We start from the raw sequence: 57,259 nt of genomic DNA on the forward strand, positions 1-57,259 counted from the left end.
GGCAGCGTCAGATGTGTATAAGAGACAGGATCTCGCGGGACCGCCACCGGCGGAAAGGTGTTCGAGCCGGGCGGCGTCGACGCCGTCGCCCCCCGACTCCCAGTGCCCCCGCACCCATTCCGGCTGCGCCGACGGTTGCGTCACCTGATCCGCCGCCCGGTCCCGCGAGATCGGGACCGCCACCGGCGGAAAGGTGTTCGAGCCGGGCGGCGTCGACGCCGTCGCCCGAGGCGATGCTGAGCATCTCGCTGACGGGTGTCATCAACGTAGAGGGCAGTTGTGTCGCTGTGGACACGCGTGGCGAGACCGCCTCGAGGATCGAACTGGCCAGCGCGAACGGTGACTGCGCCGCCGACGTTGCGGCAGTCGGCGGGGCGGTCACGTTGACCGGCGCGCCGTTGACGACCATTTGCGTTGTGGGGCCGAGCAATTGGGCCCGAGTCACCGCAACCGCCGCAGTCGCCTCGGCCAGCCCCTCCGTAGCGAATCCGACCGCTACGCCCTGACCGACCGGCGTCACAAGACCAGGTCCGAGGACCGCGATCTTGCCGATCGTCGCCGCGATGATGCCCTGGACGGCCGCGAGGCCCGCCGCCACGATCCCCGCCGCGGCCTGGATGTCGATCGACATCACCCCGCCCTGTGTCGACAGCGCGGCGCTGTCGGCACTTGCCTGCGCCGTTTTCGTCGTCGCACCCAGCGACGCCTGACCTGCCCACAACGTATCGAGCACACCGAGAGCCTGTGTGGCGGTGGACATCGCGGTATCGAGCACCGTCGACAATCCATCGAAGATCATCGACGGATCGAGCGGCGCGCCGGACAGGTCGCCGGTTCCGAAACCGCCCAGGAGATCGGTGATCGGTTTGAGCAGCATGCCGATGTCGATCGTCGGCAGCGGCGGAAGTCCCGGCATGGGCGGCAACGCCGGGAGCTGAGGAATCGGCGGCAGCCCGAGCCCGGCGAGTACCTCACCAACTGGCCGATCGAGGATCGGTCCGAGTGGCGTGGCGTCGATCATGTCCTGGATCGACATGTCGTTGATGGCAGGAACATCTGGAAGCGATGTATCGATCGCGCCGGGCGGGTGCGGCCCACCCGAGGCGGGTTGCGGCGAGGTCACAGCACCGACCGAATTGCTGCTGCGCCGGCCGCGTCGTTTGCGTCGAATTCAGCGAGTGCGGCTACCGTGCTCGCTGCGGTCGATGCATGGACTGCCGCGAGGCTTCCGACAGCGGCCAGATGGTTGGCCTGGGCGGTGATGAAAGCTGCCAAGAACTCTTGGCCGATGAGTCCGAACACCCCGATCATCGCAGCGGTATTCGCAGCAGCGTTGATCGTGCCCGCCGCGCCAACCGCCGTGCCGATAGCCACGTTGGTTGCCGCAAAGCCTTCCAGCACTTCAGGTGTCACCGTCACGTTGTCCATGTGGTCCCCTCGTTGATGCACGATTGCAGGTTTACAGTTGTCGGAGTCTGGGCGGTCTCGAGGCGTCGGGGATCTGACGGGCACTCGACCCGAAAGGTTCCATCGAATTTGCCGACGTCGCGTCGGTGTCGGTCATCGACTCTCGAGTTGCTCGGTGAAGGCCGCGGTGAACTCTTCGGTGAGCGCCGCACGCGCGGCGAACGCACGTTGAGCGCCGAGAAGCGCTGTAGCGACAATCTGTTCGCCCAGCCGCGTCTCGCCGAGGTCGTTTGCGCCTTCTGCCAGCCACAGACCGGTGAGCGCCCCCTTGCCGTCGACCTCAGCGGTCACCAGCCCGTCTGGCGAACTCTCCCGCACGCTCAATGCGGCCAGCCGATCTCCGAAGTCGGCGAGGTGGCCCAGTTGGGCCCGTGCTCGCGCTTCGAGTTCATCCATTGCACCCGTCATCGCATACCCCTCACACTCGACGCATCCACGACGCCGGAACGTCGTCGCGCTCGTCGTCGAGTTGCTCGGCGTGGGAGAGGTCGTCGGCTGTCGGTAAGCCCATCGCATCGACGACGTCGCGCGAGGCCCCGGCTTCGAGAAGCTCGTCGCGCCAACGGATACCGGCAGCCATCGCCGATTGCCTGCAGAGCCGCAAGATCTCGTCGGCGAGTACGTCGGGTCTCTTCTCGAGTTGCGATCGGTCGATGCGGACACGCGTTGGCAGACCCTGTGGTGTGGTCACCACCGTGATTGCGCCCGATCGTGATCGCGCAGAAGACATTTGGAATGCTGCAGGAACCTTTGCTTGTGGATCGAGGTCGCTCGTCGAACCCGAATCCTTGTTGCGCCCGAAGTCGTTGTGTTTCCCGAAGTCGTTGTGCTGCCCGAAGTCGTTGTGCTGCACTGCCATCTGATCCCGCACTCCCCCTGTGCCTCCGTACGTGACTCAACCGACCGCGCCCCTGACCTCAGTCGTCCGTCGCGTTGTGCGTTGAGATATTGCCACCCCTCGGACCTCCCGGCCATACCCCGACGCGTGCTTGTGGATAAGTCATTCTGTCGGATTTTTACGTTTCAGAACGAACAAACGTGTAAACAACTTCGAGGGGATCGGTTCCGCCACCACGCGGCGCTGGTCAGCGACTCTCCCCAACGGCCTACACCCCGGGCCACGTGCCGCCGAACGTCGACGTCGGAGCCGCTCTCCGAGCGATCGACCGCCGAGCTAGCGACCCTCTGCGCTATCCACTTCAGCGCTATCCACCTCAGCGCTATCCACCTCAGTGCTGTCAACCTCAGCGCGATGCATCGCCGAGTCGCCGACTTGCGCATCGTCACTCTCAGCGCGGCCACCCTGGGGGCTATCGGCCCCTGAGGCACCTACCCTCGAGCTGCCAACGTGCGCGCCGTCGACCTGCGCGCCGTCGGTCGCGGTCGCATCAGCCGCCTTCAGGCGACGCAGTGCGCGCCACCGTCGTGTTCCCTCGATGAGCGTCGGGACCACCACGGTCAGCACCGACGCCACGATGATCAGTTCGAGATGATCACGGATGATCGGGACGGAGCCGAGAAAATAGCCGAGCACGATGATGCCCGCCGCCCAGACGATGCTGCCCAGAACGCTGAAGAACGTGAACACCGAGTGGCGCATCCCGCTGAAGCCCGCGACAACCGGGGTCAACGTGCGCACGATCCCGATGAACCGACCGAAGAACACCGTCAGCGGGCCGAACCTGTCGAAGAAACGGTGCGTCCTCTCGACGTAGGTCGGTCCGATCGTGCGCATCAGACGCCCCTCGAGCACGCCGCGCCCAAGCCGTCGACCGATCAGGAACCCACACTGATCGCCGAGGATCGCAGCCAACGGAACCGCCACGCAGAGCAGCCAGAGCGGGGCGAAGGGTTCCGGCTGAGCAGCGAAGACACCCGCGGTGAAGAGTATCGAGTCGCCGGGGAACACGAAGCCGATGAGCAGGCCGGTTTCGACGAAGATCAGCACGCACAGCCCGACGAGCCCGCCCGTGGTCAGAAACGCGTCGATGTCGAACGGATTCATTGCCCGCAAGCCTATCGACACCTTGACGCCCGCGATGTGGTCGAGCCCACTCGTTTGCGCTCACGTTAACTCGCTGCAACATGGTGGGCAGACAGCGCCTATCGGGTGTTAACTCGAAGAGAAGGCGTTGTGGTCACATGCCGCCAGCCCAAACATCACGCCGTTGTGATCACGCGAGGAGTCAGTCGTGTCAGAAGCCCCGACCCGAGTCGGCGGAATCAAACGTTCCGGCGGCTCATCGTCTGCGAATCTACGCCCCGTCTCTGACACTGAAATGCGCATCGAATACAAGGTCATCCACGGCTACCGGCGGGCTTATCGGATCGCGGGCAGCGGGCCGGCACTTCTCCTCATCCACGGCATCGGCGACAACTCGTCCACCTGGAACGAAGTCATCCCGATGCTCGCCCAGCACTACACGGTCATCGCACCCGACCTGCTGGGACACGGGCGGTCGGACAAGCCGCGCGCCGACTACTCTGTGCCCGCGTTCGCGAATGGGATGCGCGATCTGCTCGTTGTGCTGGGAATCAGCAAGGTCACCGTCGTCGGGCACTCGCTCGGTGGTGGCGTCGCGATGCAGTTCTGCTATCAGTTCCCCCGGTTTGTCGAGCGACTCGTCCTCGTGGCGGCGGGCGGTGTCAGCCGGGAGGTCAACCCCGCTCTCCGGCTGGTGACGTTGCCGCTGGTCAACAGCGCGCTCACAGCATTACGGGTTCCGGGGGTGCTGCCGGCACTCCGATTTGGTGCCAGCGTGATCGCCGCGACGCCGACGCCGCCGGGAATCCCCGACCTCCCGCACGATCTGTCACCGAAGCGCATGCTCAACGACCACGAGGATCTGCTACGCGTCCTCGGCGACCTCGCGGCGCCCACCGCCTCTGCGGCGTTTCTCCGCACCCTGCGGGCAGTGGTCGACTGGCGAGGGCAATCGATCACGATGCTGGACCGATGTTATTTGACCGAGTACCTGCCCGTTTTGATCGTCTGGGGCGACGACGACACCGTCATCCCCTATGAACACGCCCTGCTCGCGCATTCCGCGATCGGCCACAGCGAGATGTCGACGTTCCATGGCTCGGGTCACTTCCCCTTCCACGACGACCCGGAGCGCTTCGTGCAGGTCGTCATGGAGTTCCTCGAACGCAACGAACCCATGGAGTTCGACTCCCAGGTCTGGCGCAGGCTGATGACCGAGGGCCGCAAGAGCGCCGACATCGTCGGCGACGAACAGACCGTCGAGGCAGTGTTCGACGCCATCGACGACGAGCGCAGCGCAACCTGAGGTCGGCCAACCGACCGACATACGCCAAGTCGTTTACACCGCGTAGCGACACCTGTCAGGGGTCCGTGCGAGGATTGGCGCCATGAGTTTTCCCGACAATTCGAACCAGGAGGCCCGCGGCAACGGGCAGCCTTTCGGTTCGTCGCCGTACGGCGCTCCCTCACCGTTCGGCCCCGCCGCCTCCGGCGACCAGTTCCTCCCCCTCCCGTACGAGAACGGAACCCCGGGTTCGCCCCAATACGGTCCCGCCTACGGCGCCCAGGGATACGGCGCCCATGGATATGGAAGTCAGGGATATGGCGCTCAGGGATACGCGGTCCCCGGTTACGGATTTCATGCCGGTTACCCCGGCGCCCCGGACCCGATGGCGCCCTTTGGCCGTGACCCCTACACGGGTGAGCGCCTCTCGAACAGGTCCAAGGTCGCGGCAGGTCTACTTCAACTGTTCTTGGGCAGTTTCGGCGCGGGACGGTTCTACCTCGGATACACCGGGATCGGCGCAGCGCAGCTCGTGCTGACGGTCGTCGGGTGGGTCACGATGTTCATGTTCATCGGCATATTCATTCTGCCCGCGGTCGGGATCTGGGCCTTCGTCGACGCCATCATGATTTTCACCGGCAGTGTCCGCGACTCGAACGGATACAAACTCCAACCTTGATGCCAAGGTGAAGGTGATCAAATAGTGAGGATGGTGACCCAGTGAGCTACCCGGACGCACCTCGACCCGATCTGTCGAAGTCTCGCGGTCAGGAATCGGGCGCCCCTGGATGGAGCGGCGTCGAGATGCCGCCGACACCGGACCCCGGAAACTACGCTGCCCCACCGATACCGCCACCGCCACCGGGCGATCCGATCCTCGTCTCGATCGGCGACATCCACTGCACGCGCAGCGAGGTCATCACGCCTGCGGGCAACGCACCCCTAGCCGGATCGCGGTGGAGCTTCGTCGACATGTCACGCACCACCAATGAGATTCCGCAGTGGGCTCTCATCGTGGCAATCGTGACAGCCGTCTTGTTCTGCGGACTCGGTCTGCTGTTCCTCCTCGTCAAGGAGGAGCGCACCGTCGGGTTCGTGCAGATCACCGTCTCTGCCGGACCGGTGGCCTACACCGCCGCGATCCCGGTCACCTCCCGCGCGGCCGTCGCCGATCTCGGGGCGCGCGTCAACTACGCGCAGACACTGGCATATTCGGCGTAGCGGCACTCAGTAGCGGCACTCGACTGCCGGGGCCGGTCACTCATCGACACACCGCCGCTCCCGCCAACTAGTCGCCGCAACATCCTTGTGCGCCTTCGGTTGTCGTGACCCGCACGTCGCGGGTGATCGCATTGCGCGCCGCCAGCTCGTCGGCTGCCGGGTAGTCGACGCCGACGAGACACAGGCCCCGCGCCTCGGCGACCGGCACCTTCGCGCTGCGTTCACGCTCGCCCAGAAGCGCCCGACACCAGTCGACGTCACGCCGACCATCCCCCACCGACGCCACCGCGCCGACGAGCGAGCGCACCATCGACCAGCAGAACGCATCCGCGCTGACCTCGCCGATCAGCACGCCTTCTGCGTCGCGCGACCAAGAGAACCGTTGTAGATCGCGGATCGTCGTCGCGCCCTCGCGGCGTCGACAGAATGCGGCAAAATCGTTGAGGCCCAACAACACCGACGACGCCGCGTTCATCGCCTCCACGTCGAGCGGCCGTCGCCATGCCGCGGTGGTGCGCGCGAGCACCGGTTCGGCACCGAACACCGCGTCGGAGAGTCGGTACCGGTAGTGACGCCGCAGCGCCGAGAACCGTGCGTCGAAGTGTTCACTGACCGGCGCGGCCTGCTTCACGCGCACATCGTCGGGAAGCATCTTGGCGAGTCGTCCGACGAGGCGCCCGGGGTCGCCGTCGATGGAACGCGTGTCGAGCGCGGACACGGGAATGTCGGCGTGCGCGACCTGCCCGGTGGCGTGGACCCCCGCGTCCGTCCGGCCGGCGACGGTCAGCCGGACCGGTACCCGCAGCACCGTCGACAATGCGGTCTCGACGACCTCACATACCGTTCGCTGGCTGATCTGTCGCGCCCACCCAGCGAAATCGGTTCCGTCGTAACCGATGTCGAAACGCAGACGAACGGACCCGCCACCTGGTGTGGTGGCGGGTCCGTTCATGTCTGGCGTGTTCAGCCGTCCGACCTACTTGTCGTCGGCCTTGTCACCGTCGACGTCGGCGTCAGCAGCTTCGGCCTCCGGTGCGGTGGCAGCCGTCGACTCATCGTCGACAGCCTCGGCCACGGCCTCGGCGTTCTCGACCTGTGCCGGGGTTGCCTCGTCGGCGACGGCCTCGACGACGTTGTCGGCCTCGGCTGCCGGAGCAGCGGCCTTCTCGTCAGCGGCCTTCTTCGACGCAGCAACACGCGTGGCGCGGGTGGCCTCGGTCGACGCGGTGTTCTCGCGCACCAGCTCGATCACAGCCATGGGGGCGTTGTCGCCCTTGCGGTTGATCGTCTTGATGATGCGTGTGTAGCCGCCCGGACGGTCCGCGAAGAACGGGCCGATCTCGGCGAACAGCGTGTGGACGACGTCCTTGTCGCGGATGTCCTTCATGACCTCACGACGGTTGGCCAGCTTGCCGGCCTTGGCGTGGGTGATGATCTTTTCCGCGTACGGGCGCAGGCGCTTGGCCTTTGCTTCGGTGGTGGTGATGCGGCCGTGCTCGAAGAGCGAGGTGGCAAGGTTCGCCAACATCGCCTTCTGGTGGCTGGCCGACCCGCCGAGGCGGGCACCCTTGGTGGGCTTGGGCATTGTCTTCTCCTAGGAGGACCCGGCGATCGCTCGACGAGTCAGGTTTGGCAGTCGCAGCGACTAGAGCTGCTCGGTCTCCGCGAAATCCTCACCGGAGTCAGCGTCGAAAGACGCGTCGTCCGACCACGTTCCGGTTGCCGGGTCGTAACCGGCGACCTGCGACGGATCGAAGCTGGCCGGGCTGTCCTTGAGCGACAGACCCAGGGTGTGCAGCTTGACCTTCACCTCGTCGATCGACTTCTGACCGAAGTTGCGGATGTCGAGCAGATCAGACTCGGTACGCGCAACCAGCTCGCCGACGGTGTGGACACCTTCGCGCTTGAGGCAGTTGTACGAACGGACGGTCAGATCCAGATCCTCGATCGGCAGGCTGAACGACGCGATGTGGTCAGCCTCCGCAGGCGACGGCCCGATCTCGATTCCCTCAGCCTCGACGTTGAGCTCCCGAGCCAGACCGAACAGCTCGACCAGGGTCTTGCCCGCGGACGCCAGGGCGTCACGAGCGCTGATCGAGTTCTTGGTCTCGACGTCGAGCACCAAACGGTCGAAGTCGGTGCGCTGCTCGACGCGGGTGGCCTCCACCTTGTAGGTGACCTTCAGCACCGGCGAGTAGATCGAGTCGACCGGAATACGGCCGATCTCGGCTCCCGACGCCTTGTTCTGCACGGCAGGCACGTAACCACGGCCCCGCTCGACGACGAGCTCGATCTCGAGCTTGCCCTTGTCGTTCAGGGTGGCGATGTGCAGATCCGGGTTGTGCACGGTGACGCCGGCGGGCGGCACGATGTCAGCACCGGTGACGGTGCCCGGACCCTGCTTACGCACATACATGGTGACCGGCTCGTCCTCTTCGGAGCTCACCACGAGGCCCTTGAGGTTCAGGATGATGTCGGTGACATCTTCCTTCACGCCGGGGACGGTGGTGAACTCGTGCAGAACTCCGTCGATGCGGATGCTGGTGATCGCAGCGCCCGGAATCGAGCTGAGCAGGGTACGACGCAGCGAGTTACCGAGGGTGTAGCCGAAGCCCGGCTCGAGCGGTTCGATAACGAACTTCGACCGGTCGTCGGCGATGATCTCCTCGGTGAGGGTTGGTCGCTGTGAGATGAGCATTTCTTGATTTCTCCTTGTGGCCGACCGCTATTTGACGGCCTAGAAGTGGACCGAAACAGCTTGTGCTGCTTGGTTTTACTTGCTGTAGAACTCGACGATGAGCTGCTCGGTGAGCGGAACCTCGATCTGAGCGCGCTCGGGCACGTTGTGCACGAGGATGCGCAGCGTCGAAGGAACCACCTGCAGCCAACCCGGAACCGGACGATCGCCGACGAGCTCCTTGGCGATCTGGAACGGGGTGGTCTGCAGCGACTTCGGACGAACGTCGATGATGTCGTACTGGCTGACGCGGTAGCTGGGGACGTCCACGCGAACACCGTTGACGGTGAAGTGGCCGTGGGTGACCAGCTGACGTGCCTGACGACGGGTACGTGCCAGACCGGCGCGGTACACGACGTTGTCGAGACGGGTCTCCAGGATGCGCAGCAGCTCGTCGCCGGTCTTGCCGTTACGACGGTTGGCTTCCTCGTAGTAGCGACGGAACTGCTTTTCCATCACTCCGTAGGTGAAGCGTGCCTTCTGCTTCTCCTGCAGCTGCTGCAGGTATTCGCTCTCCTTGATCCGCGAGCGGCCGTGCTGGCCGGGCGGGTAGGGGCGACGCTCGAACGCCTGGTCGCCTCCGATGAGGTCGACGCGCAGACGACGGGACTTCTTTGTTGCGGGGCCGGTATAACGAGCCATGTTTTTCTCTTCCTCCCTTTCCCGCTAGACCCGACGCCGCTTGGGCGGACGGCAACCGTTGTGCGGCTGCGGGGTGACATCGGAAATGGTGCCGACTTCGAGGCCGGCTGCCTGCAGCGACCGGATGGCGGTCTCGCGACCCGAACCCGGTCCCTTGACGAACACGTCGACCTTCTTGACGCCGTGCTCCTGGGCCTTGCGCGCAGCGTTCTCGGCCGCGAGCTGAGCCGCGAACGGGGTGCTCTTGCGCGAGCCCTTGAAGCCGACGTGACCCGACGATGCCCAGCTGATGACATTGCCGTTGGGGTCGGTGATCGACACGATGGTGTTGTTGAACGTCGACTTGATGTGTGCGTTGCCGTGCGGGACGTTCTTTTTATCGCGACGGCGTGCGCCCTTCTTGGGGCCTGCGCTACGTGACTTCGGAGGCATTACTTCTTCTTCCCGGCGATGGTCTTCTTCGGGCCCTTACGAGTACGGGCATTGGTCTTGGTGCGCTGTCCACGGACGGGCAGGCCACGACGGTGGCGCAGACCCTGGTAGCAGCCGATCTCGATCTTGCGACGGATATCGGCCTGCACCTCGCGGCGCAGGTCACCCTCGACCTTCACCGAGCCTTCGATGTACTCACGCAGCTTTGTGACGTCTGCGTCGGTGAGGTCCTTGGCGCGCAGGTCGGGGCTCAGCCCGGTGCCCGCAAGGATCTCCTTGGAGGTGGTACGCCCAACTCCGTAGATGTAGGTCAGTGCGATCTCGAGCCGCTTCTCGCGGGGAAGATCGACACCAGCAACACGTGCCATGTGGCGGATTTCCTTTACTTTTCAGAGGTCTTCTCCCGGTCCGTCCCCTACTCTGCGAGGGGCTCCGGCCTCTGCACGAAGCGAGTTGTACTCGCTGCGCGGTGTCTCGCGGTGGTCCGCGTGACACAGTCCGGAGGTAGGCGGTGACGCGTCTGTCGCCGCTGGTGCTGGGAGGGCTTCACAAGTTCTGCTCAGCTCTGGTGTGTGTATTCAGTTGTGTGTTTCACCAAGCGATCTGGTGGGGTGCTCCGCGGTCGTACGACCGTGGACGTGATCAGCCCTGACGCTGCTTGTGGCGCAGGTTCTCGCAGATCACCATGACCCGGCCGTTACGGCGGATCACTTTGCACTTTTCACAGATCGGCTTGACGCTCGGCTGAACCTTCACGTCAATCTCTCCTGTTGTCGCCCGTGGGCACGACCGAATGGCCGCACCACACGAGGGTTGTCCCGGACCGGTCTCGGCCGGGAAGTCTTACTTGTAGCGGTAAACGATGCGCCCGCGACCGAGGTCGTACGGCGAGAGTTCCACGACGACCCGGTCCTCGGGCAGGATGCGGATGTAGTGCTGCCGCATCTTGCCGCTGATGTGGGCGAGAACCTTGTGACCGTTCTCCAGCTCAATGCGAAACATCGCATTGGGCAGGGGTTCGATAACCCGTCCCTCGACCTCGATGGCCCCGTCTTTCTTCGCCATGTCCTCCGCGATCCTCGGCGGTGTCGCGATCCGCTCGCAGGGCAACAAGTGCCCGGACGAACGATTCACCCCACTGCCCGGTTGAATCAGTGTTTATCCGTTAGTGTGTTGACACCCGCTCCGAGAGCGAGAGCCTGGCAGCGATGTCTCCGGCCGCGCTCATCGGGTAGATGGCATGCGCATACCGGCACGACAAGCGCACCGACGTTCAATCGTACGCGAACTGGCCTAACAGTCCAAACCCACGACGACTGCCGCCCAGACGCGACTCCGACAAATCGTCCGCTGGGGTGACCGCGGGATGAATACCGTCCGAAGAGTCCCGGATCGGGCGGCCACAGACCCCATCCGGCATCGGTCGACGATCACTCTGGATTGAGTGGACCTCACAACACTCGCAGTGGTCGGCATCATCGCGCTCGCGGCGCTGTTCGATTTCACGAACGGATTCCACGATTCGGCGAACTCCATCGCCACCGTGGTCGCGACACACGTCCTCAAGCCCAAGGTCGCAGTCGTGTGGGCCGCCGGGTGGAACTTCCTCGCGTTCTTCGTGATCGGAACCGCGGTCGCCGACACCGTCGGAGAGACGGTCAAGTCGCAGTACTACAGCGTTGCCGTCGTGTTCGCCGCCCTGCTCGCCGCCGTCATCTGGAATTTCCTCTCGTGGCACCTCGGGATTCCGACGTCGTCGTCGCACGCACTCATCGGCGGTCTCATCGGCGCCGCTCTGGTCAAGGGCGGCATCGACGCGATCAAGGCGTCGAGCGTCGAGAAGACCGCGGCGTTCATCGTGATCTCGCCACTCGCGGGTCTGTTGCTCGGCGGTGCGCTCATGCTCATCCTGCGCGCAGTCCTTTTCCGCGCACCCGTCCTGCGCACCGAGAAGCTGTTCCGGTGGTTTCAGCTCGCATCGTCGGGAGCCATCTCGCTTGCCCACGGCGGCAACGACGCCCAGAAGACGATGGGCATCGTCGCGGGCCTTCTCGTGTCGACCGGCCACCTCACCCAGACCGGTTCGTCGCTTCCGGTGCCCGACTGGGTGGCGCTGGGCTGCTATCTGTTCATCGCACTCGGAACACTGTCGGGTGGATGGCGCATCGTCCGGACGATGGGCACCGGCATCACCCGACTGCGCCCGGTGAGCGGCTTCTGCGCCGAAACGGGTGCGGCGATCGCACTCTTCGGCTCGACGGCGCTCGGCGCGCCGGTCTCGACAACCCACACGGTCGCAGGCGCGGTCGCGGGAGTCGGCACCACCAACCGCAACAGCACCGTCGACTGGTCGGTGTTCCGCAAGATGGTGGTCGCGTGGGTCGTCACCATGCCTGCCGCGGCAATCGTTGCAGCCGCGGTCTACGGCCTCACCCAACTGCCGAGCCTCGCGGCGTCGACCATCGTCCTCGCGGTACTCATCGCTGGACTGCTCGTGCTGTTGTGGAAATCGCTGCGCGCCGCGCCCACGGCGAGCGACGTCGAAGCAGACCTCGACAAAGAAGCCGAGGAGGAATTCCCGATGCTCGCGGGAGCCGGTTCGATCATTCCGAGCGGCAAGCCACGACGCCCTCACGCCCACACGACGGAATCCGATGGTGACGCCGACGCACCCGGTAAGGACGACGCCAAGGCCGCGAAGGAAGCCGAGCAGCGGAAACAACTCGAGGAGCTGAACAAGGTGACGGCCGACCAGGTCCCCGAATTGTCCTGGTAGTAACGCGATCGGGCAAGGCGACGTGTCACGCTGAGGCATGGGCACCATCGACGACTATCTGGCCGAACTCGACGACGACACCGACCGCACAGTGATCGAGCACATCTACACGATCGCCCGCGAGGTCGTCCCCGACGCCGAGCAGGGCAAGGGCTACGGCATGCCGGCTCTGACCTACCACGGCAAACCATTGCTGTCGGTGATGCGGGCCAAGAAGCACATCGGCATCTATCCGTTCAGCCCGGAAGCGGTCTCGGCAGCGGCTCCGCAACTCGAGGGCTTCGACATGGACAAGGGCACCATACGGTTCCAACCGTCTGATCCCCCGTCCGACGACGCCATCCGCGCCCTCGTCACCGCACGCCGCGATCAGATCGGGTGAGCCGAAGGGACATCCACCACCAGGGGTGCACCACAGATCCGCTCTACACCGCGCGCCAACCTGTCCGAATTTGGCAAGATCTTGTACATGCGTGCATTTCTGCTCCAGTCGGCACTCTCGGGTGTCGCGCTCTGGGTCGCCACTCTGATCGTGCCCGGCCTGAGCTTCCAGTTCCCCGACAACGCGTCGGGCTGGGAAAAATTCGGGATCGTGGTGCTCGTCGCCCTGATCTTCGGTGTGGTGAACGCCTTCATCAAGCCGATTGTGCAGCTCTTCTCGATACCCCTCTACATCCTCACCCTCGGTCTGATCCACATCGTGATCAATGCGTTCATGCTCCAGATCACCTCGTGGATCACGCACAACACAACGCACTGGGGTCTGCAGGTCGACAGCTTCTTCTGGGCAGCGATCCTCGGCGCGCTGGTGATCTCGATCGTCAGCTGGCTGATTTCAATGGTGCTCAAGGAGCCTGTGCGGTAGCTGACCGCGTGCGCCCAGCGTGTCGTCGAGCCTCGCCGGCACCGCGCAGGTGATCGTCTTGGGTACTGCTACGCCGAGATAATCGCGGCCAGTTGTTCGACGGGCGTCTCCGAACCGAGCACCTGAATCGTCACGTGATTGGCGCCCGCAGCAAGGTGCTCGTCGAGTCGAGCCTTCACCTGCGCTGGGGTGCCATGCGCGACGAGGGCGTCGATCAACGCGTCACTGCCCCCGTCGGCAATGTCCTCATCGGTGTACCCGAGACGCTTGAGGTTCCTGGTGTAGTTGCTCAGATGCAGGTACGGCTGGTCGACGGGTGGGCGACCCACGGCACGTGCCTCGTCGGCGTCCTCGGTCAGCACCACCTTGTGCTCGGGAGCGAGCAAGGCGTCGGGTCCGAGGATCTTCCTGGCTTCGGCGGTGTGCTCGGGAGTGGTCAGGTAGGGATGGGCGCCCAGTGACCGCTCGGCCGACATCCGCAGCATGCGCGGTCCGAGTGCGGCCAGCAGTCGACGGTTGGGCGGAACCTGCTTGCCGTCGAGAGCGTCGAGGTAGCGTCCGACAGCCTTGAACGGCGTCGTGTACTCCGACGTCGCCTCCGGATGCCCGGCACCGACTCCGAGGTAGAAACGGCCGGGGAAGTCGCGTTCGAGTGCGTGGAACTCACCGGCGATCACGTACGGGACGGAGTTCCAGATATTCACGATTCCGGTGGCGACGGTGATGTGTTCGGTCGCCTCGAGGATCGTGCGGATGGGGTGCAGATTCTTGGGCGATCCACCGAGCCAGATGGTCCCGTATCCGAGCTCTTCGATCTGGCGTGCCTCGTCTGGCGAGAACTGCTTGAACCAACCCCACGCGCCGTAGGTGCCGAACTTGGCGATGTGTTCTGCCTTGGTCTGCGCTGCCCTGGATGAAGCGGTCATGTTCACAGCGAACCTCATCTCCGCTCGCCGGTATTCCGACGCGTCGAAGTCGTCACCAGATCTTCATCTGATGTCCGACGTACTCGCCCAGCAGCGGGTGGGTGCGGCCGATCTGTGATGCTGGTCGGCATGCGTGCAGTGATCCAACGAGCAAGTCAGGCGAAGGTGACCGTCGACGGCGAGACGGTCGGCGAACTCGACATCGCGCCCGGCGGCTTCGGTCTCGTCGCGCTCGTCGGGGTCACCCACGACGACACTCCGGCACACGCGACGAAGCTGGCCGACAAGATCTGGCGGCTACGCATCCTCGACGGTCCGGACGGACGCGAGAGCTCCGCGGCCGACCTCGACGCTCCGATCCTGGTGATCAGCCAGTTCACCTTGTACGCCAACACCGCCAAGGGTCGACGTCCCTCGTGGAACGCCGCGGCACCCGGCCCGGTCGCCGAACCGCTCGTCGACGCCGTGGTCGCGGAACTGCGTGCAGCCGGAGCGACCGTCGCGACGGGTCGTTTCGGCGCGCACATGGAGGTGTCGCTGGTCAACGACGGCCCGGTGACGCTCGTTCTCGACGTCTGAGGGAGCCGCTGATCGGGTGGGCGAGTCGCCGACCACCGGATACCGTGGTTTGCATGGGCCGGATCACAGCACGACGTCGCGTTACTCGCGTCCGTCGCGGTGCGCAGGCAACACCGCGCGTCGACGTGCTGGCCGTCGAGGAGCCGTTGGAGATGCGAGTCAACGGCGAACGGCTCGCGGTCACGATGCGGACCCCGGGACACGATGTCGAACTCGCGTCGGGATTCCTCGTCTCCGAGGGCGTGCTGGTTCGAGCGGAGGACCTGCTCACGGCCCGCTACTGCGCCGGCGCCGGGAGCGATGGGGTGAACCTGTACAACGTGCTTGATCTCGCGCTTGCGCCTGGCGTCGCGTCGCCCGATTCGTCTCTGTCGCGCGACTTCACCATTTCGAGTGCCTGCGGGGTCTGCGGCAAGGACAGCATCGAATCCGTCACGACGCGTTCGCGTTTCGACGTCTCCGACGATCCGCTGATCGTCGACGCCGACGCCGTGCTCGATCTACCCGGCCGCCTTCGCGAGCACCAGAAGGTCTTCGCGAAGACAGGCGGGTTGCATGCGGCGGCTCTGTTCGACGGTCGCACCGGTGAGCTGCGTGTGGTCCGCGAGGATGTCGGGCGCCACAATGCCGTCGACAAGGTCATCGGGTGGGCGTTGGCACGCGACCTGCTCCCCCTGCGCGGACAGATCCTCCAGGTGTCCGGGCGTGCAAGCTTCGAGCTGGTGCAGAAGGCGATCATGGCAGGCATTCCGATGTTGTCGGCGGTCTCGGCGCCGTCGTCGCTGGCCGCCGACCTCGCCGAGCAGCAGGGGCTGACCCTTGCCGGGTTTGTTCGGGGCGAGTCGATGGTCCTGTACAGCCGTGCCGATCGCGTCTCGTGTAACGACGCGGGCTCCCATGAAGAATTCTCAATTGCGACCAATCAGAAAGGGACGTGATGAAGAGCTTCTGGTGTGGTGCGGTCATTCCGAATTGCGAGGCAACGTTCGAGGCGGCAACCGAGGACGAAATTCTCGACCGTGTCGCCGCGCATGCCGCCGACGACCACGGGCTCGATGAGCTGTCCCCGACAACAGTCGCTCGTGTCCGTGAAGTGATTGTTGATCAATGAGTTCCTCCGACCGCGCCAACACACAGTCTTTGGGGGCGCGAGTCGAGTCGGAGCTAGAGCGTGAAGTGGATGCTCTGATCCATTCGGCTCAGGCCCCGACGGTCGTATTCCAGCCCATCGCCCATCTACCGCAGTTGAGGGTCGTCGGCTACGAAGCTCTGAGCAGGTTCTCGGCGCAACCGCGTGTCAGCCCCGATCAGTGGTTTGCGGCGGCTGCCCGCATCGGACGAGAGGCCGACCTCAGTGCACTCGTCCTCGAAAAGGCACTGTCGACAAGGGCCTCGCTGCCGCGTCGGACTTTTCTGACGGTGAACATCTCCCCCGAGGTGTTGCTCTCCAATGCCATACAGAAATTGTTGGAGGTCGGCCCGCTCGACCGGATGGTATTCGAGCTCACCGAGCACGCCATCGTCACCGACTACGACCAGGTTGCTGCTGCCATCGCGAGAGTGCGCGAGCTCGGCGGATTCGTCGCTGTCGACGACGCAGGCGCGGGATACGCGAGCATGCACCACATCCTGACGCTGCACCCCGATTTCGTGAAGCTCGACGGTTCGCTTGTGGCAGACCTGCACCGCGATCCGGCGAAGTCGGCGCTCGTCGAAATGTTCGGCGAATTCACCAGCAGAATCGACGCCTGGTTGATCGCCGAGGGCATCGAGTCATCTGATGACCTCCATCGGTTGCGCCAGCTCGGGGTGCCGCTCGGACAGGGATACCTGCTGGGAAGACCGGCCGAGGCGATGACTGGAATCGATCCGCTGCTCAAGACGCGGACGCGCGATCTGTGCGAATCGAGAGAGACCGTGGCACCCTTCATCGAAGCGGGCCAGACGGCATCCGCCGACTCCGACGATGCCGTGTTGCGGACGATCTTCGACGCCAACCCGGAGGTCGCGGCAATAGCTCTGCTCGACGCAAGCGAGGCCCGATCCACCTCGCGGCCAGGTGCGGTGAGCGAGATGTCGCTCGGCACAACACAATGCGCGTCAATCGTGCCGCCGATCGACGAGAAGTGTTGCGACGTGCCATGACCCGGCCGAGGCACACGCGGTTCGACCCGCTCGTGTGCTGCGACGAGAACGGTCAGTACATAGGCATGGTGCCCATCGACGCACTGATCTCGTCGCTCGCTGCCCGCTGAGGTGGTCGACCACTCAGAGACGAATACCCGAATCCCCTTCGAACCAGTGCAATTCGCCTGCATCCGGGATCAGGCCGAGCGATTCACCGACCTTGAACTCGTGCCTGTGGTCGGCACGGACGACGATCCGTCCGTCTCGAACGGCGACGTCGGCCGAGCAGTAGACGAACTGCTCGGACCCCAGTTCCTCGACCAATTCGATACGCGCCGTTAGTGAACCGAGCGTCCCCGGACCCGTGACCTGCCACGATTCAGCCCGCAGCCCGACCACCAACCGCTGTGGCGCTGAACGGGGAACGGCGATCTCGGCGTCGCCGAGATGCGCACGGCCGGCGTCGATGTCGACGTCGATCAGACACATCTGAGGTGAGCCCATGAACCCGGCGACGAAGGTGTTTGCCGGGCGCGCGTAGATTTCGCGCGGGCTACCCACCTGTTGCAGAACACCTTTGCGGAGCACCGCGACACGATCGCCCATCGTCATGGCCTCGACCTGATCATGCGTGACGTAGAGCGTCGTCGTACCCAATTCACGCTGTAGTGCGGCGATCTGCGCGCGGGTGCTCACACGCAGCTTGGCGTCGAGGTTCGACAGCGGCTCGTCCATGCAGAAGACCTTGGGACGCCGAACAATTGCTCGTCCCATCGCCACTCGCTGACGCTGGCCGCCGGAAAGTTTCGACGGTTTGCGGTCGAGCAGCTCCTCGAGTTCGAGCATCGCGGCGACCTCGGACACGCGGGTTGCCGTGTCGTTCTTCGACATTCCGGCGTTGCGTAGCGCGAATCCCATGTTCTGCGCGACCGTCATGTTGGGGTACAGCGCGTAGTTCTGGAACACCATCGCCACATCGCGGGATTTGGGTTCGAGACCGATGACGTCCTGTCCGTCGATGCTGATGGAACCCGCTTCCACCGACTCGAGGCCAGCCAGCATACGAAGCGTCGTCGACTTGCCGCATCCCGACGGCCCGACGAGCACCATGAACTCTCCGTCTGCCACCTCGAGGTCGAGATGGTCGACGGCGGGCGACGCGTCAGGACTGAACTGACGCGTCGCCCCGTCGAATGTCACTACCGCCACGTCACGCTCCCACTGCGTCGATAATGGCCGAGTCTCTGTTGACGTGGCCGATACCGATTGTGCTGCTCATCATTTCGGCAACTTCGGCTTGATCTGGGTGTCGTAGATCTGTTGGATCTGCTTGTTCACATCGGCCATGGTGTCGTTGACGTCAGCGTTCTGCAGGCCGATCTTCTCGTAGCCCGTACCGATGATCTTGTCGCCACCGGGCACAAAGACGCGAGCGTAGTTCTGCGGCTTGGTCTTCGGCAACTGGTCGATCGCCGTCTTGAAGTTGGGGTTCTTGTCGAGGAAGGCCACCATCGACGGGTCGTTCAGCGCCGACTTCCGGACCGGCATGTACCCGACGTTCTGCGAGAAGTACGCCGTGTTGTCAGTGTCGGTGATGAAGTTGATGAACTTCAGCGCGTTGACCTTTCGCGCGTCGGAGATTCGCGCCGGGATCGCAAGGCCCGCACCTCCCGTCGGGCAACCAACCGTGCCGTCGGGCGCAGGCAGGAACGCTGTGCCGAAGTTGAACTTGGCATTCTTGGTGATTCCCGACAGGTCGCCGGTCGATGCCACCGTGGAGGCGATGATTCCGGCGCTGAAATCACCTGCGATGTCGTTGGATATCTTCGCGTAGCGCTTGGTGTTGATCGACTCACTCAGATAGTTGGCGGCGGCGATCGTCTTGGGATCGGTGAACTTCAGATCCCACTCGTCGGAGTAAGCACCACCGAAAGTCCACGTGGGACCCTGGAACGTCCAGCCAAGGTAGTCGACGGCATTGCCCCAGCCGTGCGCCTGCTTACCGCCACCGACGACACCCTGGATACGCGGACCCCACTCGTCGAACTCCTGCCAGCTCTGCGGCCCGCGGGCAGGCAGTCCCGCCTGCTTCCAGACGTCGGCGTTGTAGTAGAACAGCGGTGTCGACCTCGCGTAGGGCAGAGCCCACGTCTTGTTGTTCCACTTGTAGTCGCCCACAAGCGAATCGACGTAGTCGGAGGTGTTGACATCCGCCTTGCCGAACAGGTCGTCGAGCGGCGCGATTGCACCGATGAGTGCGAAGTTGAACCACCACACGTCAGACAGGATGATGATGTCCGGCAGCGACCCGCCCGAGAGCGCGGCGTTGAACTTCTGCGCCGCTTCCTCGTAGTTCTTTCCGGCGTCGACCAATTGGACCTTGATCCCCGGATTGGCCTTCTCGAAGCGGGAGATCAACTCCTTCTCGACCGCCGTCGACTTGCCCGGGTGGTTCGACCAGAAGGTCAGGTTGTTGGCGTCACCCCCGTCGTCGGACCCCTCTGAACTCCCCGACCCGGCGCAGGCCGACACCGCCAGGCCTGCCGCCAACGTGACACCAGCCGCGAGAAAACCGCGGCGAGACAACTCGTGCATTCGTGTGCTCCTGTTCCCCACTGTTTGTCGTTCTCTGTCTGTCGCGCAGGTGGTTTCGACACCCCCGCTGATCGAGCCCTATCCGCTGATCGAGCTCCCGCCCACCGATCGAGCTCCCACCGCTGATCGAGCTTGTCGAGATCACCCCACCCCGCCGATCGAGCCCCCACCGCAGAAGTGCACCGTGGTTTCGACACGGCAGCTCGCTACGCTCGCGGCCTGCTCAACCAGCGGAAATGCGCCGCTGATCGAGCTCCCACCGCTGATCGAGCCGTCCCCCCCGCTGATCGAGCCGACTCCGCTGATCGAGCCTGTCGAGATCACCCCTTCACCGCCCCGGAGGTCAGGCCCTGATCATGTGGCGCTGCAGGAGCAGGAAGACGACGAGCATCGGGAGCATGGCGAGCACCGTCGCGGCCATCACGGGCCCCCAGTTGGTCAGGCCGTCGTTGTTCTGCAACTGCGTCAACCCGACGGGCAGCGTGGCGACGGTGTAGTCGTCGGCCATCAGGAACGGCCAGAGGTATTCGTTCCACTCGTTGACGAGCGTGATGAGTGCGAAGGCAACCATTGTCGGGATCGACAGCGGCAACACCACACGGGTCAGTAGCCGGAAGTGACCGGCGCCGTCCATGCGTGCGGCTTCGATGATCTCCTGGGGTATCGACAGAAAGTGGTTGCGCATCAGGAACGTTCCGAATGCGACGCCCGCGAGCGGCAGGATGATGCCGAGGAACGTATTGCGCAGCCCGAGCTGTGCGATGAACGCGTAGTTGGTGATCGACGTGATCTGATTCGGCACCATCAGCGCGGCGATGATCACGATGAACACCAGGTTCTTGAACGGAAACCGTAGGAACACAAGCCCGTACGCACTCAGCACCCCGAGTGCGAACTTCACGACGCCCAGGATCGAGGTCACGATCACCGAGTTCCGCATGAAGTCCCAGAACGGAACCGACGTCGTCGCCTCGCTGTAGTTCTCCGGGTGCCACACAGACGGCCACCACACGGCGGGCTGCACGTAGATCTCGGATCGATCCTTGAACGACGCCAACAGGATCCACACGAGCGGTAGCGCCACCAGGAGCACGACGACGACCATCGCGAGGTAACCGAACACCGTGGCAACGCGTCTGCGCCGCGCGTACGCCTTTGCGCGCTGGTCGGGGCCAGCGGGACTCGTCGTCGACGCCGCGTCACCCGACGTCGTCGACTCCGCCATCACGATCTCGCTCATGCCTGCGACCGATCCATCACGCGTACCTGCACAACGGTGACGACGAGCAGCACGACGAACATGATCGTCGCAACCGTCGCTCCGTAGCCGGCGCGGAAGTTGCGGAACGTCTCTTCATAGACCTGGTAGACCATCGTCGTGGTGCCGTTGCCGAGCGGGCCTCCGCGGGTCATCACGTTGATGATGTCGAAGACCTGTAATGAGTTGAGCAGCACGGTGATCGAGAGGAAGAACGTCGTCGGACGAAGCTGTGGCAGCAGAACCCGACGGAAGTAGGTGAAGCGGCTTGCCCCGTCGATTGCTGCCGCCTCGTCGAGGTCGATTCGCTTACCCTGCAACGCGGCAAGGTAGATCACGAACGCATAGCCCAGGTTCTTCCACACGTAGGTCACCGTGACCATGAACAGAGCCCAGTGCGGTTGCTGGTAGAAATCCGGCGCCGATCCGAGGTGCAGCCGGTGCATCAGGTCGTTGATCAAGCCGAAGCTCGGATCGAATACGAACTGAAACGCGATACCCACCGCAGCACCGGAGAGCACAAACGGCGCAAACACGATGGACCGCACCAGGTTTCGGCCACGCAGCTTGCGGTCGAGCAACAGCGCCAACGCGAGTCCCAGCGCCATACTGCCCGCCACCGCCACGACGGTGAAGACCACGGTGTTGACGACGATGGTCCAGGTATCGGCGCGTGTGAACCATTCGGTGTAGTTCGAGAACCCGATGAAGTCGGCGCCGGGCGACGAAATGTTCCAGTCGTAGAACGACATTCGGATGTTCTCGATGAGCGGTCGATACGTGAACACTCCGAGCAGCACCAGATTGGGCGCTACGAGCGCGATGAACAGCGCGTAGCTACGCCACGACCGGGCGCGCGACGACGGAAGCACCCGCTCGTTGACTGACGACACCCGGGCAGTATTCAGCCCCGATCTTACGGATGGCGAACGAGATGATTGACCGCCGACGTCCGGAAGGTGTCGCGTGGACCACGTCTCATGAATTGACTGTGAACACGCTTGAACCCGCGCCTACTTGCGGTTGCCCACAGGCGCGGAAACCGCGCGTCTGGGCAACCGGAAAGGATGGGCGACGGAAGAACGGGCAGCCGGAAGAGTCAGGCAGGGCGCTGCGTCAGAATGCGCGGACCGTCAGCCGTAACCGCGACGGTGTGCTCCCAGTGGGCGGCGCGCGAGCCGTCGTCGGTGACGACGGTCCAGCCGTCGGGAAGTTCGGTCGTCTCGGTGGTACCGAGCGTGAGCATGGGCTCGATCGCCAGCGTCGAGCCGATCACCAACAACGGACCGTGGCCGGGATCACCCTCATTCGGCAGGAACGGATCGAGGTGCATCTCGCGTCCGATGCCGTGGCCGCCGTAACCGTCGACGATCCCGAAGCCGCGTCCAAAGGTCTTCTCCGCCTTGCGTGTTCCGGTCTCGATGGCGTACGAGATGTCGGTGAGGCGCGCGCCGTCGACCATTGCGGCGATGCCCGCCTCCATCGACAGCCGTGTCGCGTCCGAGAGGTCCTGGTCGGCCTGCGAGAGTTCGCCAACCCCGAAGGTCCACGCGGAGTCGCCGTGCCAGCCGTCGAGAATGGCACCGCAGTCGATCGAGACGAGATCTCCCTCGGCGAGCACGACGGTCGACGACGGGATTCCGTGCACCACAACGTCGTTCACGGAGCTGCAGATCGAGCCGGTGAACCCGTGATAGCCCTTGAACGACGGGACCGCACCCGCGCCCCGGATCACAGACTCGGCCACCTCGTCGAGTTCGAGGGTGCTCACCCCGACCTTCGCGGCGTCGCGTACCGCGACGAGTGCTTGCCCCACAACGGCTCCCGCCGCAGCCATGGCGTCTAGCTCGCCAGGGCTGCGGAACGGAACACGTTTGGTCTTACGGAGCCTCATCGCGGATCGATACTCTAGGAGACCTTGACGCCGAGCGCGCTCAGCACTCGCTGGTGGACTTCGTCGACCTCGCCGACGGCGTCGACGGTCTTGACCTGGTCGCCGTAGTACTCGAGCAGCGGCGCGGTCTCTTTGTCGTACACCGCCATGCGGTTACGGATCACGTCTTCGGTGTCGTCGGCGCGACCGCGCGCGAGCATGCGATCCACGACGACGTCGGGGTCGACGACGAATGAGACAACAGCGTCGAGCTCGGTGTCCAGGTCGGCGAGGATCGAGTTGAGCGCTTCGGCCTGCTCGATCGAGCGGGGGAAGCCGTCGAGGATGAAGCCCTTCGACGCGTCGGGCTCGCTGAGGCGTGCGCGGACCATGTCGACGGTGATCTCCGGCGGAACCAGGTCGCCGGCGTCGAGGTACTTCTTGGCCTCGATGCCGATCGCGGTGCCCTCAGAGATGTTGGCGCGGAACAGGTCGCCGGTGGAGATGTGCGGAATACCAAGAGTTTCCGACAGCAGTTCTGCCTGAGTCCCTTTGCCAGCGCCGGGGGGGCCGAGAAAAACAAGTCTCACTTCAAGAATCCTTCGTACTTGCGTTGCATCAATTGACTGTTGATCTGCTTCACCGTGTCCAGACCCACGCCGACCATGATCAACACGGCCGTGCCCCCAAATGGCAGGTTCTGCACTCCCCCGCTGTTGCCGATCTCGAGGAAGAGGTTGGGCAGTACAGCGATGATACCCAGATAGATCGAGCCCGGGAGCGTGATGCGGCTCAGTACGTAGCCTAGGTAATCAGCCGTCGGCTGGCCGGGACGGATACCGGGGATGAATCCTCCGTACTTCTTCATGTCGTCGGCACGCTCTTCGGGATTGAAGGTGACGGCGACGTAGAAGTACGTGAAGAAGATGATCATGGCGAAGTAGACGAGGATGTACACCCAGCTACTCGGGTCGGCGAGATAGCGCGAGACCCACGACTGCCAGCCCGACTCGGTGCCGTCGGCACTCTTGGTGAGCTGCACGATCAACTGCGGCAGATACAACAGCGACGACGCGAAGATCACCGGGATGACGCCGGCCTGGTTGACCTTGAGCGGCAGATAGGTCGACGACCCGCCGTACATCTTCCGGCCGACCATCCGCTTGGCGTACTGCACCGGGATTCGACGCTGGCCCTGCTCGATGAAGACCACGCCCGCGATGATGATCAGCGCCGCGAGACACACGAGACCGAAGACCAGGCCGCCACGGCTGGTGAGGATCGCCCGACCCTCGGCGGGGATGCGAGCAGCGATGCCCGCGAAGATCAGCAGCGACATACCGTTGCCGATACCGCGCTCGGTGATCAGCTCACCGAACCACATGACGAGGCAGGCGCCTGCGGTCATGACGAGCACGATGATCGACAGACCGAAGATCGACTGATCGGTGAGAACGTTGCCGCACTCCTGCGGGAGCAGTGTGCCGCGGTCGGCGAGGGCGACGATGCCGGTCGACTGGAGCAGTGCCAACGCCACGGTGAGGTAGCGGGTGTACTGCGTCATCTTGGCCTGACCGGACTGGCCCTCCTTACGGAGTTGCTCGAACCGCGGGATGACCACGGTGAGCAGCTGCACGATGATGCTCGCGGTGATGTAGGGCATGATGCCGATCGCGAACACCGAGAGCTGCAGAAGCGCTCCACCGGAGAACAGGTTGATCAGCGAGTAGACCTGGTTGCCGCCACCGCTGTTGATGCGATCGATGCACGCGTGCACGGTCTTGTAGTCGACGCCGGGCGACGGGACCGTCGCGCCGAGGCGATACAGCACGATGATGCCGATGACGAAGAGGATCTTCTTCCTCAGATCGGGCGTCCGAATGGCCGCGACGAGGGGGGAAAACACTAACTCCTCCTAGGAACGACCACGCTCGGGTTGTTCGGGGGCCAGACGGACCCCACCCCCACGTGCTCGGCAATCGACGTTGATCGGTGGTTGCGTTGTGCGGCAACCCCAGAAACTCTACCGGCAGCCACGGCCGGCACTTCTGCGGGACCGCACCACCTGAAGTTTTCGGAGCCCGCTCGCCCGACCCGGCGCGCGTTGTACGTGCACGCACACCCGATGAGCTCGACGAACCGGCCCGCTGGCACCACAGCGGACGGCAGAACAGTGCTGCCGTCCGCTGTGGTCAGAAACGAACTCTTACAGTTCAGTGGTGCTGCCACCGGCAGCGGCGATCTTTTCCTTGGCCGACGCCGTGAACTTATTCGCGGTCACGTTGACCGCGACGCTCAGCTCACCGTCGCCGAGGACCTTCACCAGCTGGTTCTTGCGAACCGCACCGGCAGCGACGAGCTCGTCGACGCCGATGGTGCCGCCCTGCGGGAACAGCTTGGCGATGTCGCCGACGTTGACGACCTGGTACTCGACCCGGTTGGGGTTGGTGAAGCCCTTGAGCTTCGGCAACCGCATGTGGATCGGCATCTGGCCGCCCTCGAAGGCTGCAGGCACGTTCTTGCGTGCCTTGGTGCCCTTGGTGCCGCGACCGGCGGTCTTACCCTTGGACCCCTCACCGCGACCCACACGGGTCTTATCGGTCTTCGCGCCCGGAGCGGGGCGAAGGTGATGGAGTTTGATGGTCATTGCTCTTAAACCTCTTCGACTGTCACGAGGTGTGCAACCACGTTGATCAAACCGCGGTTGATCGGGGTGTCCTCGCGGGTGACGGTCTGGCGGATGCCCCTGAGTCCAAGGGTCCGCAGGCTGTCACGCTGGTTGCTCTTGGCACCGATGGTGCCCTTCACCTGGGTGATCTTCAGCTGTGCCATGTCTTACACTCCCTGGCCTGCGCGCGCCCGGAGCATACCGGCCGGCGCCACATCTTCGATCGGCAGACCGCGACGTGCGGCGACCTCTTCGGGACGCTGCAGCATCTTCAGTGCGGCCACGGTCGCGTGGACCACGTTGATCGCGTTGTCGGAGCCGAGGCTCTTGGCGAGCACGTCGTGCACGCCCGCGCACTCGAGCACGGCACGCACCGCGCCACCGGCGATGACACCGGTACCGGGGCTTGCCGGACGCAGCATCACGACACCGGCAGCAGCCTCACCCTGAACCGGGTGGGTCACGGTGCCTGCGATCAGCGGAACGCGGAAGAAGTTCTTGCGAGCCTCTTCGACGCCCTTCTGGATCGCGGCCGGAACTTCCTTGGCCTTGCCGTATCCGACACCGACCATGCCCTGGCCGTCGCCGACGACCACGAGAGCGGTGAAGGAGAACCGACGTCCACCCTTGACCACCTTGGACACACGGTTGATGGTGACGACGCGCTCGAGCTGGTTGCGCTCCTGGTCACGATCGCGTCCGCGGTCGTTACGACGATCGCGGCCACCGCGGCGGTCGTTGCCGCCCTGGTTGTTGTTGTCGTTACCGGCGGGTCCGTTTCCGCCGTCACGCTGACGTCCGGGCATCAGAGGTTCCCTCCGGTCATGTTGGTCTTGCTGTTGTTGCTGGTCATCATCAGAACTGCAGGCCTCCCTCACGGGCGGCGTCGGCGAGCGCGGCGATACGGCCGTGGTAGTCCTTGCCACCACGGTCGAAGACGACGGCCTCGACGCCTGCGGCCTTGGCGCGAGCGGCGATCAGTTCGCCGACGCGACGGGCCTGTGCCGACTTGTCGCCACCGGATGCACGCACGTCAGCCTCGATGGTCGACGCTGCTGCGAGGGTCTTGCCCGCGAGGTCGTCGATCAGCTGCACATGGATGTGACGGCTGCTGCGCTTGACGGCCAGACGCGGACGCTGCGGCGTTCCGCTGACCTTCTTGCGAAGGCGGAAGTGACGATTTCCGGTCGCGGTGCGACGACGGGTCGACACGTCCTTGCCGATGGGCTTGCGGACAGTTTTGGTTGCTGTATCACTCATGGCTTACTTACCCGTCTTTCCGACCTTGCGACGGATCTGCTCACCCTCGTAGCGAATGCCCTTGCCCTTGTACGGGTCGGGACGACGCAGGCGGCGGATGTTCGCCGAGATCTGGCCGACTTGCTGCTTGTCGATACCCGACACCGAGAACTTGGTGGGCGACTCGACGGCAAAAGTGATGCCCTCGGGAGCCTCGATCGGCACGGGATGGCTGTAACCGAGCGCGAACTCGAGGTCGCGACCCTTGGCTGCGACGCGGTAGCCGACACCGAAGATTTCCATCTTCGTGGTGTAGCCCTTGGTCACGCCGTCGACCAGGTTGGCAACCAGCGAGCGGTTCAGACCGTGCAGTGCACGGTTACGACGCTCGTCGTTGGGGCGGGTCACCACGATGGTGTTGTCTTCCTGCGCCACCTGGATGGGGCTGGTGACAACGTGGCTCAGCTCGCCCTTGGGTCCCTTCACGGTGACCGTCTGTCCGTCGATGGAGACGGTGACGCCCGCGGGGATCTCGATCGGATTCTTACCGATACGCGACATTGTGCTTACCTCCCCTTACCAGACGTAGGCGAGGACTTCGCCGCCCACGCCCTGGTTGGCTGCCTGGCGATCGGTGAGCAGACCGGACGACGTGGAGATGATGGCCACGCCGAGGCCGCCCAGGACCTTGGGCAGGTTGGTGGACTTTGCGTACACCCGCAGGCCCGGCTTGGACACGCGGCGCAGTCCTGCGATGGAGCGCTCACGGCTGGGGCCGTACTTGAGGGAGACGACGAGGTTCTTGCCGACCTCCGCATCTTCGGTGCGGTAATCGGTGATGTAGCCCTCGCGCTTCAAGATCTCGGCGATGTTCACCTTGAGCTTCGACGACGGGAGGGTCACCTCGTCATGGAACGCCGAATTGGCGTTACGCAGACGTGTCAAGAAGTCTGCGATCGGGTCAGTCATGGTCATGGTTGACCGTCAACCTTTCTCGTAGCGGTTCCCATGCAGCGCCGATCGTCAGGATTTCTCCTGTGACCTGCGGTGGGCCTTCCACGAAGTGGATAGTGAATAGGTTCTCGCCGCCGGTGCCCTAGGCATTTCGCCAGCACCGGAGACTATTCAGTTGTAGCCGTGACCCGAGTGCGGACACGCGAAGGTGCACAGGCAACCGTTCTAGTGTAGAGAATCGGCTGGCCAGACCCAAATCGATGGCCGCAGCGACATATGCATCACCGCACGCGGTGCGGACGTACGACCATACCGAGAAGGGCTATCGCCGCCACGGCGGCCGCGGCCATCATCGCCCACGCGGCGCCGTCGGCACCACCAACCGACGCCAACACCGCCCCGAGTGCGGCGACACCGAACGCCCCGCCGAGTTGACGCGACGCACTGAACAGGCCGCCTGCCGTACCCGCAGAACCCGCCGGAGCACCCGCGACGACGAGCCCGGTTATCGGCACGATCACCAGCGGTAATGCCGCTCCGGCTATCAGCATCGTCACGATCAACGCCCACAATGGTCCGCCGACGAACATCACCGCGGCGATCACGACAGAACCCACCACAGCCGCGGACTGGCCCAGCAACGCCGGCAACTGCGGCCCACGCGCGGCGACCACGCGCCCCACAACCGGGCCGAGGACGCATGGCCCGAACGTGTAGGCGATGAGGACGAGGCCCGCTCCCAACGGCGACAACCCGCGTGCGTTGATCAGATACAGACTCGCGACGAACAGCGTCGACGCCATCACCACCTGAATTGTGAAGCCGTACAACGTTCCTCGCAGGATCGGCGGGATGCGAAGCAGACGCACGGGAATCGCCGGGGCGTCGCTGCGTCGATCCGACCAGTACAGCAGTCCGGCCGCGCAGAGCATCGGGATCAGCGCCCACGCTGCCGTCGAGGATCGCTCCCCCGTCTCGATGATGACGACGACCACGAGCGCGAAGAACACCACCGCGAGTACCTGTCCGCGCACGTCGAGTCGGGCACCGCGGTCGCGTGCCTTCGGGTCAGCCGGAAAGTATCGACTCCAGGCCAGCGCGAGAATTCCCACCGGAACATTGATCAGGAAGATCCACCGCCACCCGCCGGCGGCGATGAGGATTCCACCGACGGTCGGACCTGCCGCGAAACCGCACCCGGTGACCAGCGCGTAGAGGCCGATCGCGCGGTGTCTGTCGGCTGGTTCTGGATTCATCCTCCCGATGAGTGCCAGCGTCGTCCCTGGGATCAGCGCGGCCGCAGCGCCCTGGAATGCGCGCAGGACGATGAGGATCAGCAGCGTCGGAGCGAGAGCGCACAACACGGACGTGACCACGAAGAGAAGTACGCCGACCCGGTACGTGCGCAGGGCGCCATAGCGGTCGGCGATCGCCCCGGAACTCAGCAACAGTGCACCGAAGGTGACCAGGTAGGCGCTGACGACCCACTGTTGTCCGGCCACACTCCCACCCAGCGATCTGGCTATATCCGGCAGCGCGACGTTGAGGACCGTCGAGTCGACCAGCACCAACAGGTAGCCGAGCGAGACCCCGACGTTGCTGATGGTGCGACCGCGCATGACCTCGCCCGAGCGGCGTCGTGATCTGGAGGGTTCGCGAGTTGTCGTTGGCACGGCATCAGGATGCTGCTGACGCCCGACGTCGATCGACCGGAATAGACGCAGGGAGTGTGCGGTTTTTCCGAACACCATCCGATGCGTCATGCCTCCCGGCCCCAAGCGAGGAGTAGCACTCATGGAAATCCGACACGTACGGACCTTTCTCGCGGTCGCCGAGCATCGCACTGTCCTCGGTGCCGCGGCCGCCCTCGACCTGGCCCCATCGTCGGTGTCGCAGCAGATCAGGGTGCTCGAACGCGACCTCGGAGTGCAGCTGTATCACCGCTCGTCGAGCGGGATGCGGCTGACCGAAGCTGGACTCGTGCTGGCCGCCCAGGGCCCCGAGTTCCTCGACCGCTGGGCCAGACTCGGCCGTTCCGTCACGGCTGCAGCCACGACCGCGCCCCTGCGTATCGCGAGCACCGAACACATGGTCGCCACGCAGATCCCCGGCATTCTGCGCGAGTTCGGCAACCGGGTTCCCGGCAGTACCGTCGCCGTGGACACACTCATTGACCCGACGTGCGTCGTCGACGCGGTGGCGTCGGGCAGCGCCGACGTCGGACTCGTACTCGACATGCACGACGACGCGGCCGACCGCTGGCTTCTGCCAGCGACGCAGCGCACAGACGTCTGCCCCGCCGACCTGGTCCCCGTCACCACCGCAATCGCGATGGCCTCGGGCCATTCGCTTGCTCGACACGAGCGCCTCACCATCGCCGACCTTGTCGGCGAGCACATCCTGAGCGGCCCCCGACGGTGCGCGACACACCTCGGCATCGAGGACATGCTGCCCGAACCGATGGAATCCATGCCGAGCCTCGTTGTCGCCTTCAGTTGGGCTGCGAACGGCCTCGGAGTGGTGATGGCCCCGAAGTTCGCCATAGGCCGTACGTCGGCTGCCGGGCAACTCGTCGCGGTAGATCTCGACATCGCGCCGCACACATCCTGGATTCGGATGGTGTGGTCGCCGGAGCGTCCGGTCGTCGGCGACTTCCGCGACCTGCTGTACGCGGCAAGCGTCGGAGTGAACGGCGGTGGCGAGGTCGCTCAACCAGGTGCGATCGCCGCGGCGTCGTGACCCGCCTGCCGTCGAGGGCTAGGCTGCTGCGGTGAATTGGGAACTGATCTCCTGCGGCCTACGCGGCCACGAGACCTATCGTCCCGACGAGTCCGACCTCGCCGATCACCTGCACACCGAGACCAGCGTCGGCGACGCCTGGCGGTGCCTGCGTTGCGGCGATTACGCCGTCGGCTCACCACGCAACAGCGGTCCCGCCGACCAGGCGCCGGAGGTTCCGCGCGGTCGGTTGCTGCGCGACCTGATCATCATGCGATTGCTGGCCGTCGAGCGCCTGATCCGCGGAGTCTTTCTCGTCATCGCAGGCATATTCGTGATCGAGCTGCGCAACAGCCAACAGACACTGCACGAGAAGTTCGACGCCGAGATGCCGCTCCTCAAACCGATCGCCGACCAGATCGGCTGGAACATCGACGACTCCAAGGTCGTGCAGTGGATCGAGAAGGCAACCACGTTGTCGACGGCGACCATCGTGCTCGTCGGCTGTGCGCTGCTCGCCTACGGAATCAGCCAGTTCGTCGAGGCGTACGGCCTGTGGTTCGCCAAACGCTGGGGCGAGTACTTCGCGGTGATCGTCACCAGCATCTTCATCCCGCTCGAGGTCTACGAACTCGTCGAGAAGGTGACCGTGTTCAAGGTGCTGCTGCTCGCGATCAACGTCGCCGCGGTGGTCTGGCTCATCTGGAGCAAGCGCCTGTTCGGAGTCCGCGGCGGCGAGGCGGCCTACCGCGCCGAACACAGCGCCGAGAGCCTCCTCACCGTCGAGCGGGCGGCCGGCTGAGGCGGCTGCACGGGACGCACGGTGGTGCGCCAGAGACCATCGCCTCACGTCGGCGACCAACAGCATCGCGAGTGTCCGACGAGCGGCAAGATTGACCTGCAATGAAGCCCGACCATTACGACCAGGAGCACCCGCCCATAACGCGAAATATTGTGTCGTATCGAAAGATGTGGGTGCTGCAGCACACAGATCCTTCGATACGACACACATCTAGCCCGGCCGGGCTGCTGCCGTGCATACGGGTCGCAAGGTCTGGCTCGAGCCGGGGTGCGTACACAATCGTGACGTCAGCGGGGCGCCGAGGAGATTATTGTCTTGGCGTCGCGCTGACGACCGAGTTGTGTACGCGCGCTGCGGGTGATCTCGACAGGCTCGATCAGCGGGATGGGGCTCGATCAGCGGGATGGGGCGGCGGTGTCCAGCCGTGCGGAGACTAGGGGAAAGGCCGCTGACACGAAATATGCCCGGCCGCTCCACATAGGTCAATGGATTGCTTCGATGATTGCTCTGCAACTGTTACGAAATCATCCGATTAGATGAGAGGATCGCGGCGCCCGTTGCCTGCTCGGCAACTGTTACACCTCAATGGAACCCGGGAAGTCATCCCAGGGGGCACGACAACCACCGGACTCTGACGACGAGTCCCGTGGGCGATCCACCGCCCACTGTGCCAGATCTCAGCTGCTGGGGCCGTCCCCTACCGAAACACACTCCCCTTGTTCTCCGACGCCTCGACGCGCTCGACGATCCAGGTGGTGATGACCGCTGGACTGCGTTTGCGGCTGGTCTCCTTGCGGGTGTCGAGTTCTTCCTCGGCGATGATGTCGCGCAGTTGCTCGATGTCGAGCTCGCTGAGCCGGGCCGTCAGCCCTGCGGGGCCGGCCTCTCGATAGACCACGAAGGGGTCGAGAACGGCGGGCTGACGAACCACCTTCTTCCGCGGAGTCGAGGCACGTTTGCGCGGCGGCGCAGCGATTGTCGACGGCAACGCGTCGGAGCTCGGCGCCAACGCACTCACGACGTCGGCGAGTGCTCCCGCGAATCGCGACGAGCGTTCTGCCTCATCGATGATCACGCGCGTCAGACCCGCAATGATCTGCGCCGCATGCGGATTCTTCACATCGAGCTGAGCGAGGGCTCCCCCGACAGCCTGGTACTCGACGCGGCGGCGTGCGTCGTCGGAACTCATTGCAATTTCTCCTGAGCCTCGGTCATCACATCGGTCGTCAGACCGCGGAATTGGTCGAACTGTCCTTGGTTTCCGTACTTGCCTCGCAGAGTTCCGTAGGGAACGAATTCAGCCGATGCCGCAACGGAATTGGCCTCGTTGATGTAGCTGGGCAGCACGTGCGCGATGGTGGGATCGCGACGCAGCCGCTTCGTCGTGGCACGGTGGACCGCCGAGTTCGCCTTGTACTTGGTGATCACCACACCGAGTTCGACGATGTTTCGACCGATCTCGTCGCCGAACTTGCGCACCCTGTTCTGGATCTGAGGAATCCCGTAGGTGGACAGGTGATCCGGGATCGTCGGGATGATGTAACCATCGGCAGCGGCCAACCCGTTGAGTGTGACCGGACCGATCGTCGGCGGGCAGTCGATCAGAACGTAGTCGTAGTAGTCGACCACCGGAGCAATCGCCTTGCGCAGAAAGTCGACGCCGCCACCGGGATCCGAGCCGCCCACGCGCAGCGCGCTGAGTTCTTCCTGAATCTCGATCAGGTCAAGCGACGAAGCGAGCAGGTCGACGGTGGCCACCCGCTTCACCGGCGATACCCCGCGCACGATCGCGTCGTCCAGGCGAAAGTCGTTGGTGCCATTGACCGCATCGCCGAAAAGTGATGCGAGTGTTCGGCCGTTGGTGTTCAGCGTGAACCACTGTTCCTCGCTGATCATCATGGTGGTCAGGTTGATCTGCGAGTCGAGGTCGATCAGCAGCACCCGCTGCCCGAACTCGGCCGCCATGAACTCTGCGAGGCCGCCGGTGACAGTGGTTTTGCCGACCCCACCTTTCAGACTGATGGTGGCAATCACCTTTGCCATGACATGAACCTTCCTTTGTACTCAACAAGCAGTCGTGCGGCCAACCGGCCGGATCGGTCAGGCATCGATGATCGCTCCCGCCCCCGAGCGCCTCGTCGTGAAGCCGATCTTCGGCGCAGGGTACGCGGCGTAGGGCAGCGCGTAGCTGAACAGTGTGGCGACGTCGCGCGGACTGACCTTGCCGCGCTTGACGTCTGCGAAGTGTCGGTCTTTGGGATCGCTCGCGAAGAGCAGGATCATGGCGCCACGGGTCGGCTTCCGCAGTCGTTGCGCCAACGGCCCGCCGACCTGTTTCTCCGGGTTCCCCGCGATGTGTTCGATCGCATCGCGTTCACGCACGGCGGTACCTGTGAAGCCCGTTCGGTACGCCGCCTCCTGCCGTCTGCGATTGACGAGCGGCAAGGGGTCGGCGACATCACCGATAAGCACGGGCGACTTCGTCTTCGGAATCGGTAGCAGGACAGCAAAATCCTCCAATACGCCGCGTTCCATCGCCCGTACGAACGCTTCACGATGCGGCGCGAAGTCCCAGTTGACGTCCCAGACGAACTGCTCGATGGCCTCCAAGATCTCCGATGCCGGCACGATGCCGTACCGGGCCTCGAAGTCCCTACTGCGATCGTCCCTGTCGAGGAAAGAGAACGACCCGGAATCGTCGAGGTCAGCCAAGATCGGTTGCACCGCAGCGAAGTGCTTCAAGTTGTTGGAACCGTCGTCGCGCGGGCCCTGCATGGTGAAGCTGAAGCTCTGACCACCGACACTTCGGTACGCCACTTCTGCGTTGTACATCTTGTTGGCCGCAGTCGGTTTGAGCCACGGCAGGCGCTGAAAGACCATCGGCGGAACGTCTCGCGGCGTCACCATCGGCTCGCCGTCAGCGTTGAGTCCTCTGAATCTGTCGAGTTCTTCGCGGAAGTCTTCCTCGTCGTCAACGATCGCTTCGAATGCACGGTAGAGGTCGAACAGCCGCCCGCCGGGACCGGGTACCTCCCGACCGATGAAGAGCCGCACCAGATCTCGATACCCCGGCCGGAATCCGAACCAGCGACCCATCTGCATGAGGGTGTCGGCCTGGGCGGTGCGCCGGGTGTAGTAGGTGGTGGTGAGGCCCTCCACCGTGAAACCTCGGCTCAGCTTCGTCCCGCCGACGAGAATCTTCCAAACCGGCCGCTCTTGAAAGTTCAGACGTTCCTGCTGGTAATCCTTGTCGGCGTCACCGTTGACGATGATGACCGGCTGCAGTCCCTCATCGATCCGATCACACGCCGCCCCGATAAAGGGTTCGAGCTGAGCGAACGTCGACGGCGAGACGACTCCGGGCTCTGCGCGCGCTGCAGACACAACCTGAAAGTCGTTCTTCCACAGCTCTTCCAACCGTTCGAGGCCTGCCGGCTGGCTGTACGACGCAGCCTTCCAAAGGACCGCGAAGTCCTCGGCAAGCGCGGAGTGTTCTGCTTGTTTGACCGACTCATGCACCAGCATGGTGTGGTGCCGGAAGCTCCCCGGTACCCCTGCAGCCTCACGGAATAGCTTGATCGCACCGGCCAACACGTACGAGTCGAGCGCGCGCAGCCGCTCGGCGTCGCGATCCTCGTCGCACTGCGGACGCAGGTCGCGCACAAAGGCTTTCTCGTTCGAGTTCGCCGGAGTGCGTTGCACACCCTCTCCCAGATCTGCATGGCGATCGTGGAAGTCGGTGCCTCCCATGTAGGCCGCGGGACGCTCCAGACTGACAATGAAGTCGTTCGGAAAAATGTTCACCGCATCTTCTGGATCAACGAAGACGTTGGCGAAAGGTGTTGCGGTGTAACCGATGTATTGCGCGCGCGGCAAGAGGTCGAGCAGATTGGCAATCTGTCTGTTGATTGCCGTGCGCTCGATCCGACCCTCCGCGAACTTCTTCGGGTTCTCGGTGTTCACCGACGCCTGGTCGGCCTCGTCGTCGATGATCAGTGTGGGTATCTGGTCGTGCGATGTCTTAATCTTCGCGACGTCGGCGACGAGCTTCTTGAGCACCGTCGAGTTCTTCTTGACCACCGCGATACGGACGTTGCTGCCGAACAGGTTGGCGGGATCATTCAGCGGCACAGCATGATCGGCGAATTCGTAGTGCAGCGTGCCGATTCCCTTGGCCAGTGCCTTGTAGTCATCGACCGCACCGGTGAGCCTGCGGACCGCCGGGGCGTCGTTGGAGTGATTGGGGTCGACGACATGCCGCAAGAACCTGCCGTCGATCCAATCCTCGTCATTCTCGTACTCGATGGGATCGATGTTCTGCATGCCGATCAATTCCATGTCGAGCCGACGTTGCGTCTGACTTCGGAGCAGCTCGATGGTTCCGGTGAGCACGATGATCAATCGGTAACCGGCATCGATCGCCTTCGCGAGCACACCGGTGAAGTTCGCGGTCTTGCCACTCTGGACGTAGCCGACGACGAGCCCCTTCGACTGGTAGGGCTCCTCGCGTGTCGGATCGGCAAGTCGGCGAACAACTTCCGTGCTTGCGGCATCGAGTCCGTCGACAGTCTCCTCCGACCATCCCTTCGAGCGGAGCACCCCTCGATATGCGCGCCAGTAGAAGTCGTGTGCGTTTCGACGGTCTGCCGTGTACCACGGCTCCCACGGCTGTTGCGCCGCGATGACCGTCGGACCGCCGGCAACCGGGTAATACTCGGACAACGGGGCGAACGCTTCGTTCGGGATGCCGAGTCTGGAGTAGATCAGTTCACGGCGGGCCGTCGAATTGGGTTCGGTGCCCTCGGCCCAGTCCGCCGCAGCGTCGGCGTCCCAGCGCGAGAGCGCCGACCGAACTGCCGTTCGCACCGATGCGACGCGTTCGTCGACCATGACATCGACCACCGTGGCCATGTCGACCGGGTCGAACCCCGCGTCCATCAGTCGACCCGATACCGCTCCGAGGAATCGCGCGGGAGCGTGATCAGGGTTGAACTCGCGCGCAATGGCATCGATCAACATGTCGATCATCGACCGTTTCCCTCCTGGGCCCTCATCGCCGCGATCAACACGTGCTGCCACGCCTCGATCTGTTCGGTTTGCCTGGAACTATGCCGCACCGAGTCGAACATCTCCTGGGCAAGGAGATAGGTCAGAGTGCGCAGCAGCGGAACGTCGTCATTGGAGCGACTGGTTCCGCCCAGTTGTCGACGAAAGCGGGCGTTCAACCACAGCGTTCGAGCTTCGAGATCCACCTCGAAGAAGCGGTCGACGGAGAGCACTCGCCACCCGATGTCGACGGGATCTGCAGTGTCTGTGAACGTGAACGAGTCGGCGAACTCGTCGGCAACAGCATCAGGCAATCCCGCACCCGGCTCGACGACGGTGATGGGTCGTCGTTGCACACGACGCGCCGCTTTGGCCGCGGTGGCGGCATCGGCAAGATAGTCGGGCGTGAGTACTCGCCGCAGCGCGGACGACAGCGTTGCGTCCACGGTGACCCCGGCCTTCTCCGGGTTGATGGTCATGTGCCGCACGAGGGCGTCGTCGAGGTCGACTGCGACTCGCGCCAGGGCCCACTCCGGCCGCGGACGTACGACTCCGAGCCAACCTCCCGGTTGGAGCAGTCGATCGTTGCGGTAGACGAAGAACCCCTGGGCAGAACGGCCCGATGCGCCGTCGAGTGTGTACGCGGGCAACGAGCTTCGCGCGGGCCACACATGCAGGGCGACAGTGGAACCCGGCCCGACGTCGATCGTCGCGTCTCGGGGGTAACCCGACGCGCCCGACCGCTGATATCCGAACGGATCGATAGCTCGGACTGTCCGTGGGGCCCCGGCCCGCAACGTTGCGGTGTCAAAGACGTCGATCGTCAGCGCGAGGCCACGTTCGATCATGCGATGAAACACCAGACCGAGCCACGCCTGCGCGTCCTTGATCGCGGTCTCCAGCCACACCGACTGCTCGGTGTGGTCCGACGTCATGGGGAAGGTCCGCAGGCCGCGCCACTCGACCACGGTGCCCGTCTCGAACGGAAATCGGGGATGTGCCGCAGCCACTGTGGACTCGGCAACATCTGCGGGGAGTGCCTCGACGACCGGCACGTCACCGCGCCCCGCGACACGGAGACGTCGGGCAACCGCCCTGTGCCCCTTGGCCGACGAGTAGACCGTCACCTCGTCTGCCTGACTGAGCGAGGCCGCCTTCAGACCAACACCGAAATGGCCGTGTTCGTCGTCCCGGCGGACACGCTCCGTCCCGTAACGCATCGCGGCGTCGATGCTGACGTCGTCCATACCTGCGCCGTTGTCGATGACCCGAAGTCCCACGGTTGCGTGACCAGTGTTCAGAAATCGAATCACGACGTTCCGTGCACCAGCATCGACACTGTTGTCGACCAGGTCGGCGATGGCGGTGACGAGCGTGTGATGCAGACCGAGCGCACGTTGCACCGCAACATCATCACGACTTACCGTTGTGCGCCTTGCCATTTCGTCACTCACCGCGCCGAGACCACCCAGGCGGATTCGAGCAGCGCGGCAACGACGTCGTCACGCGCCTGGTAGGCGCTGAGAATACGACGCGGCTTGGTGTCAGCGGGCAGCCCCGCCGCAACGGCGAGCAACGACGCCAGTTCGTCCTTGTCGACGTCGTCGGCCGGGGGATGGCCGATCAGTGCGAGCGCCCGACGAAGGGGATCGTCGGAGACCGGCTCGACATACTTGTCGACGCCGAATACGCCCTCATCCGAGCAGATCAAGAAGATGGTTTCCCTGGGTTCGATTGCCGAGTCGACGAGGAACCGTCGAATCGTGCCGCACATCGGATTGGTCCCGGTCCATCGGAGCGTTTGCGGGCCGAGCGGAGACGCGATGTCGCGAACCGTGCCGGGCCGGCAACCAAACGCGAGTGCGACGCCTGCAGGAAGGGCCACCCCGGAACCGCGCAACTGATCAGGGGTGACCACCATCCGAAAACGCCACGAGTCGCCGATTCGGTAGAGGCGCCTGGTCCGACGAATGACCTTGCTGTTGCGATCCTCCGCCCTCCCCGACGTTTCCGGCGCCAGGAGGTGCCAGTGGGCGTCACGGGTTTCGAGGCGCGAATCGTCTCCGAGCGCCCGCTCCACGGAAGCGTTCGACTTGTTGGTGTCGATTTCGTCGATCAGCTCCGTGGTGGTCATCGGGCGGCCTGATGCCTCGAGAAGTCCCGCGGCGTGATCGACGATCCGACGTGTGGCCAACAACGCCGCGCCATTGCAGAGCGGAATCTCGCAGTAGCGCAACCATTCCGCTGTCTGCTCAACGGTGAGTCGAAGGGTGTCGGCTGCGACGCCGAGTTCGACGACACCGTTGTCGGACTCGAACTGTTCGAGCATGGTGATCGTGCGGGCTTTGGCAGCAACCACATCGGGTGCGGCGGCCCACGGTCCCGTGACTTCGAAATAATCGTCGAGCCGGTCGAGTGCCAGCCATAGCGGGACGTCGAGCGATGGCACGGTTTCGGTCAGGACGGGATGAAGCTCGAGTAGACGCTCGAGCGGCGCGACCGGTTCGATCTCGGTCCGGATACTTGCCAGCAAACCGCCTGCCGCAGTGCTGAAGTCGCAGGCTGCCGCGAACTCGTCCTTCACCTTCGCCGCGATGACGCCCGCCCGGCTCTTGCTCACGTGCAATCGGGTGCTCAACTCACCCATCGATATGGGGACGAGCGCCATGAGGTGGTGCCGCAGCACAATGTCTTCGCGTTCGTCGAGTTGTTCGACGAGGTTCTCGATCTCATCGATCGGATTGGCCTCGACGCGCAGGTCCAAATCGGTGCCCGTCAGTGCCGCTATCCGCGCGGCCGTGTGCTGGATGACTTCAGGAGCGTCGTCCTCGATAGCGACCTCGATCAGCGCATCTGAAGAGCGTCCGCGCAGCCGCCGCCACCGCGACAGCACTGTGAGGTCGTCGAGCAATGTGGCGAGGGCCGGGTTGTCATCGCCGTCGTCCGGCTCGACGCCGTCACCGGGCGCAACGCGCAGTGCCGCCCCGAGCACACCCGCGACGATCAGTTCCGCCGTCTCAACGCTCGTGCCCCGCACCTGAAGGATCGATTCGACGTCCGTCGCCACCAGCGCTGCGACAACGTCACTCGACGCCAAGCGCCTGACGACGGTCTCTGCGCGCGAATCCATACGCAGCGCTGAGAGAGGGATCGACGCGTCCAGAGTCGGAGCAAGGACCGAAAGTGGCGTGGTCCGGTGCCTGCTGACAACCAGCGCACCGAGGCGCCCCACCATCTCGTCGAGAGACACATCGGCAGCGGTGATCCGGGGCGAATCGGCTATCCACCAATCCGCGATTCCGGGAACCAGCGCCTCGAGATGAGCGGCGGCGTCGGATTCATAGGAATCGAGCCAGGGAAACAGATCGACCCAGGCATCGCCGCGCAGATCGTCGGAATCCGTCGCCGTGAGTCCCAACGTCGACATGTGCAATTCCTGACTCGAACCCGGTGACTACCCGCTGAGCATATCGAAGCCGTAAAAGCTCCGATATCGGCCATACGCCCGTCACCCTCCAATGCCACCCACCGCCAGGCGTGGCGTGCAATCGTGAGACATGGACACCACGCGACTTCCAACCCTTGTCGACGAACTCATCGCCACGGCGCGCGACGCGCACAGTCGCCGCGCCGGGCACACGCTGCACGGCAACTCGGCGCGCCACCTCCGCCAGACCGTGATCGCATTGGCGGCTTCGACCGAACTCGGCGAGCACCAGAGCCCCGGCGAAGCAACCCTTCAGGTGCTCCGCGGCGACGTGACGCTCACCGCGGGCGCCGACGAATGGCACGGCGTGACCGGCGACCTCATCACCATTCCCGACGCCCGACACAATCTCCGCGCGAACGAAGACTCTGCGGTACTCCTCACCGTGCTGGCGAACTAGCCTCCGAACGTCGTGCCGAGAGCCATCGCCACCACCATCGCAGCATCCCGACGAAGACGATCACCCAGATCAGCAGCGCCAGCCACGCCTCCCAGGTACCCATGGTCTTGATCCACGAGACCTGCCAGGCGATCCCCAACTGTCTGCTGGCCACGCCCCACATGCCGATGGGGAACACGATCGACCACAACGCGGTGCGAAATCCCGAATGCGTACCCGGCCTACGCGCGTGCCAGATCATCAGTGCGACGAGCAGCGGTATCAACCAGGTTCCGAAGATCCAACCCATCAAACACAGCGTTCCGACGACGTCGTGCGAGACCAGCCGCTGCATGGCGCCCGCCCCGAGAACCTCGGCACCGGCGAGCACCGAAATCGCCCCTGCACCCATGAACACCCAGTAGGGGGCGACCTCGTCGTCCGCCGACAGGCCGACGATGATCAGTCGCGCGGCGACCAGCACCGCCATCACGACCAGTATCAGCACACCGGCCCCCCACCACAGTGCGGCAACGACCGCATACCACTCGACACGTTCTTTGGCCGCGAGCGCCCCGAATGCGACGGCAATCGACTGGGTTCCGACGACCATCAGAAACCAGGTGCCGTTGACGTGTGTCCAGGGCAGCGGGGTCGTCGGCGCCGGGGGATGCTCCCGCGACTGTGCGGCGCTGAAGAACGCGGCGATCACCGCTGTGTAGCCGAGGATCACCCACGACACCAGCGCGACGACAGCAAATGTGACTGCGGCCCAGGTACTTCCCGCCGCCAACGATCGCGCCGCAAGCACCCCACTCCCCGCGGTAAACGCCAACACAGTGAAACCGTCGGTCGCGATCTCACGCCGCACCTCGTTGACCACGCCCGCACCAGTGAACCAACCGGCAATGGTGAACACGGTCAACGCGACATATCCGACGACTGCCGCAAAAAAGAGAATCGCCGAAATGAGATCGGACAGATCTGAGTATGTGCCACTACCGAGCGACGCCGCATTGTGGATTGCTGTCGACACAATGCCGGTCGCCATGACGAAAGTGAACTGCCCGAGGCTCGCATGCGGCACGCGTCGTCGAAGCCGGGTGGGCGAATCGGGCGATACCGCACGCGAAACGTTCACACTGACCGACCCTTTCACGTTGTGACACAAGGACCTACACATTGCGAATGTCTATACCCAATCGAAACACGCGGAGCGCTCGGCGATAACGTCCGGCCGCGCGTCGACGCCTCCGCCGAGCCGCATCGGATCTGCGAAGACGAAACCGCACACCCTGAGCATTTCATCCGTATGGTGAATTCATGGCCCGATCTACTGCAGTTCAGGGCGATGCAGCCACAGCCCTACTCGATATCGGCAAATTCTTTACCCGTTGGGACGAAACCTCTGACGGGAGAGTCGTTTTCCGTGAGGGCGGCCGATCCGGCGACGTCTTCTACCGTGACCGGTGGAACCACGACAAGATCGTGCGATCGACCCACGGCGTCAACTGCACCGGATCGTGCTCATGGAAGGTCTACGTCAAAGACGGCATCATCACCTGGGAGACTCAGGAAACCGACTATCCGTCGGTCGGTCCCGACCGGCCGGAATACGAGCCCCGCGGCTGCCCACGTGGCGCGGCATTCTCCTGGTACACGTACTCACCGACGCGGGTTCGGTACCCGTACGCGCGCGGGGTTCTCGTCGAAATGTACCGGGCCGCCAAGGAAAAGACCGGCGATCCCGTACTGGCGTGGGCCGACGTCGTCGGAGATCCGTTGCGCCGCAAGTCATATCAGCAGGCTCGAGGTAAGGGAGGCCTCGTCCGCGTGAGTTGGGACGAGGCCATCGAGATGGCTGCTGCCGCCCACGTGCACACCATCAAGACCTACGGCCCCGACCGATGCTCCGGTTTCTCACCGATCCCCGCGATGTCGATGGTGTCGCATTGCGTGGGGACTCGCTTCATCCAGTTGATCGGCGGGGTGATGACGTCGTTCTACGACTGGTACGCCGACCTGCCCGTCGCGAGCCCGCAGGTCTTCGGCGATCAGACCGACGTCCCGGAATCCGGTGACTGGTGGGATGCGTCGTATCTGATGATGTGGGGCTCCAACGTCCCGGTCACCCGAACTCCAGACGCGCATTGGATGGCAGAGGTTCGCTATCGCGGCACCAAAGTCGTATCGGTCAGCCCCGACTACGCCGACAACACCAAGTTCGCCGACGAATGGCTACCCGCACAAGCAGGTACCGACGCCGCGCTGGCCATGGCGATGGGGCACGTCATTCTCTCGGAGTACTTCGTCGCGAACACGACCGAGTTCTTCGACGAGTACGTTCGCTCCTACTCCGACCTTCCCTTTCTGGTGCACGTCGAGCAACACGAACACGGCCTCGTCGCAGGCAAGTTCCTGACCGCAGATGAGTTGGCGGGAGCCGATGAGAACGACTCCGACGCCGTGTGGAAGACCGTGGTACTCGACGAGCAGACCGGAGCAGCCGCGGTTCCCAACGGCTCGCTGGGTTTTCGCCGCTCTGCCGCAGGCGAGGGCAGATGGAACCTCGACCTCGAGGGAATCACCCCGGCGTTGACCCTTTTCGGGCGCGACGACGCGCAACTCGTCGAGATCGCTTTGCCAGCCTTTGACGCCCCGGATGGCAGCGGTTCGGTGCTACGCCGAGGTGTGCCGACAACCGTCATCGACGGCCACCAGGTCACCACGGTCTTCGACCTCATGCTCGCGCAGTACGGGGTGCGTCGTGACGGAATGCCCGGCGAATGGCCGTCCGGCTACGACGACGCGTCGACCCCCTACACGCCTGCCTGGCAGGCGGAGATCACCAGCGTGCCTGCGGAGGCAGCGATCCGGGTTGCGCGCGAATTCGCCACCAATGCAGTCGATTCAGGCGGACGATCGATGATCATCATGGGAGCCGGGATCTGCCAGTGGTTCCACGGCGACGCCACCTATCGGGCCATCCTCTCGCTGTTGATCCTCACCGGCTGCATGGGACGAAACGGCGGGGGCTGGGCGCATTACGTGGGCCAGGAGAAATGCCGCCCGATCACGGGATGGATGTCGTTGGCCAACGGACTCGACTGGAGCCGACCGCCTCGCACCATGACGGGTACGTCGTACTGGTACATGCACACCGACCAGTGGCGCAACGACGGCTATTCGGCTGCGTCATTGGCATCTCCGCTGTCGCGCGGGACGCTCGACCACGAACACACCGCCGACGCCATCGCGCAATCGGCGCGGCTCGGCTGGATGCCGTTCTATCCGCAGTTCGACCGCAATCCGCTCGACGTCGCAGACGACGCACGGCAAGCCGTCGACCGTGGCGATGCCGAGTCTGCGTCGAGCTATGTGGCACAACATCTTTCCGACGGAACACTGACGCCGTCGATCAGTGATGTCGACGCCCCGGAGAACTGGCCACGGACGCTGGTTCTGTGGCGGTCGAATCTCATGGGGTCGTCGGCGAAGGGCAACGAGTACTTCTTCCGAAACCTCCTGGGAACACACAACAATGTGCTCGGAGTCGAATCGGCCGACACTCCCCGACCCAAAGACGTTCGGTGGCATGAGAAAGCGCCGGAGGGCAAGCTGGATCTGCTGCTATCGGCGGACTTTCGTATGACGTCGACGACGCTGCTGTCCGACATCATCCTGCCCGCAGCCACCTGGTACGAGAAGAACGATTTGTCGTCGACGGACATGCACCCCTTCGTGCACGCCTTCTCCCCTGCCATCGATCCGCCGTGGGAAGCGAAAACCGACTTCGATCTCTTCCACCGCCTCGCCGCCGCGTTCACCGAGCAGGCCAAGACGCACCTCGGTGTGCGGCACGATCTCGTCAGCACCCCCATGCAGCACGACACTCCCGGTGAGACAGCGCAACCCAAGGGCACTGTCGACGACTGGCACCAGTCGACGACGGTCGGCCATCCCGGAAAGAACATGCCTGCCTTCGCGGTGGTGGAGCGCGACTACACCGCGATTGCCGACAAGCTCGCGACGGTCGGCCCACTCGCCGATACGCTCGGCTTCGCCACCAAATCAGTCACCTACGATGTCGGCGAACAGGCGCAGAGTCTCTCAGACAGCAACGGAGTGATGCTCGGCGGTGCGGGCGACGGTCGGCCGGCGATCGATACCGATGCGAAACTCGCCGAGGCGATACTGCGGTTCTCCGGAACCACGAACGGCACTCTCGCAGTTCAGGGCTTCGAGAAGCTTCAGAAGCGCGTCGGAAAGACACTTGAAGACCTCGGAGAAGGCAACGCCGACAAGCACATCAGCTTCGCCGACACCCAACAGGCGCCCGTTCCGGTGTTCACCTCGCCGGAGTGGTCCGGGTCGGAAACCGGCGGCAGGCGATACGCCCCGTTCACCGTGAACATCGAGCGCCTCAAGCCTTTTCACACTCTCACCGGCCGCATGCACTTCTACCTCGACCACGATTGGATGATCGACGTCGGCGAATCGATGCCCATCTATCGGCCCCCGCTGGACATGCATCGATTGTTCGGTGAGCCACGACTCGGCCCAGACGGCGCACAGCAGATCACCGTGAGATACCTGACGCCCCACTCGAAGTGGTCCATTCATTCGGAGTACCAAGACAACCTCTTGATGCTGTCCTTGTCTCGCGGCGGTCCGACGGCGTGGCTGAGTCCCGAGGACGCCGCAGCGATCGACGTGCACGACAACGAATGGATCGAATGCGTCAACGCCAACGGCGTCGTGGTGTGCAGGGCTATTGTCAGCCATCGCATGCCAGCCGGAGTCGTCTATGTTCACCACGCGCAGGAACGCACGATCGACGTCCCGAAATCGGAGGCAACGGGTCGGCGGGGTGGGATACACAATTCGGCCACCCGACTACTCGTCAAACCGACTCACCTGATCGGCGGATATGCCCAATTGTCTTATGCGTTCAACTATCTCGGCCCCGCCGGTAATCAGCGCGACATGGTGTCGACGATCCGTAAGCGCAGCCAGGAGGTGACGTACTGATGCGGGTGATGGCTCAGGTCGGGATGGTGATGAACCTCGACAAATGCATCGGCTGCCACACATGCTCCGTCACATGCAAACAGGCGTGGACCAACAGGGCAGGCACAGAGTACGTCTGGTTCAACAACGTCGAAACCCGCCCGGGGCAAGGGTATCCACGACGCTACGAGGATCAGGAGAAATGGCGCGGTGGCTGGCATCTGAACGGCAAGGGCAAGTTGAGGCTCCGTACGGGCGGTCGGATGCAGAAGTTGCTGACGCTGTTCGCGAGTCCCGTTCAACCGACCATCTACGACTATTACGAACCGTGGACCTACGACTACCAGATGCTCATCGACGCCCCGCTCGGCGACGATTTCCCTGTCGCGCGGCCGAAATCGCTGCTCACCGGTGACGACACGAAGGTCACATGGTCGGCGAACTGGGACGACGACCTCGGTGGCGCACCGGAATTGGGCGCGCTCGATCCGATCGTCGAGAAGCTGCGTCGTGAATCAGAGGACGCCGTCAAGTTCAGCTTCGAGCAGACGTTCATGTTCTACCTGCCCCGCATCTGTGAGCACTGCCTGAATCCCTCATGCATGGCGTCGTGCCCGTCTGGCGCGATCTACAAGCGGAGCGAGGACGGTATCGTCCTCGTCGACCAGGACCGGTGTCGCGGGTGGCGCCAATGCATTACCGGCTGCCCGTACAAGAAGATCTACTTCAACCATCGAACGGGCAAGGCCGAGAAATGCACACTCTGCTACCCGCGGATCGAGGTCGGGCAACCGACCGTCTGCTCCGAGACCTGCGTCGGCAGACTCCGATATCTCGGGTTGTTCCTCTACGACGTCGACGCTGTCACCGAAGCTGCCTCCACACCAGACGACACCGACCTCTACGAAGCCCAGCTCAACCTGCTCCTCGACCCCAACGACCCGGACGTGATCGCCGGGGCGCGAGCTGAAGGCATTCCCGAGGACTGGCTCGATGCGGCACGTCGATCGCCAATTTATGCGCTGGCCAAGGAGTTCCGCGTCGCTCTGCCGCTGCATCCGGAGTACCGCACCATGCCAATGGTCTGGTACGTGCCGCCGTTGTCGCCGATCGTCGACCTACTCAGCGGGCAGGGCCACGACGCTGAGGACGCGGGCACCCTGTTCGGTGCGATCGACGCATTGCGAATCCCCGTGGAGTACCTCGCCGAACTGTTCAGTGCGGGCGACACCGCAGTAATAGACGGCGTCCTGCGCAAACTCGCTGCGATGCGCGCGTACATGCGCGACATCACGCTCGGCCGCGAACCCGACCCCGACATCCCCGCCTCTGTCGGTATGTCCGAAGAGCAGGTCTACGAGATGTACCGCTTGATGGCGATCGCCAAATACGAAGAGCGGTATGTGATTCCGACGGCCCATCTCGAGCAGGCCGAACAGCTCGACGAAATGGCATGCTCCCTCGACTATGAGGACGGGCCCGGCATGTACGGCTCCGGCGCCTTCGGCGAAGCGAGCGGAAACCCTACTCCAGTCTCAGTGGAGACCTTTCACGCGCTCAAGCAACGTCAGACGACCGACACCGCGACCAGCTCACATCGCCTCGCCAATCGCACGAACCTGCTGAACTGGGACGGTAACGGTTCGCCCGAAGGGCTGTTTCCCGACCGCCCCGCGTCCGACGACACCGGCAACTCGAAGGCGTCGTCGTGAAGTGGCCTCGCCGCGCGACTGCCGCCGATCATCGCGTGACGCGGCAGGTCTCCTCATGGTGTCTGAGCTACCCCGACGATCAGTTGGTCGATCGAATCTCGCTGCTGCGCAGAGCATTATGCGAACAGCCCGATCACCCCTCCATTCGTGAGCTACTGACCTTCGTCGATCATCTCGAGTCGACGCCACTCCGCACCTTGGTCGACGACTACGTCGAGACATTCGACCTGTCGCGCAAGCACACGCTGTATCTCTCGTACTGGACCGATGGCGACACACGACGGCGTGGAGCCGCGCTCGGTGAGTTCAAAGCGCTCTATCGGAGCAGCGGCTTCGTGGTCGACCTCCACGGCGAGTTACCCGACCACCTGCCGATCGTCCTGGAGTTCGCGGCGCGGGTCGACGCTGACGCGGGACAAGAGGTGCTGGAGAAATATCGCCCAGCGCTCGAGTTGATCCGATTCGCGTTGCGAGACCGTCGATCTCCTTACACGGCTGTGCTCACGGCGATCTGCTCGACGCTGCCCGGCGAGTCACCGGTAGACCGACAGGCCGCGCGCGCGATGACGCCGGCGCTCGGCGTCGAGGCCGTTGGCCTCGAGCCCTACGATTCGCGCCTACTGCCGCTGACCGCGACACCTGCGGGAGGTGAGGCGTGATGGACGTATTCCTCTGGGGCGTGCTGCCATACGTCGTGCTCCTGATACTCATCGGTGGCACCATCTGGCGCTACCACTACGACAAGTTCGGGTGGACCACACGATCGTCGGAGCTTTACGAGTCGCGGCTACTGCGGATTGCCTCGCCGATGTTCCACTACGGAATCCTCGTGGTCATCGCCGGACACGCGGTCGGTCTGGTCATCCCACAGTCCTGGACCGACGCACTCGGTGTCTCCGAGACGATGTACCACTGGGGCGCAGGCTTTTTCGGCCTCCTCGCAGCGGCAGCCACACTGCTGGGCATCGGCCTGCTCATCTATCGACGTCGCACCACCGGCCCGGTGTTCATGGCGACGACCCGCAACGACAAGCTGATGTATCTGGTCTTGGTGTGCGCGCTGATCGCGGGAACCTACATCACAGTTGTCGGTGCCGTCGATCCCAGTGGCCCCGGGGTCAACTATCGCCAGACTGTCTCGCCGTGGTTTCGATCGATCTTCGTGCTGCAACCCGACATTCGCGCAATGGACGCAGCACCGCTGCGCTTCCATGTGCACGTCCTGATCGGTCTGACCCTGTTCGCACTCGTTCCGTTCACCCGTCTCGTGCACATGTTCACTGCTCCGGTGCACTATCTGTTCCGGCCGTACATCGTGTACCGCAGTCGCGATCGACTGCCCACCCCCGGTGACCGCACGTCACGCCGAGGCTGGGAACCAGTGGGAGTCAAGGACCGCGACCGGTGAGCTACGCTCCACTCACCTGCGCTATGACCGGCAACACCTAGCTGAGAGGTTCGCACGTGACCACATCGTCGAATCGACGTCGTTCCCGAACCCGCCTGCTGACGACGGCCGTCGCCGCGATCGCCGCATGTATCTCGCTTGCCGCGAACTCCGCAGGCACCGCGTCGGCCGCCCCGCAGCAACAGCTCGCCGACCAGATCTCCGGCGCCTCACCGACCCCGGCCCGCGCCGAGACCTTTCTGCTCAACGGCGAGAGTCGTTGGCTCATCCCCACCGGCAACGGGCCGAAGCAGACTACGTTCCCCGCGGCTTTCGCGCACAGCCTGTCGAATCCCAACGTGGCGCCCGCCGGTGCGAATGACTGGTCGTGCAAACCGCAGGCCGGCCGCAACCCCGTCGTCCTGGTCCACGGAACGTGGGAGAACGCCTATAGCAACTGGTCGATGATCTCCCCCGCGCTCCGTCAGGCAGGCTTCTGCGTCTACGCACTCGACTACGGAATACAGCCGTCCTCTCAGGGCGGTGGCGTAGCAGCAGCATTCCCCGGCGTGTACGGGACCGGCGACATCGTGAAGTCGGCGACCCAGATCAAGACCTTTGTCGACAAGGTCCTCACGTCGACCGGCGCAGCCAAGGTCGACATGGTCGGCCATTCGATGGGCGGCATCTCGACCCGCCAATACCTGCGATTCGACGGCGGGGCGGCCAAGGTCGCCAACGTCGTGACGCTCGGCGCGACCAACAACGGCACGACGCTCAATGGCATCGGCACGCTCGGACGCACCATCAACGACCTCGGCGTCGACATCCTCGGACCCCTCGCACTCGGCGTCGGGGTCTCGGGCACCCAGCAGATCTACAACTCGCCGTTCCTGAAGAACCTCAACAGCGGCGGTGTCTACGCCCTCGGCGACATCCGATACACGATCGTCAACACCCGCTACGACGAGGTCACCACCCCCTACTCCAGCACGTTCTTCCCCACGGGCACCAAGAACACCCGCAACATCACACTGCAGGACGGCTGCCCCCGGGACACGTCCGATCACTTCTCGATGAGCTATTCGCCCCGCGCGACGTCGATCGTGCTGCGGGCCCTCGGCGCGGACGTCCCACTCGTCTGCGCACCGAATGCGTGGCTCGTCGGCTAGCGCGCTGCCGCCTGACGCCACTTGGTCCGGCTGACGCCGATCCGTATGACATTCGTGCCGATTCTGCGGGCAGTCCGTCATACGGATCACCGCGACGGCGCTGCTGTCGACACCTCGTCTTCGTCCCAGACCGTCACGGGCGTGACGATCTGGGACGAAGATCTTTCCTTCACGGATGACCGATGTCACCTGTTCGCGCTCGCGGCCGCAGCCGCGATTGCCTCGAGCACCGGCGGGACGTCGAGTTCACCGGTGACCGCCTCGATCAGCGTCAGCGATGTCGGGTGCGCGGCAGCGTCGACGAGCATGCCGGTCAACTCGGCCTGCGTCGTCGCACGATGGGTCCGCACCGTCGAGACGTCGCCGCCCAATGCGTACGGCAGCAGCGTCCAACGCCAGGGAGCGATGTCGTTGTAGTTCATCTCCGCACCGTGAATCGCACGCTCGACGGTGTAGCCGTTGTTGTTGACGACGACGATCACCGCGGGGATACGCTGCCGGATGAGTGTGCCGAGCTCGGCAACCGTGAGCTGTGCGGCGCCGTCGCCGATCAGCAACACCGGTCGGCGATGCGGTGCCGCGATCGCTGCCCCGATCATGGCGGGCAACGTGTATCCGATGGACGCCCACAACGGTTGACCGATGAAGACCGCACCGCTCGGAAGTCGTTGAGCCGCAATGCCACAGAAGCTGGTTCCCTGGTCGGCGAAGATCACGTCGTTGCCGGTAAGCGCTGCACCAACGGCCTCCCAGAGTTCCTGCTGGGTCAGCGGTGCATGCGGATCGGGCTCGAGGTTGCTCATCGGAGCGGCGAACGACACCGGCAGGTCGGGCCGCGGGGGAACGATCTCGGCCAACACGGCCAGCGCGTCGCGCATCTCGATGCCCGCGAAGGTCTCACCACCGACCACCGCGGTGTGCGGCTGCAGATCGATGCGGACCGCGTCGTCGAGTCGCTGTGTGAAGTACCCGGAGATCAGGTCGGTGAAACACACTCCGACGGTGATGAGACACTCGGCATTCTCGACTGCGTCGCGCACATCGGGCTGGGTCGCGTCGCCGAGGTACAGCCCGAGGTACCCGGAACCACGCTCGTCGACGACGCGCCGCCCCCACAGCAGCGACGCATACTGCAGCCCACCGACTTTCAACAGGTGATGGAGCTGATCCACGGAACCGGAACGATGGACAAAGATGTCGGCGAGTACGACCGGCGAACGGTCGGCGATCAATTGTGCTGCGGCGTCGGTGAATCGGGCGAGCTGGTCGACGTCGGTGCGCGCGGCAGGTACCTCGAGGACAGCGGTGGGCGGTTCACACGACTGCTCGGCGACGTCGGCGGGCAGCGAGAGGTATCCCGGACGGCCCTCGGCCACCATCGCGGCGAGCACCCGGTCGATCTGCGCGGTGGCGGTGCCGTGCTGCAACATCTCTTGTGCCACAGTCACTTCCGCCGACATCCGCAGCGTGTGGGTGAAGTCGCCGTCGCCGAGTGAGTGGTGCGTCGCCCGTCCGGCGGCCTGGACCGCCTCGGTGGGAGCGTCCACCAGGTGCAGCATAGGGACGTGCTCGGCGTACGATCCTGCCACCGCGTTGATGGCGCTGAGCTCACCGACTCCGAAGGTCGAGCACACCACCCCGACGCCGTTCATCCTGGCATAGCCGTCGGCCGCGTAGCCCGCGCCGAGCTCGTTCGCGGTGCCCACCCAGTTGATCGACGGATGCTCGTCGACGTGGTCGAGAAGTCCGAGAGTGAAATCGCCCGGGACACCGAAGATGGTGTCGACGCCGAGGTCGGCGAGACGGTCGAGGAGGTAGTCGGAAACGGTGTAGGTACTCGTGACGTTCATGTCCGCGCCTTTCGTCATCGCCGGGGAGCCCCTTGTGGCTCGTTCAGGAAGCGATGTACTCAGTTTTCGCGATCACGGACGTCCTACCCACCCGCCATCTGGCCGATGTTCGGGTGGATTGCGCGCTCCCCCGATCGGGGGATGCGGCCTGCGGCGGGCGTCGAGGCGGGGGCGGCGTCGAACCGATCAGTATGACAACGAGCCCCATAATCCGGCACTTCTGTCATACGGATCGGCCGGGCATCAACGACGACGACCCCGCATCCCACTTGGGGACACGGGGTCGTGGTTTCGACAAGCTCAACCAGCGGGCAGTGCGATCAACCAGCGGTTGATGCGCTCGACCCTGCGGGTGAAGCACACCAGCGGCCGCGGCGCGGGCCGGGCGGTCGAGCTAAGTCAGCGGAGCTGGGTCACCAGCTCGACTTCTGCACGCCCGGGAGCTCACCGGCGTGTGCCATCTCGCGCAGGCACACACGGCACAGGCCGAACTTGCGGAACACCGAGTGCGGACGACCGCAGCGGTTGCACCGGGTGTAGGCCCGCACGGCGAACTTGGGCTTCTTGTTGGCCTTGTTGACCAGAGCCTTCTTTGCCATCAGTTGTCCTTCACGGAGTTGTCTTTGAACGGGAAGCCCAGCTGGCGCAGCAGCGCGCGGCCTTCCTCGTCGGTGGTGGCCGAGGTGACGACGGTGATGTCCATACCGCGCGGCCGGTCGATGTTGTCGATGTTGATCTCGTGGAACATCGACTGCTCGTTCAGGCCGAAGGTGTAGTTACCGTTGCCGTCGAACTGGCGGTCCGAGAGTCCGCGGAAGTCGCGGATACGGGGAAGCGCGATGGACACGAGGCGGTCCAGGAACTCCCACATACGGTCGCCACGAAGCGTGACGCGTGCGCCGATCGGCATGCCCTCGCGCAGCTTGAACTGTGCGATCGACTTGCGTGCGCGACGGATTTCCGGCTTCTGGCCGGTGATCAGTGCGAGGTCGGTGACCGCGCCGTTGATCAGCTTCGAGTCGCGAGCGGCGTCGCCGACGCCCATGTTCACGACGACCTTGACGACGCCCGGGATCTGCATCACGTTGGCGTAGTCGAACTCGGTGTTCAGCGCATCCTTGATCTCGGCGCGGTAGCGCTGCTTGAGACGCGGCTGGGTCTTTTCGGTGGTGGTCATATCAGATGTCCTTCCCGGTCTTGCGGGAAATCCGGACCTTCTTGCCGGTCTCCTCGTCGACGCGGTAGCCGACGCGGGTGGGATTGCCCTCGGAGTCGACGACCATCACGTTTGACACGTGGATCTTCGCTTCCTGGGTCACGATGCCGCCCGACGCCGCGCCACGCTCGTTGGCCGACGCAGCGGTGTGCTTCTTGATGCGATTGACGCCCTCGACCAGAACACGCTCTTCCTTCGGGAAGGCCTGAATGACCTTGCCCTTGGCGCCCTTGTCCTTGCCCGAGACGACGATGACGGTGTCACCCTTGTGAACCTTCATGTCAGATCACCTCCGGTGCCAGCGACACGATCTTCATGAACTTCTTCTCACGCAGCTCGCGGCCGACCGGGCCGAAGATGCGGGTACCGCGGGGGTCGCTCTCACCCTTGAGGATGACGGCGGCGTTCTCGTCGAAACGGATGTAGCTTCCGTCCTGACGACGGCGCTCCTTGGTGGTGCGCACGATGACAGCCTTGACGACCTCTCCCCGCTTGACGTTGCCGCCGGGGATGGCGTCCTTGACAGTGGCGACGATGACGTCACCAATGCCTGCGTAGCGCCGAGACGAGCCGCCCAGCACGCGGATGCACAAGATTTCCTTGGCTCCGGTGTTGTCGGCGACCCGCAGGCGAGATTCCTGCTGAATCACTCGTTAGTCTCCTTGACCTGGATGTCGTCGACACGGTGGATCCACCGGGGTGGGCCACCGCATCTGTACGCCGGATTTCCGACCCGACGCACACGGTCTGTTACCACCGGACACACGCCTGCCTGGGGTTTTGTTCCGATCTTGCGATCGCAACGGACCACCGGGTGGGTTCGCGAGCCGATTCGCGACGCTCAACGCGCCGCAGGCAACCCCACAAGTGTAGGCGAACGCGCAGGTCCGGGCCAAATCGCTGCCGATAGGCATGACCACGACGACCCCTTCGCCATTCTCCACGACCATCCGCGCTTTCGATTTTTCTTCAATCCGCACCCATCTGCGGCGCTTAGTCACGCGAAGCACGGTCAGATCCACCGGGCACAGGGCCACCACCACCGACCGATCGCCGCGCTCGACCGCGACGGTCACCTCATGAGGAGGCACAGTGAGCACCGAGGTGAGCACGACTCATTTCACAAGCGGACATGTCACAGGCGGGCAGCCCACGTCTGCCGACGCGCAGAGCCGACCGCTCCCTCTGACCGCGGCGCAGCGCGGCATCTTCTTCGCGCAGCAACTCGACCCCGACACCCCGATGTCGGTTGCGGCCTTCGCCGAGTTCTTCGACGACGTCGACGCCGAGGTGATGGACCGGGCCGTGCAACAGACCGCGAACGAAACCGAATCGGGCCTGTTGCGTGTCGTCGACGACGAGGACGGCGAACCATGCATCGTCGTCGATCGCGACAGGGACATCCGGCTCGGGCTCGTCGACTTCTCCGACGACGACGATCCGCGTGCGCGGGCTCTCGAATGGATCGACGATCACCGGTCACGCAACGTCGACGTCTACACCGATCCGCTCCTCGAGACGTATCTGCTGCGCATGGGTCCGACACACGCGCTCTGGTACTGCTGGGGCCACCACATCGCGTTCGACGGATATGCCGCGATGTTCATGATGGTCCGGGTCGCCGCCCACTACACCGCGATCACCGAGGGTCACGCCGCACCCGCGTCGACCAGCGCGACGATGGCGCAGATCGCCGAGATCGACCGCGAGTACCACGCCTCTGACGCATACGCCCGCGCACACGACCACTGGCAGCAGCGCCTGCGCCCCGGTGGAGCCGACGCTCCCGAGCCGACCTCCCTGTCGCCGGCGAGCGCACCGGCCGCGCCTGTTGCCGTCGTCAAGAGCACCGAACTCGACGCCGACCTCGTCGCACACATCCGTTCGCGCGCCGCAGATCACGGGGTGCGGGCCGCGTCGGTGATCACCGCGGCGGTCGCCCTCTACCTGGCACGCCTCAACGATCGCGACGACGCCCTGCTGAGCCTTCCGGTGGCCAGCCGCGACACCGACCTGCTGCGCACCTCTGCCGGCCTCACGTCGAACGTCCTACCCGTCGGCATCGAATTCGACGCCGCGACGACCATCGCCGACGCGCTGCGGAGCATGAACTCCGACATCAAAGACGCTGTGCGACATCAGCGTTTCCGCCATGAAGACATCACCTCCGACATCCTCGACGACTCAGACGGTAGGCGCGGATTCTTCGGTCCGATGGTCAACGTCATGCTCTTCTTCGAGCACATCGACTTCGGTTCGCTGCGTGGCGAACTGAACGTGCTGTCGACCGGTCCCGTCGAGGACGCGTCGATCAACGTCTACGACGGCTTCACCGGCGGCATGCGACTCGACCTTGAGGCGAACCCGAACGTCTACACCGCAGACGACGTCTCGCTGCACCACAACCGGATCGTCGACTTCCTGCGACGATTCGTCGACGCCCCCACCGATACGCCCGTCGTCGACATCTCAGCCGCGACGGCGTCGGAGTTGTCGGCCATCGACGACGTCGCACACGGCCGCAGCGTGGCGACAACAGACGCGACGCTCATCTCGCTGCTCGACGCCGCGCTCGAGCAGAGCACCGCCACGCGCACCGCGCTGATCGAACCCGGCGTCGAAACCCTGGACACCGCGACCTTCACCGCACGCGCACGCAGCGCGGCGGCCGGACTTGCCGCGCGTGGGATCGGCCCCGAATCGGTTGTCGGCGTTGCTCTCCCGCGAAGTGCCGACCAGGTGGTCGCACTGCACGCCGTCATCCGCGCGGGCGCGGCGTTCCTGCCCATCGATCCCGCGGAACCCGCGCAGCGCCTCGCGCACATCCTCGACACCGCCAAGCCCGCGGTGATCATCGCAGCACCCGGCTGGGCCGGCACCGACACTCCGCTGGTCACCGTCGATGACCTGATCGAGCCATCACCGTCGACAGTGCAGTTCCGCGCACCCCGCCCCGACAATCCGGCCTACGTGCTGTTCACCTCCGGCTCGACGGGCAGGCCCAAGGGAGTCGTGATCGACCACCGCGCCATCGTGAACCGTCTGCGATGGATGCAGGATCGCTACCAACTCGCCTCCGACGACCGGGTGCTGCAGAAGACACCGGCGACCTTCGACGTCTCGGTGTGGGAGTTCTTTTGGCCGTTCGTCGCGGGCGCCACACTCGTCGTTGCGCGACCCGACGGCCACCGCGATCCGTGGTATCTGCGCGACGTGATCGCCGAAGAGTCCATCACGACACTGCATTTCGTGCCGTCGATGCTGTCGGCATTCGCCGACGCGCTCGCCCTCGACGAGTCGTCGAACCCGGATGCACTGACGTCGCTGCGACGCATCTTCACCAGCGGCGAGGCACTCACACCCGCGACGGTTGGTGCGATCGACGAGCTCACCACCGCGCCGGTGCACAATCTCTACGGGCCGACAGAGGCCGCCGTCGACGTGACCTATCACGACGAATGCCGCAGCGACGCAGGCGATATCCCAATCGGCCGACCCGTCGACAACACGTCGACCCACGTGCTCGACCATCACCTCATGCCGCAAGCCATCGGCGCGATCGGTGAGCTCTACCTCGGCGGCATTCAACTCGCCCGCGGTTACGCGAGCCGTCCCGACCTGACCGCCGCACGGTTTGTGTCCGATCCGCGTCAGCCCGGCGCCCGCCTGTATCGCACCGGCGACCTGGTCCGCCGACGCGCCGACGGCGAGATCGAGTACCTCGGCCGCGCCGACTCACAGATCAAGATCCGCGGCCAGCGCGTCGAGTTGGGCGAGATCGAGTCGGCACTGGCGGCGTTGCCCGGCGTCCGCAGCGCGGCCGTCATCACGTTCGACGACGCGGCCACAGGTGGCATCGAACTGGCAGGCTACGTCGCGGGCGCAGATGCGCTGAAGTCTCGCGACCTCCGCGCCGAACTCACCGATCACCTTCTCCCCCACATGGTCCCGTCGACCATCACGGTTCTTGCGGATCTTCCGACGACAAGCAACGGCAAGCTCGATCGCTCCGCGCTCCCGGCACCGACACCCACGTCGTCGCAGAGCGGACGGGTCGAGCCGGTGACCGCACTCGACATCGCCGTCGCCGAGACGGTCACCGCAGTGCTCGGCCTGCCGACTCGGGTGTCGTTGTCCGACAACCTCTTCGATCTGGGTGGCAACTCGCTGTCGGCCACCAGGGTGAGCGCACGCCTCGCACGCCGAACCGGACACCGGCTGCCGCTACGCACCGTGTTCGACGCCCCGGACCTCGCCGCGCTCTGTCACGCACTGCGCGCAGCAGGAGTCGACGACGAGCTCACAGCCACCCAGTCCGTCGATGAGATCCCAGCGTCGACCGATGGGCGCGTCGCACTGTCGCCCGCGCAGCAGCGGCTCTGGTTGACAGCCCGCCTCGACCCGGATTCTGCTGTCGCCTACCACATCCCGTTCAGCGTCCGCCTTGTCGGAGCCCTCGACGTCGACGCACTGCGTGCCGCGGTGAACGACGTCGTCGCGCGGCACGAGCCGCTACGCAGCACGGTGTCGGAGCACGACGGACAGCCATTCCTCGACATCCACGCCCCCGACGACGCCGCGATAGAGATGCCCCTCGACGAGGTCGCCGAGGTCAGCGAGATACAGCAACGCGCCACCGACCTCGCCTCACAGCCGTTCGACCTCACGCGCGACTTTCCCATCCGCACACGGCTCCTACGCACGTCGTCCGATGATCACACGCTGGTCGTCGTCATTCACCATCTCGCAGCGGACGGGTGGTCGCTGGCGCCCTTCGCGGCCGACCTCGCCACCGCCTACCGCGCACGCGTCGACGGTCACGCGCCTGCGTGGGCGCCACTACCCGTCGAGT

At 64.4% G+C, this 57,259-nt stretch carries 56 protein-coding genes and 2 pseudogenes (1 of these 58 cut by a window edge); 19 read left to right on the forward strand and 39 right to left on the reverse strand.

Annotation, left to right across the window (positions count from 1 at the left end):
- Window positions 1-7: 7 nt before the first annotated feature.
- From A5788_RS20315 to A5788_RS20335, 5 genes are all read right to left on the reverse strand, one after another.
- Window positions 8-1,123 (reverse strand): hypothetical protein, encoded by a 1,116-nt coding sequence (locus A5788_RS20315; protein WP_064907314.1) that lies wholly within the window; start codon window positions 1,121-1,123, stop codon window positions 8-10.
- Window positions 1,120-1,428 (reverse strand): type VII secretion target, encoded by a 309-nt coding sequence (locus tag A5788_RS20320; RefSeq protein ID WP_049698888.1) that lies wholly within the window; start codon window positions 1,426-1,428, stop codon window positions 1,120-1,122. Before A5788_RS20320 ends, A5788_RS20315 begins: the two co-directional genes overlap by 4 nt.
- A gap of 132 nt (window positions 1,429-1,560) precedes the next feature.
- Complete coding sequence (locus A5788_RS20325; protein WP_082938142.1) at window positions 1,561-1,875, reverse strand: YbaB/EbfC family nucleoid-associated protein; 315 nt, start codon at window positions 1,873-1,875, stop codon at window positions 1,561-1,563.
- Between the two features lie 10 nt (window positions 1,876-1,885).
- Entirely contained in the window at window positions 1,886-2,338 is a 453-nt protein-coding gene (locus A5788_RS20330) for a hypothetical protein (protein ID WP_197494628.1), read from the reverse strand.
- A 303-nt stretch (window positions 2,339-2,641) separates the two neighbouring features.
- Window positions 2,642-3,472 (reverse strand): DedA family protein, encoded by an 831-nt coding sequence (locus tag A5788_RS20335; RefSeq protein ID WP_414651976.1) that lies wholly within the window; start codon window positions 3,470-3,472, stop codon window positions 2,642-2,644.
- A gap of 274 nt (window positions 3,473-3,746) precedes the next feature.
- Between A5788_RS20335 and A5788_RS20340 the strand changes: the two genes are divergently transcribed.
- The 3 genes from A5788_RS20340 (at window position 3,747) to A5788_RS20350 (ending at window position 5,957) form a co-directional block, all read left to right on the forward strand.
- On the forward strand, window positions 3,747-4,757 hold the full coding sequence (locus A5788_RS20340; protein ID WP_231894362.1) for an alpha/beta fold hydrolase: 1,011 nt from the start codon (window positions 3,747-3,749) through the stop codon (window positions 4,755-4,757).
- Between the two features lie 82 nt (window positions 4,758-4,839).
- A complete protein-coding gene (locus A5788_RS20345) occupies window positions 4,840-5,415 on the forward strand; it encodes a TM2 domain-containing protein (RefSeq protein WP_049698886.1) in 576 nt (191 codons plus the stop codon).
- 41 nt (window positions 5,416-5,456) lie between these two features.
- Entirely contained in the window at window positions 5,457-5,957 is a 501-nt protein-coding gene (locus A5788_RS20350) for a hypothetical protein (protein ID WP_049698885.1), read from the forward strand.
- 67 nt (window positions 5,958-6,024) lie between these two features.
- Here A5788_RS20350 and truA read toward each other — a convergent pair whose 3' ends face one another.
- From truA to infA, 8 genes are all read right to left on the reverse strand, one after another.
- Window positions 6,025-6,909 carry a tRNA pseudouridine(38-40) synthase TruA gene (gene truA / locus A5788_RS20355; RefSeq protein WP_049698884.1) on the reverse strand — a complete coding sequence of 295 codons (885 nt, stop codon included), beginning with the start codon at window positions 6,907-6,909 and terminating at the stop codon, window positions 6,025-6,027.
- A gap of 24 nt (window positions 6,910-6,933) precedes the next feature.
- On the reverse strand, window positions 6,934-7,542 hold the full coding sequence (rplQ, locus tag A5788_RS20360) for a 50S ribosomal protein L17 (protein WP_005207983.1): 609 nt from the start codon (window positions 7,540-7,542) through the stop codon (window positions 6,934-6,936).
- Window positions 7,543-7,602: 60 nt separating this feature from the next.
- Complete coding sequence (locus tag A5788_RS20365; protein ID WP_005207982.1) at window positions 7,603-8,655, reverse strand: DNA-directed RNA polymerase subunit alpha; 1,053 nt, start codon at window positions 8,653-8,655, stop codon at window positions 7,603-7,605.
- A 75-nt stretch (window positions 8,656-8,730) separates the two neighbouring features.
- Entirely contained in the window at window positions 8,731-9,336 is a 606-nt protein-coding gene (gene rpsD / locus A5788_RS20370; RefSeq protein WP_005207981.1) for a 30S ribosomal protein S4, read from the reverse strand.
- 24 nt (window positions 9,337-9,360) lie between these two features.
- Entirely contained in the window at window positions 9,361-9,768 is a 408-nt protein-coding gene (rpsK, locus tag A5788_RS20375; protein ID WP_005207980.1) for a 30S ribosomal protein S11, read from the reverse strand.
- The gene (rpsM, locus tag A5788_RS20380) at window positions 9,768-10,136 is read right to left on the reverse strand and encodes a 30S ribosomal protein S13 (RefSeq protein ID WP_005207979.1); all 369 of its coding nucleotides are present in this window, start codon (window positions 10,134-10,136) and stop codon (window positions 9,768-9,770) included. Before rpsM ends, rpsK begins: the two co-directional genes overlap by 1 nt.
- Before the next feature lie 274 nt (window positions 10,137-10,410).
- Complete coding sequence (gene rpmJ, locus A5788_RS23625; protein WP_005207978.1) at window positions 10,411-10,524, reverse strand: 50S ribosomal protein L36; 114 nt, start codon at window positions 10,522-10,524, stop codon at window positions 10,411-10,413.
- Between the two features lie 87 nt (window positions 10,525-10,611).
- A complete protein-coding gene (gene infA / locus A5788_RS20385) occupies window positions 10,612-10,833 on the reverse strand; it encodes a translation initiation factor IF-1 (protein ID WP_005170487.1) in 222 nt (73 codons plus the stop codon).
- 379 nt (window positions 10,834-11,212) lie between these two features.
- Here infA and A5788_RS20390 point away from each other — a divergent pair, with 379 nt between their 5' ends.
- The 3 genes from A5788_RS20390 (at window position 11,213) to A5788_RS20400 (ending at window position 13,409) form a co-directional block, all read left to right on the forward strand.
- The gene (locus tag A5788_RS20390) at window positions 11,213-12,544 is read left to right on the forward strand and encodes an inorganic phosphate transporter (protein ID WP_049698883.1); all 1,332 of its coding nucleotides are present in this window, start codon (window positions 11,213-11,215) and stop codon (window positions 12,542-12,544) included.
- Between the two features lie 37 nt (window positions 12,545-12,581).
- Complete coding sequence (locus A5788_RS20395; RefSeq protein ID WP_064870712.1) at window positions 12,582-12,926, forward strand: iron chaperone; 345 nt, start codon at window positions 12,582-12,584, stop codon at window positions 12,924-12,926.
- Between the two features lie 87 nt (window positions 12,927-13,013).
- Complete coding sequence (locus A5788_RS20400) at window positions 13,014-13,409, forward strand: phage holin family protein (RefSeq protein WP_049698881.1); 396 nt, start codon at window positions 13,014-13,016, stop codon at window positions 13,407-13,409.
- 68 nt (window positions 13,410-13,477) lie between these two features.
- Here A5788_RS20400 and A5788_RS20405 read toward each other — a convergent pair whose 3' ends face one another.
- Window positions 13,478-14,335 (reverse strand): LLM class F420-dependent oxidoreductase, encoded by an 858-nt coding sequence (locus A5788_RS20405; RefSeq protein ID WP_049699050.1) that lies wholly within the window; start codon window positions 14,333-14,335, stop codon window positions 13,478-13,480.
- A 129-nt stretch (window positions 14,336-14,464) separates the two neighbouring features.
- Here A5788_RS20405 and dtd point away from each other — a divergent pair, with 129 nt between their 5' ends.
- The 4 genes from dtd to A5788_RS20425 are packed head-to-tail and all read left to right on the forward strand — an operon-like array spanning window position 14,465 to window position 17,059.
- A complete protein-coding gene (dtd, locus tag A5788_RS20410; protein WP_064870748.1) occupies window positions 14,465-14,914 on the forward strand; it encodes a D-aminoacyl-tRNA deacylase in 450 nt (149 codons plus the stop codon).
- A gap of 53 nt (window positions 14,915-14,967) precedes the next feature.
- A complete protein-coding gene (fdhD, locus tag A5788_RS20415) occupies window positions 14,968-15,852 on the forward strand; it encodes a formate dehydrogenase accessory sulfurtransferase FdhD (RefSeq protein WP_049698880.1) in 885 nt (294 codons plus the stop codon).
- On the forward strand, window positions 15,852-16,025 hold the full coding sequence (locus A5788_RS20420) for a DUF1059 domain-containing protein (RefSeq protein WP_064870713.1): 174 nt from the start codon (window positions 15,852-15,854) through the stop codon (window positions 16,023-16,025). The genes fdhD and A5788_RS20420 overlap by 1 nt, the downstream gene beginning before the upstream one ends.
- Window positions 16,022-17,059: an EAL domain-containing protein gene (locus A5788_RS20425; protein WP_231894363.1), complete on the forward strand. Its 1,038-nt coding sequence runs from the start codon at window positions 16,022-16,024 to the stop codon at window positions 17,057-17,059. Before A5788_RS20420 ends, A5788_RS20425 begins: the two co-directional genes overlap by 4 nt.
- A gap of 123 nt (window positions 17,060-17,182) precedes the next feature.
- Here the strand turns inward: A5788_RS20425 and A5788_RS20430 are convergent, their stop codons facing one another.
- From A5788_RS20430 to A5788_RS20500, 14 genes and pseudogenes are all read right to left on the reverse strand, one after another.
- The gene (locus tag A5788_RS20430) at window positions 17,183-18,250 is read right to left on the reverse strand and encodes an ABC transporter ATP-binding protein (RefSeq protein WP_049698879.1); all 1,068 of its coding nucleotides are present in this window, start codon (window positions 18,248-18,250) and stop codon (window positions 17,183-17,185) included.
- A gap of 69 nt (window positions 18,251-18,319) precedes the next feature.
- A complete protein-coding gene (locus A5788_RS20435; protein ID WP_049698878.1) occupies window positions 18,320-19,636 on the reverse strand; it encodes an ABC transporter substrate-binding protein in 1,317 nt (438 codons plus the stop codon).
- Between the two features lie 320 nt (window positions 19,637-19,956).
- A pseudogene (locus A5788_RS20445) lies at window positions 19,957-20,876 on the reverse strand (carbohydrate ABC transporter permease).
- Complete coding sequence (locus A5788_RS20450; protein WP_197494630.1) at window positions 20,873-21,787, reverse strand: carbohydrate ABC transporter permease; 915 nt, start codon at window positions 21,785-21,787, stop codon at window positions 20,873-20,875. Before A5788_RS20450 ends, A5788_RS20445 begins: the two are co-directional and overlap by 4 nt.
- Window positions 21,788-21,993: 206 nt before the next feature.
- Window positions 21,994-22,788, reverse strand: coding sequence for a type I methionyl aminopeptidase (map, locus tag A5788_RS20455; RefSeq protein ID WP_064870715.1), 795 nt, complete (start codon window positions 22,786-22,788; stop codon window positions 21,994-21,996).
- A gap of 14 nt (window positions 22,789-22,802) precedes the next feature.
- Window positions 22,803-23,357 (reverse strand): adenylate kinase, encoded by a 555-nt coding sequence (locus A5788_RS20460; protein ID WP_064870716.1) that lies wholly within the window; start codon window positions 23,355-23,357, stop codon window positions 22,803-22,805.
- A complete protein-coding gene (gene secY, locus A5788_RS20465; protein ID WP_049698875.1) occupies window positions 23,354-24,673 on the reverse strand; it encodes a preprotein translocase subunit SecY in 1,320 nt (439 codons plus the stop codon). The genes A5788_RS20460 and secY overlap by 4 nt, the downstream gene beginning before the upstream one ends.
- Before the next feature lie 300 nt (window positions 24,674-24,973).
- On the reverse strand, window positions 24,974-25,414 hold the full coding sequence (gene rplO / locus A5788_RS20470; RefSeq protein ID WP_049698874.1) for a 50S ribosomal protein L15: 441 nt from the start codon (window positions 25,412-25,414) through the stop codon (window positions 24,974-24,976).
- A 5-nt stretch (window positions 25,415-25,419) separates the two neighbouring features.
- A complete protein-coding gene (gene rpmD / locus A5788_RS20475; RefSeq protein ID WP_005208385.1) occupies window positions 25,420-25,599 on the reverse strand; it encodes a 50S ribosomal protein L30 in 180 nt (59 codons plus the stop codon).
- A 3-nt stretch (window positions 25,600-25,602) separates the two neighbouring features.
- Window positions 25,603-26,241 carry a 30S ribosomal protein S5 gene (gene rpsE / locus A5788_RS20480; protein WP_064864741.1) on the reverse strand — a complete coding sequence of 213 codons (639 nt, stop codon included), beginning with the start codon at window positions 26,239-26,241 and terminating at the stop codon, window positions 25,603-25,605.
- 49 nt (window positions 26,242-26,290) lie between these two features.
- Window positions 26,291-26,695 (reverse strand): 50S ribosomal protein L18, encoded by a 405-nt coding sequence (gene rplR, locus A5788_RS20485; RefSeq protein WP_064862188.1) that lies wholly within the window; start codon window positions 26,693-26,695, stop codon window positions 26,291-26,293.
- 3 nt (window positions 26,696-26,698) lie between these two features.
- On the reverse strand, window positions 26,699-27,235 hold the full coding sequence (gene rplF / locus A5788_RS20490) for a 50S ribosomal protein L6 (RefSeq protein ID WP_005208387.1): 537 nt from the start codon (window positions 27,233-27,235) through the stop codon (window positions 26,699-26,701).
- Window positions 27,236-27,250: 15 nt separating this feature from the next.
- Window positions 27,251-27,649, reverse strand: coding sequence for a 30S ribosomal protein S8 (rpsH, locus tag A5788_RS20495; RefSeq protein WP_005170410.1), 399 nt, complete (start codon window positions 27,647-27,649; stop codon window positions 27,251-27,253).
- A gap of 260 nt (window positions 27,650-27,909) precedes the next feature.
- On the reverse strand, window positions 27,910-29,301 hold the full coding sequence (locus A5788_RS20500) for an MFS transporter (RefSeq protein WP_197494631.1): 1,392 nt from the start codon (window positions 29,299-29,301) through the stop codon (window positions 27,910-27,912).
- Between the two features lie 121 nt (window positions 29,302-29,422).
- On the opposite strand from A5788_RS20500, the gene A5788_RS20505 reads away from it, so the two are divergent.
- Both A5788_RS20505 and A5788_RS20510 read left to right on the forward strand, forming a co-directional pair.
- The gene (locus A5788_RS20505; RefSeq protein WP_064870718.1) at window positions 29,423-30,367 is read left to right on the forward strand and encodes a LysR family transcriptional regulator; all 945 of its coding nucleotides are present in this window, start codon (window positions 29,423-29,425) and stop codon (window positions 30,365-30,367) included.
- 31 nt (window positions 30,368-30,398) lie between these two features.
- A complete protein-coding gene (locus A5788_RS20510; protein WP_064870719.1) occupies window positions 30,399-31,148 on the forward strand; it encodes a DUF2127 domain-containing protein in 750 nt (249 codons plus the stop codon).
- A gap of 697 nt (window positions 31,149-31,845) precedes the next feature.
- On the opposite strand, the gene A5788_RS20515 is transcribed toward A5788_RS20510, so the two are convergent.
- From A5788_RS20515 to A5788_RS20535, 5 genes are read right to left on the reverse strand one after another with little or no spacing between them, the layout of a single operon-like run.
- Window positions 31,846-32,337 carry a hypothetical protein gene (locus A5788_RS20515; RefSeq protein ID WP_064870720.1) on the reverse strand — a complete coding sequence of 164 codons (492 nt, stop codon included), beginning with the start codon at window positions 32,335-32,337 and terminating at the stop codon, window positions 31,846-31,848.
- Window positions 32,334-33,191, reverse strand: coding sequence for a ParA family protein (locus A5788_RS20520; protein WP_064870721.1), 858 nt, complete (start codon window positions 33,189-33,191; stop codon window positions 32,334-32,336). The genes A5788_RS20515 and A5788_RS20520 overlap by 4 nt, the downstream gene beginning before the upstream one ends.
- A 57-nt stretch (window positions 33,192-33,248) precedes the next feature.
- Window positions 33,249-36,176, reverse strand: a complete 2,928-nt coding sequence (locus tag A5788_RS20525; protein ID WP_064870722.1) for a Z1 domain-containing protein — start codon at window positions 36,174-36,176, stop codon at window positions 33,249-33,251.
- Window positions 36,173-37,597 carry an ATP-binding protein gene (locus A5788_RS20530; RefSeq protein ID WP_231894364.1) on the reverse strand — a complete coding sequence of 475 codons (1,425 nt, stop codon included), beginning with the start codon at window positions 37,595-37,597 and terminating at the stop codon, window positions 36,173-36,175. The genes A5788_RS20525 and A5788_RS20530 overlap by 4 nt, the downstream gene beginning before the upstream one ends.
- Before the next feature lie 47 nt (window positions 37,598-37,644).
- The gene (locus A5788_RS20535; RefSeq protein WP_064870724.1) at window positions 37,645-39,621 is read right to left on the reverse strand and encodes a hypothetical protein; all 1,977 of its coding nucleotides are present in this window, start codon (window positions 39,619-39,621) and stop codon (window positions 37,645-37,647) included.
- A 130-nt stretch (window positions 39,622-39,751) separates the two neighbouring features.
- Here A5788_RS20535 and A5788_RS20540 point away from each other — a divergent pair, with 130 nt between their 5' ends.
- Complete coding sequence (locus tag A5788_RS20540) at window positions 39,752-40,081, forward strand: cupin domain-containing protein (protein ID WP_064870725.1); 330 nt, start codon at window positions 39,752-39,754, stop codon at window positions 40,079-40,081.
- On the opposite strand, the gene A5788_RS20545 is transcribed toward A5788_RS20540, so the two are convergent.
- Window positions 40,062-41,243: a tellurite resistance/C4-dicarboxylate transporter family protein gene (locus A5788_RS20545; RefSeq protein ID WP_269449585.1), complete on the reverse strand. Its 1,182-nt coding sequence runs from the start codon at window positions 41,241-41,243 to the stop codon at window positions 40,062-40,064. The genes A5788_RS20540 and A5788_RS20545 overlap by 20 nt on opposite strands.
- A 140-nt stretch (window positions 41,244-41,383) precedes the next feature.
- Here A5788_RS20545 and A5788_RS20550 point away from each other — a divergent pair, with 140 nt between their 5' ends.
- From A5788_RS20550 to A5788_RS24465, 5 genes are read left to right on the forward strand one after another with little or no spacing between them, the layout of a single operon-like run.
- On the forward strand, window positions 41,384-45,091 hold the full coding sequence (locus A5788_RS20550) for a nitrate reductase subunit alpha (RefSeq protein WP_064870726.1): 3,708 nt from the start codon (window positions 41,384-41,386) through the stop codon (window positions 45,089-45,091).
- Window positions 45,091-46,782 (forward strand): nitrate reductase subunit beta, encoded by a 1,692-nt coding sequence (gene narH / locus A5788_RS20555; RefSeq protein ID WP_064870727.1) that lies wholly within the window; start codon window positions 45,091-45,093, stop codon window positions 46,780-46,782. The genes A5788_RS20550 and narH overlap by 1 nt, the downstream gene beginning before the upstream one ends.
- Window positions 46,779-47,441 (forward strand): nitrate reductase molybdenum cofactor assembly chaperone, encoded by a 663-nt coding sequence (gene narJ / locus A5788_RS20560; protein WP_064870728.1) that lies wholly within the window; start codon window positions 46,779-46,781, stop codon window positions 47,439-47,441. Before narH ends, narJ begins: the two co-directional genes overlap by 4 nt.
- Window positions 47,441-48,190 carry a respiratory nitrate reductase subunit gamma gene (gene narI / locus A5788_RS20565; RefSeq protein WP_064870729.1) on the forward strand — a complete coding sequence of 250 codons (750 nt, stop codon included), beginning with the start codon at window positions 47,441-47,443 and terminating at the stop codon, window positions 48,188-48,190. The genes narJ and narI overlap by 1 nt, the downstream gene beginning before the upstream one ends.
- A gap of 56 nt (window positions 48,191-48,246) precedes the next feature.
- Window positions 48,247-49,341 (forward strand): esterase/lipase family protein, encoded by a 1,095-nt coding sequence (locus A5788_RS24465; RefSeq protein ID WP_064870730.1) that lies wholly within the window; start codon window positions 48,247-48,249, stop codon window positions 49,339-49,341.
- A 185-nt stretch (window positions 49,342-49,526) separates the two neighbouring features.
- Here A5788_RS24465 and A5788_RS20575 read toward each other — a convergent pair whose 3' ends face one another.
- The 5 genes from A5788_RS20575 to rplN form a co-directional block, all read right to left on the reverse strand.
- Complete coding sequence (locus A5788_RS20575) at window positions 49,527-51,191, reverse strand: alpha-keto acid decarboxylase family protein (protein WP_064870731.1); 1,665 nt, start codon at window positions 51,189-51,191, stop codon at window positions 49,527-49,529.
- Window positions 51,192-51,604: 413 nt separating this feature from the next.
- On the reverse strand, window positions 51,605-51,790 hold the full coding sequence (locus tag A5788_RS20580) for a type Z 30S ribosomal protein S14 (protein WP_005170384.1): 186 nt from the start codon (window positions 51,788-51,790) through the stop codon (window positions 51,605-51,607).
- On the reverse strand, window positions 51,790-52,368 hold the full coding sequence (rplE, locus tag A5788_RS20585; protein ID WP_005208408.1) for a 50S ribosomal protein L5: 579 nt from the start codon (window positions 52,366-52,368) through the stop codon (window positions 51,790-51,792). Before rplE ends, A5788_RS20580 begins: the two co-directional genes overlap by 1 nt.
- Before the next feature lies 1 nt (window position 52,369).
- Window positions 52,370-52,687 carry a 50S ribosomal protein L24 gene (gene rplX / locus A5788_RS20590; protein WP_005208409.1) on the reverse strand — a complete coding sequence of 106 codons (318 nt, stop codon included), beginning with the start codon at window positions 52,685-52,687 and terminating at the stop codon, window positions 52,370-52,372.
- 1 nt (window position 52,688) lies between these two features.
- Complete coding sequence (rplN, locus tag A5788_RS20595; protein ID WP_005208410.1) at window positions 52,689-53,057, reverse strand: 50S ribosomal protein L14; 369 nt, start codon at window positions 53,055-53,057, stop codon at window positions 52,689-52,691.
- A 454-nt stretch (window positions 53,058-53,511) separates the two neighbouring features.
- Here rplN and A5788_RS24510 point away from each other — a divergent pair.
- A pseudogene (locus A5788_RS24510) lies at window positions 53,512-57,259 on the forward strand (amino acid adenylation domain-containing protein); its annotated part runs 2,279 nt beyond the window's last position; the annotation flags it as partial.

Origin of the sequence: Gordonia sp. 852002-50816_SCH5313054-c (genome assembly GCF_001665925.1) — a bacterium.
GTDB lineage: Bacteria > Actinomycetota > Actinomycetes > Mycobacteriales > Mycobacteriaceae > Gordonia > Gordonia jacobaea.

What these genes read in the sequence shown, in the direction of transcription:
- A5788_RS20405 (WP_049699050.1), bottom strand. Translation starts at nt 14,335, where the DNA reads ATGACCGCTTCATCCAGGGCAGCGCAGACCAAGGCAGAACACATCGCC.
- narI (WP_064870729.1), top strand. Translation starts at nt 47,441, where the DNA reads ATGGACGTATTCCTCTGGGGCGTGCTGCCATACGTCGTGCTCCTGATA.
- A5788_RS20525 (WP_064870722.1), bottom strand. Translation starts at nt 36,176, where the DNA reads ATGATCGACATGTTGATCGATGCCATTGCGCGCGAGTTCAACCCTGAT.
- A5788_RS20345 (WP_049698886.1), top strand. Translation starts at nt 4,840, where the DNA reads ATGAGTTTTCCCGACAATTCGAACCAGGAGGCCCGCGGCAACGGGCAG.
- rpsH (WP_005170410.1), bottom strand. Translation starts at nt 27,649, where the DNA reads ATGACCATGACTGACCCGATCGCAGACTTCTTGACACGTCTGCGTAAC.
- infA (WP_005170487.1), bottom strand. Translation starts at nt 10,833, where the DNA reads ATGGCGAAGAAAGACGGGGCCATCGAGGTCGAGGGACGGGTTATCGAA.
- A5788_RS20505 (WP_064870718.1), top strand. Translation starts at nt 29,423, where the DNA reads ATGGAAATCCGACACGTACGGACCTTTCTCGCGGTCGCCGAGCATCGC.
- A5788_RS20580 (WP_005170384.1), bottom strand. Translation starts at nt 51,790, where the DNA reads ATGGCAAAGAAGGCTCTGGTCAACAAGGCCAACAAGAAGCCCAAGTTC.
- truA (WP_049698884.1), bottom strand. Translation starts at nt 6,909, where the DNA reads ATGAACGGACCCGCCACCACACCAGGTGGCGGGTCCGTTCGTCTGCGT.
- rplE (WP_005208408.1), bottom strand. Translation starts at nt 52,368, where the DNA reads ATGACCACCACCGAAAAGACCCAGCCGCGTCTCAAGCAGCGCTACCGC.
- A5788_RS20400 (WP_049698881.1), top strand. Translation starts at nt 13,014, where the DNA reads ATGCGTGCATTTCTGCTCCAGTCGGCACTCTCGGGTGTCGCGCTCTGG.
- A5788_RS20435 (WP_049698878.1), bottom strand. Translation starts at nt 19,636, where the DNA reads ATGCACGAGTTGTCTCGCCGCGGTTTTCTCGCGGCTGGTGTCACGTTG.
- rpsM (WP_005207979.1), bottom strand. Translation starts at nt 10,136, where the DNA reads ATGGCACGTGTTGCTGGTGTCGATCTTCCCCGCGAGAAGCGGCTCGAG.
- A5788_RS20520 (WP_064870721.1), bottom strand. Translation starts at nt 33,191, where the DNA reads ATGGCAAAGGTGATTGCCACCATCAGTCTGAAAGGTGGGGTCGGCAAA.
- map (WP_064870715.1), bottom strand. Translation starts at nt 22,788, where the DNA reads ATGAGGCTCCGTAAGACCAAACGTGTTCCGTTCCGCAGCCCTGGCGAG.
- A5788_RS20550 (WP_064870726.1), top strand. Translation starts at nt 41,384, where the DNA reads ATGGCCCGATCTACTGCAGTTCAGGGCGATGCAGCCACAGCCCTACTC.
- A5788_RS20320 (WP_049698888.1), bottom strand. Translation starts at nt 1,428, where the DNA reads ATGGACAACGTGACGGTGACACCTGAAGTGCTGGAAGGCTTTGCGGCA.
- rpmD (WP_005208385.1), bottom strand. Translation starts at nt 25,599, where the DNA reads ATGGCACAGCTGAAGATCACCCAGGTGAAGGGCACCATCGGTGCCAAG.
- fdhD (WP_049698880.1), top strand. Translation starts at nt 14,968, where the DNA reads ATGGGCCGGATCACAGCACGACGTCGCGTTACTCGCGTCCGTCGCGGT.
- A5788_RS20420 (WP_064870713.1), top strand. Translation starts at nt 15,852, where the DNA reads ATGAAGAGCTTCTGGTGTGGTGCGGTCATTCCGAATTGCGAGGCAACG.
- A5788_RS20540 (WP_064870725.1), top strand. Translation starts at nt 39,752, where the DNA reads ATGGACACCACGCGACTTCCAACCCTTGTCGACGAACTCATCGCCACG.
- rplX (WP_005208409.1), bottom strand. Translation starts at nt 52,687, where the DNA reads ATGAAGGTTCACAAGGGTGACACCGTCATCGTCGTCTCGGGCAAGGAC.
- rpsK (WP_005207980.1), bottom strand. Translation starts at nt 9,768, where the DNA reads ATGCCTCCGAAGTCACGTAGCGCAGGCCCCAAGAAGGGCGCACGCCGT.
- A5788_RS20325 (WP_082938142.1), bottom strand. Translation starts at nt 1,875, where the DNA reads ATGACGGGTGCAATGGATGAACTCGAAGCGCGAGCACGGGCCCAACTG.
- A5788_RS20575 (WP_064870731.1), bottom strand. Translation starts at nt 51,191, where the DNA reads ATGAACGTCACGAGTACCTACACCGTTTCCGACTACCTCCTCGACCGT.
- rplQ (WP_005207983.1), bottom strand. Translation starts at nt 7,542, where the DNA reads ATGCCCAAGCCCACCAAGGGTGCCCGCCTCGGCGGGTCGGCCAGCCAC.
- A5788_RS20335 (WP_414651976.1), bottom strand. Translation starts at nt 3,472, where the DNA reads ATGAATCCGTTCGACATCGACGCGTTTCTGACCACGGGCGGGCTCGTC.
- A5788_RS20425 (WP_231894363.1), top strand. Translation starts at nt 16,022, where the DNA reads ATGAGTTCCTCCGACCGCGCCAACACACAGTCTTTGGGGGCGCGAGTC.
- A5788_RS20515 (WP_064870720.1), bottom strand. Translation starts at nt 32,337, where the DNA reads ATGAGTTCCGACGACGCACGCCGCCGCGTCGAGTACCAGGCTGTCGGG.
- A5788_RS20340 (WP_231894362.1), top strand. Translation starts at nt 3,747, where the DNA reads ATGCGCATCGAATACAAGGTCATCCACGGCTACCGGCGGGCTTATCGG.
- dtd (WP_064870748.1), top strand. Translation starts at nt 14,465, where the DNA reads ATGCGTGCAGTGATCCAACGAGCAAGTCAGGCGAAGGTGACCGTCGAC.
- A5788_RS20545 (WP_269449585.1), bottom strand. Translation starts at nt 41,243, where the DNA reads ATGTGTAGGTCCTTGTGTCACAACGTGAAAGGGTCGGTCAGTGTGAAC.
- rpsD (WP_005207981.1), bottom strand. Translation starts at nt 9,336, where the DNA reads ATGGCTCGTTATACCGGCCCCGCAACAAAGAAGTCCCGTCGTCTGCGC.
- rplF (WP_005208387.1), bottom strand. Translation starts at nt 27,235, where the DNA reads ATGTCGCGTATCGGTAAGAATCCGATCGAGATCCCCGCGGGCGTCACC.
- A5788_RS20395 (WP_064870712.1), top strand. Translation starts at nt 12,582, where the DNA reads ATGGGCACCATCGACGACTATCTGGCCGAACTCGACGACGACACCGAC.
- A5788_RS20535 (WP_064870724.1), bottom strand. Translation starts at nt 39,621, where the DNA reads ATGTCGACGTTGGGACTCACGGCGACGGATTCCGACGATCTGCGCGGC.
- rplR (WP_064862188.1), bottom strand. Translation starts at nt 26,695, where the DNA reads ATGAGTGATACAGCAACCAAAACTGTCCGCAAGCCCATCGGCAAGGAC.
- rpsE (WP_064864741.1), bottom strand. Translation starts at nt 26,241, where the DNA reads ATGCCCGGACGTCAGCGTGACGGCGGAAACGGACCCGCCGGTAACGAC.
- narH (WP_064870727.1), top strand. Translation starts at nt 45,091, where the DNA reads ATGCGGGTGATGGCTCAGGTCGGGATGGTGATGAACCTCGACAAATGC.
- A5788_RS20365 (WP_005207982.1), bottom strand. Translation starts at nt 8,655, where the DNA reads ATGCTCATCTCACAGCGACCAACCCTCACCGAGGAGATCATCGCCGAC.
- rplO (WP_049698874.1), bottom strand. Translation starts at nt 25,414, where the DNA reads ATGACCATCAAACTCCATCACCTTCGCCCCGCTCCGGGCGCGAAGACC.